Consider the following 44,553-nt stretch of genomic DNA (forward strand, 5'->3'; position numbering starts at 1 on the left):
GGGTGGGCTGGTGATCGAGGGTTCTGAGGTAGACACGCAGGTAGCGGACGAGCCTGGTTCGCGGTAGGGGAGCGGTGCTCAGTCAGCGAGCCGTGGCAAGCTCGGGCGCGGTAGCGACGTTGGTCGCCACGAGCGACCGCGCGGTCGGGCTGTCGACGGGATGGCTCTCACGTCGCGCGGTGGGATCGAGGGGCCCTACAGAACCCCCACAGACCAACGGCAGAGGTCGGCATCCGACGTCGGGCGACGCAATTAGGTCCGCGGCTGTTCGCCCAGCGTACGGCGCACAACGGCAGACGAGGTCGACCCACAAGAGAAGTCGATCTTGTTTCGCAGGGTTCCTGGTCGCGGAGACCAGGGAGCGGCGTCTGCGGCCGACCGGGGGATCGTTGGGGCCGCGAAGCCCGGCAGGGTGTGAGCATCAGGTAGTACTTGCGCATGGAGCATCTCTATTGGGATCTCGGGTCCTGCGCTGGCGGAGCGCAGTTCGAGGTGGCGCTCAGGGGCTCGACCGCCCGGGTCTGCCTCATGTCTATAGATGAGTACAACGCGTACGTTGACGGGGATGAATACGAGTACCACGGCGACTTCCATGACATGAGCCCAGTCATCGTGGAGGTGCCTCACGACGATCATTGGTACCTCGTGGTGGACAGCTACCCCCGGCGCATCCGCGTCGTGGTTGAGCAGGTCTTCGACTGACGTACGCAGCTTGTGAGCGACTAACTGAGCGAAAACCACACCGGGGGAGTGGGGACGAACGTGGGCGGCTGCGGACGTTTGGCACGTGGCCGGGGCGTCGCTCCGTGGTCGAGTTGTCGGATGGAGTTCCTGGGGGTTAAGGGGTCGCAGGTTCAAATCCTGTAGTCCCGACAGTGTGATGTGGGGGTGGGCGTCCATCGGCCAACGGAGGTCGTCTCGCACACGTCCCGCAACGGGGCTCAGCGTGGCTCCACCGGCGGACGCGGATGCCAGACTGAGCATCATGGCCGATCAAGATGCCCACTTCCGCATCATGGATGAGGCACTGAAGCATCCCGACGGTCGTGCTAAAGGCGGCGAGCCGTGCGTCATATGTGGCAAGCCAGTACCGGCCAGCGTTCACTGGGTGCAGCGTGATCGGCATGTGTGCTCCGGGCGATGCAACAGCCTGCTGCGTCGTCGCTACGGCCGTGGCAGCGCGAGCATCAACGCCGAGAGAGTATCGGTGGCCGTTGAAGCCGTCGGACCCCGCCCAAGCCCGCGCACCAGCGACTCTCGCGTGTTCCGAACTCGCCCGGACGCCCACTTGCCACAGCTGCCCATCGAGTGGGAAGGCTACGGCCCGCATCCCGGCGATGTGGTCGAGCGGTACGGCATCCTGACCCAATACGTCGTGCAAGACATGCCGGAGGGCTACTTCACGTCGCGAGTCGTGATTGCCGTTGCCGAGAGCGGCGACATGTTCGTGGCCGGCGCCAACGCCGATGGCTACTACTCGTCCCTGGTCATCGGGCCGCATGCACCAGGAAGCCAACGGCTCGAAGAGCAACTGTTCAGCTACACCTTCCAGGTCAACGGCGTGCTGTGCGAGTGGCGCCGTGAGCGCACCACAGACCTTCAGCCCGACGGCGTGGACTACTTCTTCTGGGAGTGCTACGCCGCTGTGCCCGTCGACGCTCCGAAGTACCCCGATCCGATGCACTCCGCACGCTACCGAGCGGAGATGGATCGCCGCCGCCGCGTGAGCAGCAACGCGGCGAAGCACGAGCAGCGGGCGCGGGAGGAAGCCAAGATCGAGCGATTCGATCCGCTGGAGGTCTACGAACGTGACGGGTGGCTCTGCGGCATCTGTGGAGCGGAGGTCGACCCGGCAGTGCTCCATCCCGATCCCATGAGCGCGAGCCTGGATCACGTCGTGCCCTTGTCGAAAGGCGGCGACCACACCCGAGAGAACTCGGTCCTCGCGCACCTCATCTGCAACATCCGCAAGTCGGCCAGTTGAGGGCGCGCGTCTCAGAGCCCCGTTGATCGGGGAGATGGACAAACCTAGTGACCGACGGCCTGTAAGGACGCAAAATGTGAGAACCGAGCGTAGGAACGAAAAGCAAGATTTCTGGTCAGGGGCGGCAAAGGGGGTCACAGGGGTCAAGGGGCGCAGGTTCAAATTCTGTTGTCCCGACAGTGAAAAGGGCCGGTATCCGTGATCCTGGAGGATGCCGGCCTCTGCGGCGCCAATTGCACCCAGCCCTCTACCCGAGAAGTGCATCGCGCAACGAGTCGGACAAGTTCCGCGAGCAGCTCTGGTAGCTGCTCTGCCGTCAGTGATGTCCATTCCACCGGCCGATCACGCTCCTGCCGCTTACGCGGTGGTACATGGCGCCAGCCGCGAACCTGCTCCGCCTTGCTGAACGGCCATAGGCTGTGGACGATCTCGTGGCGACCCTGCAAGGCGGACGCGGAGTCGTTCAAGAACACTTCGGCCTCGTCGCGGTAGTCCGGCCAGAAGCGGTGCAGGAGCTTGCGGCACTCGCCGACGAGTTGCGTTCCAGGCGCGCCCGCGAGCCTGTCCAGGGTCGTCGCGCTCCCATGTGCGGTCGCCAGCTCATCCTGCGGCTTGAGAGCCAGCTGGCCATAGAGCACGTATAGCCGGTCTTCCAGCAGTGCAGCGACCAGAGCGATGCGCCCTACGAGACCGTAGAAGTCATCATCGACGGCCCCGAACATGCGCGACGGAACACCCCATTTGTCAGTAGGGAACGTCATGGGTACAAGTAGACCTCGCTGTGCCGCTACGTTGAAGCGGGGTTCGTGGCTGGCGCTGCAGCGGCGGGAGACTGATGAGAGCGGGCGGCGTCCGCCGGAGCAGACTCGGAGCGAACGGCACATGAGCGCCCGGCACGGCCCGAGACGCGCCAGCATGAACGTCCAGCTCAGCAGGCACGCGACGACACCGGACGTCACCGGTTGGCCAGCTGTAGTCGATCAACGTCAGCCGCACAACACCGAAGCGCTCAGACTGCCGAATCTGGCAGTTGTTTTGTCGAGGCGGCGCCTGACGGGCCGGGCGTGGCCGGCCCTCCTGCGTGCTTCGGCCTTGCCGCTCCGCTCCCGGCCGGCGCGCCCGGCCGCGCAGTACCCACAGGCCAGCGAGAGACGGCAGTAGATCACCCCGACCCCGGGGGCATGCGCAAACTGGCTACGCGGGTTCAATTCCCGACGCCCGCTCCGACAAGTTCTTGCGTGGGGCGTGCAACGAGTCCGCACCCGCCTTGATCGACGGCCACCCTCGTCCCCACCGTGAAGCGACCGCTCCGGTCCCTTGGCCCGATCGAGCACGGGGGCGCGGCTCACGCGGCTCGGCCGGGGTGCGCCCGCGCCGCCTGCCGGACCGTGGCGCCTGAGCACGAGAGAGGAAAAAGGGAAGGAGACCTGCTCATTCCCACTTCAACATATAGCGCACCCCTGGCCTTGCGGCAAGATCCTATTCGCCCCGCACAATGCGCGCCTGACGTGCTGGATTTAGGAAAACGGGGGAGTGCTGTAGTGCGAGTTCTGTTGTCGACATGGGGGTCTCGGGGGGACGTCGAGCCGCTGCTGGGGCTGGCGCTCGAGCTGCGCGCACAGGGCGTCGACGTGCGGATGTGCGCACCGCCGGACTTCGCGGAGCGGGCAGGCGAGGTCGGTGTCCCGTTCGTGACGATGGGCTTCGCGGTGCGGGTGCTGGTGGCCTCGAGGCCGGCACCCGCGGAGGTGGCTGCCGCGTTGGTCGCCCAGCACTTCGACGTGATCGGGAAGGCGGCGGAGGACTGCGACGTGGTGGTGGCGACCGGCCTGATGCCGGCGGGCGTGCGCTCGGTGGCCGAGCACCTCGGGATCCATTACGTGCTCGCCGGCTTCCACCGGGTCGGGATACCGTCGCTGCACCACCCGCCAGGGCCACGGCCGGGGAAGCCGTTCCCGCCGGGCGAGACCGACCTCCGGGTGCTGTGGAAGATCGATGCCGAGCGGGTCGACGCGCTGTACCGCGAGCCGCTCAACACGCACCGGGCCGCGCTCGGTCTGCCGCCGGTGGACAACGTCCGAGACCACGTCTTCACCTCGAAGCCATGGCTCGCGGTGGACCCGGTGCTCTGGCCGTTCGAGGGCGCGCTGGGCTTCGACGTCGTGCAGACCGGGGCGTGGATCATGCCGGACGATCGGCCGCTGCCCGCGGACCTCGTGGAGTTCCTCGAGGCGGGCGAACCCCCGGTGTACGTGGGTTTCGGCAGCATGCAGATGGCCAGTGCACCCGACGCGGCCGCGGTGGCTGTCGAGGCGATCCGCGCGCAAGGTCGCCGCGCGCTGGTCTCCCGGGGCTGGGCGGGCCTGGCGTTGATCGACGAGAAGGACGATTGTTTCGCCGTCGGCGAGGTGAATCACCGCGCGCTGTTCCGGCGCGTGGCAGCGGTCGTGCACCACGGCGGCTCCGGTACGACGACGGCGGCCGCGCTGGCGGGCGCACCGCAGGTGATCGTGCCGCAGATCGTGGATCAGCCGTACTGGGCGCAGCGCGTGGCCGAGCTGGGCATTGGCGCGGGTCACGACGGTCCGACGCCGACCGTCGAATCTCTGTCCGCCGCGCTCGAGCCCGCTCTCCGCGATGAGACCAATGCGCGGGCCAAAGCAGTGAGCACCACCATCCGCACCGACGGTGCGTCGGTGGCGGCGAGGAAGCTCATCAACCTGATCGACCAGGGGCCGGAATGATCAGACTACAACCGCGACATCAACCCGAGTGTGAACGGATGTACGCGCCCGAACGCAAATTGACTCCTGACCTGCACGCGATGCCCCACTAGCCGGACCTCTGGGGGCCTCGAATCAAGAGCGCCACTCTCGCCGTCATCGTCGACGACCTCCTCTAACGGGGCCAGCGCTGGTGCGCGGTGCGGAGACGGGAAAATCTCGCCCTGACCGGGCGCCCAGGACGTGCCCCCTGAGCTTGCGCGACCACTGCGGTACGGCGGGGCCGTCTGTGGGCCGCCTGGGCCGTCTCTGGACCACGAAGAGCGACGCTGACGGGCAGAGACTATCCCCGCTGGTCAGCGCCGCTTTCGACGCGTGGGTCAGGCACCCTGCTTGGTCTCCCGGAAGATCTTGTCGCGCTGTGTGCAAACGGGGAGGCCGCGGGCTGGCTGGAGAGCCGGCCTCGTGTGGTCACTGGCGAGGCCGGGCTCCCCAACGGTCAGGACGCGACGTCCTCGATCTTGGCTCCGTCCGCTGCCCTCTGAACCGACTCGCACCCCTTGTGCGCAGCCGCCTTCGACTCGTAGGCCTCGCCGGAGGCGACAATCTGGCCGTTGCTTGCCTTCAGCCGAAAGCGGAACTTGCCCGCTCGGTCCTCGTAGACCTCGAACTTGCCTGCCATCCAGACCCTCCACAGTGGTCGCTGAACCTCGGTCGGCGGCGGACGTTATCGCGATCATCAAGCGGCGCGCAGGAGGTGAACACCTCAGGGCACGGCGCGTCACCCCATGGGGCGAACGCGGGGCGGACGGCCTACGAGCCCCCGTCACCGTCCCTGACCTGCCGTCATAGATCGCCAGGTCAGGGGATCCGAGCTGATCCTCCCTCGCCCTGGCGGTGAAAACCGGGTGGTTCGCCAAGAACGCCGACGCGCTGGATGGCATCAGCGGCGCCGGCTTGTGACGGGAGCGGGCAGCGGGGAGGCATCACCACGTCCGCCACGCCGTCATACGGGAGGACACAGGGCAGCACGGCGACCAGGGCAAACAATCCTCGGCGGGACTGCGTCGAACGGGGGATCCGGGTTCACACAGAAGAGGTCGTCGGGCGCAGGGTGGTGTATCGGGTAAGCCCTAGCGCCCGATCTATGACGGGTACGTCGGGGACCCGCTTTGCCGCGCCGTGCGAGTCCTCGGCCGCGGCTGAGCAGTTCCGGTGGGTGGTCGGGGTGGTCCTGCGCTCGTAGGCTCAAGGTCATGACTCAGGTGTTCGAGGTGTCGACCGCTACTCCGACTCGTGAGTCAGCGTTACGGCTTGCCGAGTCTGCAATCGGGGCGGGTCTGGCGGCCGGTGGGCAGGTCTCCGGGCCGGTGGCCTCGTTCTTCTGGCACAACGGCGAGTTCGGGCAGGGCGAGGAGTGGAAGGTGTCGTTCAAGACGACCGAGGCTCGCTACCCCGATCTGGAGTCGCACCTGATCGCCAACCATGAGTGGAACAACCCCGAGGTGACGGCGGTCCCGTTGGCGCGGGCGTCAGCGTCGTATGTCGAGTGGGTTGAGCGCGTGACTGCTCAGCAGGTCCCGCACGGCGCTTAGGTCGCGATGCTCGGATAGGCGGCTCGCCACGGCAGCGAGGCGCTGCCGTGGCCGCACGGACGCGACGTCGCCCATGATCTCCAGACTGGAAACGACGACCGCGGCGGCCTGTTCAACCTCACCGGCGTCGATGTAGGAGTCGGCGAGCCAGGAGGAGTACAGCGCCTTGTCCCGGGCGTGGGCGTCGCTGTAGCGGCTGAGTGCCGATTCGAGGACCGGCACGGCCCGCAGCGGCCGGCGGAGTTCGCTCCAGCACCGCCCGGTCATGATCGCGAGTTCGGTCTCGTCGACCCAAGCGGCGTAGTCCGGCGTCTGGCCATTCTTCTGAGTCAGGGCTTCCTCGGCGAGGCCGAGGTTGCGGGCGGTGGCCTCCGCGTCGCCTTCCAGGGCGAACGTCCATGCGGCTCGTGAGTGGAGGAGGGCCCGCACACCGGGGTCGACGCCGTCCTGCCGTGCTGCGTGGATTGACTTCTCCGAGATCACCCGTGCTGGTCGGTCGAGGGCGATGAGCTGGTAGGCGTGGAAGGCGAGAGAGTTGCCGGCCAAGCCCGCCTCTCCGGCCTCCGTCGCGGCGGTGTGGCCCTGGCGGTAATGCTGCTCGGCCAGGTCGTGCCAACCGGCGTCGAACGCGGCCCAGCCGGCCTGTTGGGACTGTTCGGCGTGGAGTGACAAGAGTTCGCGGCGCACGGACTCCGAGTTGACTCCGGCTCGCAGGAGGCGGTCCGAGACCTGGGCTTCCGCCGCGAAGAGGCCGTAGGTGTCGGCGCCCCCGAGGTGGTTGTCGAGCTTGCGCAGTCGGACGAGGCGGCGCTGTAGTTCCTCGACAACGTCGACGGAGATGCGCCCGCCCGCGTCAGCGCCGAGGGCCGACGCCAGCAAGCCGCCGACGGCGACCGCGGAGGTCGCTCGCAGGAAATCGCGACGCTGCACCGAGGACTCACCCTCTCCCGTTGCCGTTCCAGTGTCGTCGAACGTCGGCGACGCTACGGAGCCCATAGGAAGCTCGGCAGGGCAATCAGAGGGCAGACGGGGTTCGGTATGCGTGGCGGGCCTCACAGCTGCGCTGGGGAGCGGGGCGCCGAGCTGGCCCAGCAGGCGGCGATAGACGGCCTGGGGTCGGCTGACGGTGCCGCTCTCCCATCGGCCGACGAGGCGGGTGTCGAGCCGGGTCCCGCGGTCTTCCTTCGTCTCGAACGCCAGCCTGACGATGTTGTCCACCAGCTCTTGCTGGGACCACCGCATCGTCTCGTCGCGCCATCGTCGGAGCTGAACGCCCCACGGCTCGCCGGGGATGGCGCGTGGCGCGGTCACAGCGCCTCCCCTCCTGCGGCGCTGTCCTGCGGCAGGGTTGCCGGGTAGATGCCCTGCGTTGCCGTCCCTCTGACCTGCGATATCCGGCCTGACGCCGGGATCGTCAACGCCATGAGCAACAGTGCACCACAGTCGACTGACATTCAGGCCGAATTAGGCGAAATCCGGACCGAGGTCCTGGCGGTGCTCGAGTGGGTCAGTCGCCTCAGGACGGCTCGTCTGCGATGCCTAGCCGACGCTCGATGGCGTCGAGTCGCCGGACGACCGAGACCAAGTCCGCCTTGATGGCGTCGAGTTCGGCGATCACTGGATCCTCGGCGTCCACGTCAGGCGGGCGCTCACCGTCCAGGACGCGCGCGAGCTGATCGCTAGGCCAGCCCAGGGCCTCCGATATTGCAGTGAGTGTTCGGGGGCTACGGCGGCGCGGCTTGAGGTTGTGTTGCAGCTCGCGGACGGTCATGAGTGCGACGCCGGCCCGCGCCGCGAGTTCCGCCTGCGTCATGTCGAGCTCGGTGAGCCGGTCCTTGATCGCGGCCGCAACGGCGTCCCAGTCCTTCGCCACGTGCACCTCTCCGGCGGCTGATGTTGGGCCTGAGGTTAGCGCTCGCCGGCGGGCCGAAATGGGCGAGTCAGGAGTGCCGTGAGGTGACACAGCTAGTCTAAGAGCTAATATTAGTGTTAATGTTAGTCATGCGAGTCGATGATCGGGAGGAAGTCGATGAGGCAGTCCGATGGCGCTGAGGTCAGGGCGATGCCGCGCTTCTACAGCGTCGCGCAGGTGGCACGGATGTTCGGGATGTCGCCGATGACGGTCTACCGGGCGATCGCGGCGGGGGAGTTCCCCGCGGTGCGGATCCGGGGCCGGTTGATCGTCCCGGCTAAGGCGGTCGAGGCGATGGTTGACGCCGCGGTTGCCGACGGGTCGGTCGTCGACGCGGCGGCGTGGACGACTGAGGGGGCGTGAGCGGTGGACAACGTCGGAGTACTGATCGTGTTCGCGATCCTCGGGGCGGTGATCTGTGCGAAGGCGCGGGTCCCGGCCGGGGCGGTGGTGTTCTCCCTGGTCGGGATCGTGCTGTTCATCAGCACGCCGATGGGCCAGGGAGTGCCGGAGGCAGTCGCGTCGTTCGTGTCGAGGCTGAACGACACCACGACCCCCGTGCTCACCGAGACGGCCCCGGAGGCCGGTTCGGGGGCCGTGGGATGACCGGGCGGGAGTGGCGGTCGCGGGCCGCGTGCCGGTCGGTGGACCCGGAGTTGTTCTTCCCGGTCGTCGAGGTGGGGCCGATGTGCGCGGCGCAGATCGAGGCGGCAAAGGCGGTGTGCGGCCGGTGCCCGGTGTTGGGCGAGTGCTTGTCGTTCGCGCTCGCGTACTTGGCCTACGGGGTCGCGGGTGGGCTGACGGCGGAGGAGCGCCGCGGCGTGGCGGCCGGGCGTGGTCGGACCGCAGCCCGCCCGGCGGGGCGGCTGGCCGATGCCACGCGCGGGGAGCGGGCCGCGGCTGGCCGGGCGGCGATCCGGGCCGGTCGCGGGGTGCGGGAGACGGCGCGGGAGTTCGGGGTGATGGAGCGGACCGCGACTCGCTGGGCCGCCCAGGTCCGCGCGCAGCGACAGGCCGGCCGGGGGAGGGGTGTGGCATGACCGAGCAGGAGGACTACTCGCTGGCGGTGGCCCGGGCGCGCGACGGCGCGGAGGCATGGACGGACGTGGTCCGATACCAACGGGGTGCGGTGCCGGATCACACCGATCTCTACGCCCTGGCGGGCGAGCTGGTGCAGACCCTGTACGCGCTGCAGGACCTGGCGGTCGTGCTGCGCGGCCAGGTCGCCGGTTACGCCGCCGGCCGGGCGGTCTACGACGACTGCCACCAGGTCGACCCGGCCCGGCGGCTGGCGGAGGCCGCGGGCCTGTTGGCGTTGACCCGGGATGCGCTCGGGGTGGCCGGGCAGCGGGCGAGCGGGTTCTGGTCGGCGATCGGACACATCGGGGTGGAGGTGCCGTCGTGACCTCCACCGTTGTGGTCCTGGGCGTGCTGGTCGGTGCGGCGCTGGTGCTGTGGCGTCGCGGCGCCCGCGCCCTGGCCGTGGTGTTCGCCTTGCTGGCGGTGCTGCCCGCGGTGACTTTGCTGCGCCAGCTTCCGTGGCCGGCTTACGCCGTCGCCGGTGTTCTGCTCGCCGGAGTGATGTGGCATCGGTGGTCGCGGTCGGCCGCGACGGTGACCCGGTGGAGCATTCGGTCTCGCCGCAAGGTCGGCGTCGCATCCACCTTGGACGTCGCCCGGCACGCGTCGGGGGCGGCGATGCGGCACCGCGCCGGCACGGTGCGTCCGTCGCTGGCCGGGCTGTCGCGCTGGCGGCGGTGGCGGCTGCCGACCGCGGAGGTGGCGGTCGAGCTGTGCCGGACCGGCGCGCAGAAGGTGTGGGCGTCGGTCGAGGACGTCGTGGTGGTGTTCGGTGGCCCGCGGGTGGGCAAGACCGGGTGGCTGGCCGGGCGGGTGCTCGACGCCCCGGGCGCGCTGCTGGTCACCTCCACCCGCACAGACCTGCACGACCTGTGCGCCGGCTTCCGCGCCCAGCGGGGTCCGGTGTTCGTGTTCAACGCCGTCGGCCTCGGCGGGCTGGCGAGCACGATCACCTTCGACCCGCTGACCGGCTGCACCAACCCCGTCACGGCCACCGAGCGGGCCACCGACATGCTGGCTGCGGTCTCCCGGGCCGGTGGGGGTGACCGGGAGTTCTGGGACGCCCAGGCCCGCCGGGTCCTCGCCGCCCTGCTGCACGCCGCCGCCCTCGGCGACAAGCACATGCGCGACGTGCTCGCCTGGGTCGCCGACCCCGACCGTGCGGCCCGCGAGGTGCCGGCATTGCTGCGCAGGTCGGGGGTGGCGGCGTTCGAGCAGGACGCCACCCAGTTCGTCACCACCAACGAACGCACGAGGACGTCGATCACCTCCACGGTGATGCCCGCCCTGGGGTGGCTGACCCATCCCGCCGCGGCCGCCGCGGCGCAGCCGGGGCGCGGGTTCGACGTCGCCGAGCTGCTGGCGTCCCGGGCGACGGTGTTCCTGCTCGGCGCCGAGGAGACCCAGGCCGCCCCACTAGTGTGCGCGCTGACCGGGCACATCGCCCGGGAGGCCCGCCGGCTGGCCGCGACCGCCCCCGGCGGGCGGCTGGACCCGCCGCTCACGTTGGCCCTGGACGAGGCCGCGCTGATCTCCCCGGTGCCCCTCGAAAGCTGGACCGCGGACATGGGTGGGCGCGGGGTGACTATCCTGGCCGCGTTCCAGTCCCGCGCGCAGTTGCTGGCCCGGTGGGGCGAGCACAACACCGCGACGATTCTGAACAACACCGGCGCGGTGATGGTGTTCGGCGGCACCCGCGATCGCGACGACCTGCAGTTCTGGTCCACCCTGGCCGGGGAGCGGGACGAGCCGATCACCACCACCGACCTGCACGGCCGGGTCGCCTCCCGCACCGTGCGCAAGGTGCCGGTGCTCCCCGCCGCGCAGATCGCCAACCTGCCCGCCGGCCGGGTCGTGGTGATCCGCCGCGGGATCGGGCCGGTGATCGGCCGGGCGCAGATGGTGTGGCGCCGCCGGGACGTCCGCGCCCACCACCGCGCCGCCGCCCGCATCGACGCCCACGCCCGGTGGCAGCGCCGGCTCGAGGCGGCCCGCGCCCGGCGGGAACAGGTCTTCGAGCGGGTGCTCGCTCGGCTGGCGCGGCGCTGGCCGGACCGGTTCGGCGAGGCCGCCGCGCGGGTGCGCGACGCCAACGCGATGTTCGCCGAGCTGCGCCGCATCCAGACCCAGCCCGATCTCGTCCCCGCCGACCCCGGCGAAGGATCGGCGCCAGCAGCCGGGCGGGACGAGCAGGACGGGCGGTGGTCCCCGTGACCCACCCCGGCATGCCCCGTCCGGCCAAGGACGGCGAGTTCGCCCGCGCCGACGCGCTGGCCGGACTGGCCCGCGAGGTCGAGGGCCTGCGCCGCGCCGTGGACCCGCTGCGCGAGGTCGGCGGCCGGGTCGAGGACCTGGCCCGGCTGGTCGGGCAGCTCGCCGACGCCCTGGCCGCGGTCACCGCCCGCCCGGGGCCGACCCCGGCACCGTCCTGGCTGATGGCGCCCACTGACCCCGCGGCCGTGGAGCGGGTGCTCGGGGAGCTGTGTGCGTGGCTGCACGCGGTGTATCTGCGCTACCCCGACGCCGCCGCGTCCCTGCCGGAGTGCTGGCTGTGGCACCCCGACGTGGTCGAGGAACTGGTGTGGCTGATGCACGCCTGGTGCGCCGCCTATCAGGGCAAGCAGGCCAGCGTGGCGTTGGCGGGGGACTGGCACGACCGGCAGCGCCCCGGCGTGGTGCGCCGCATCCGCGCTACGGCGGGGTCGTGCTCGTGGGAACGGCACCAGACCCGCCCGGAGTGGGACCAGCGCCTGCGCGGCGCGGTCGCCGTGCCGGGCGTGGACGCGGTCGCGTCGATCGCCGGCTGGTGGGCCGCCCGCCGCGACGACCCCGCCCCCGAACCGACACCCGCCCCGGTCGGCGGGAACGGAGCCCATCCCCGATGAGCCGCACCCCCAAGCAGCACGCCGCCGAGCGGCGCAGCGCCGATGCCGTCGAGCTGGTCGAGGGCGTGGAGCCGGCCGGCCGGGTGGTGCGAGCTGCGATCTGGCTTCCGGGCCTGGCTGTCGCGCTGGGGGCCGCGGTGGCCACCGCGCACGGCCTCTACGAGGTCGCCGTCGCCGCCCGCGTCCCGGCCGGGATCGCCAGGCTCTACCCGCTGATCACCGACGGGCTGGCCCTGGTCGCCTACGCCGCCACCGCCCGGCTGCACGGCTCGGCGGCCCGCTACGCCTGGTCGGTGGTCGTCCTGGCCGCCGGCTTGTCCGGGCTGGCGCAGGCCGCCTACCTCGCGGGCGGCTCCACTGTCGACGCCTCGCCGGTGCTGCGGTTCGGCGTGGGCGCGTGGCCCGCGATTGCTGCGGCGATCGTGGCGCACCTGCTCTACCTCCTAGCCACCGACGACATCCAGCCCCGGCTCGCCGAACCTCCGGCCGACCGTTCAGCGAACGCGGTTCAGTCCGAGCCGTTCAACCGCCCCGATGTTCAACCCGAGCCGCGCCCGACCGGACCGGCAGTCAACGCCGTCAGCGTTCAGCGTCCGGCCGAGGTCAGCGCGGCCGCGGCGCGGCCAGCGCTCGGGGCGGCCTCGGCTGAACAGCCAGGCGCTCGGTCGGTAGGAGCCCCGGTCCGGGACCGGGCGCGGGCGGCCGCTGCGCGCCACGCCCACCGCCACGGCGCGCTCCCCACCGTCACCGAACTCGAAGGTCTGGCCGGGGTCTCCCGCGGCACCGCCGCGACCGTCCTCAAACACCTCCGCGCGCAGCCCGCTGCCCTGCGCCTGGTCGCCGGAACCGACGACGACAGCACCGAGACGAGGACCCAGCCATGACCCAGACGCTCCGATCCACCGGCACCAGCAGGCCCAGCCAGACCACGGAGACGCCAACCCGAGCAACGACCAAGCACTACTCCATTCGAGCGGGCGAGAACCGAGAACGAGCCCCAAGAGCTACAAGATCAAGGGACTCACACCTAGGCATCGTGATCAACAGGGCCGGGTGGTCTCGGTGCTGAGCATCGCCGTCGGCTACAGCCCCGAGTACCTCCTGCGGGAGGTCGCGACGGGACGCGAGAACTACTACACGGGCGCGGTCGCCGAGGGAGAGCCGCCGGGGCGCTGGTGGGGACGTGGCGCCGAGCAGCTCGGGCTGCGCGGGCTCGTCGACGCTCAGGACATGACCGGGCTCTACGAGCGATTCCTCGATCCGCGTGAGGAGGGCTTCCGTGACAAGTCGCGCTGGGACGAGGTGTTCACCCTCGGCCACACTGGGCGGAAGTACCGGTCTGAGGACGAGTTGTACGCCGCGGCGCTGGCACGGGAGCCGAAGGCGAGCCCTGAACGGCGCGCTGAACTCCGGGTCGAGGCGGGCAAGGCGGCGCGGCGGAACGTGGCCTTCCTGGACGTCACGTTCAGCGTTCAGAAGTCGGTGACACTGCTGCACACGGCGTTCGAGGCTGAACAGGTCAAGGCCGCAGCGGCCGGTGACACGGAGTCGGCCACGGCGTGGAGCAGCTACCGGCAGGCGGTGGAGGACGCAATCTGGGCCGGCAACAACGCCGGCCTCGCCTACCTCTCGAACAAGTCCGGCTACTCGCGCATCGGGCACCACGGCGGCGCCGCCGGCCGCTACGTCGACGCGCACGACTGGGTCGTCGCCTCGTTCTTCCAGCACGACTCCCGCGACCACGACCCCCAGCTGCACATCCACAACGCCGTGCTCAACCGCGTCGAATCGCCCGACGGCGCGTGGCGAACCCTCGACTCGCGGGGGATGCACCGGTGGCGGGCGGCCGCCGCGGCGGTCGCCGAGCGGACGACCGAGGAGCGGCTGAGTCACGCCCTCGGCGTCACGATCGCAACGCGGCCCGACGGCAAGGCCCGCGAGATCAAAGGTGTCGCGCCCGAGGCGATGGCGCTGATCTCCTCGCGACGACGGGCCGTCACGACAAAGGCCGCCGAGCTGATCACCAAGTTCGAGGAGCGCTTCGGCCGCACCCCGAACAGCCTCGAGCGCGACCGCCTCTCCCGGCAGGCCACGCTCGCGACCCGCCGGCTCAAGACCCACGACGGGCAGACCCGCGCCCAGGTCCTCGACCGCGTCGACACCCAGCTGCGCGCCGAGGTCGCCGACGGGCTCGCCGGCGTCGCCCGCTCCGCGCTGGACGCTCGCGAGTCCGTGACCCCACAGAGCTGGTCACCCCGGGCGGTGATCGAGACCGCGCTCGCGGACGTCCAGTCGCGCCGGGCGGGCTGGATGCGCTCGGACCTCACCCGCGCGATCAACGCCGCCCTGCCGGACTACCTCGGCACCCCGGCCGGCACCGACATCGCCACGCTGCTCGACGACCTCGCGAGCGAGGCCCTGCGCTACGCCGTCCCGCTCGACACCGACCGCCCGGGGGCCGAGGCGCTGCCCGACGAGCTGCGGCTGGCGAATGGCGATTCGGTCTACCAAGCACCCGGCGGTCGGCTCTACGCGACGCCGGAGCAGCTGCGGACCGAGCGGATTCTCGTCGCGTCGACCTCCGACCGCGACGGCGCGGCGCTGGCTCCAGCTACGGCGCAGCGGTTCCTCGACGACCTGCGGGCCACGGGCATCGAACTCGGCGTCGACCAGGCCGCCGCCGTGCGCGGGGTGCTGACGTCCGGTGCGCGTGTCGAGTCGCTGGTCGGCCCGGCCGGGACGGGCAAGTCGTTCGTGGTCGGCGCCCTTGCCCGGGCGTGGTCGGATCCGGAGCTGCACGGGGATCCGGGAGAGCGGCGCGTGTTCGGGCTGGCCACCTCGCAGGTCGCCACCGACGTCCTCGCCGGCGAGGAGCTGACCACGCGCAACGTCGCCCGCTGGCTGGCCACCCAGGAGCGGCTCACCCAGACCGAGGTCCGGGACGACGACCGGGGCTGGCGGCTGCGGGCCGGTGACCTGGTCGTCGTCGACGAGTCCGCCATGACCGACACCCCCGCGCTCGCCGCGATCCACCGCTATGTCGACGCGGCCGGGGCGAAGCTGCTGCTGGTCGGTGACCACAAGCAGCTCGCCGGCGTCGGCGCGGGCGGAGGGATGGACCTGATCGCCGCGACCGGGGCCCGCTACGAGCTGGCCGACGCCCGCCGCTTCACCCACGACTGGGAACGCGCTGCCTCGCTACGGCTGCGGGCCGGGGACGAGGCGGTCCTGCGCGAGTACCACCGCCACGGCCGGCTCCTCGACGCCGGAACGATCGAGCAGGCCGAGGCTGCGGCGGCGCAGGCGTGGCTGGCCGACACCCTCGCCGGGAGACGGTCGCTGCTCGTCGTCGACACCAACGAGCAGGCCGCCGCCCTGTCGGCAGCGCTGCGCGCCGAGCTGGTCCGGCTCGGCCGGGTCGCCGAGGACGGCGTGCCGCTCGGGTTGCAGGGCACTTTCGCCGGGGTCGGGGATCTGGTCGAGGCGCGGGCGAACGGCTGGCACCTGGCCGGCGTTGAGGGCAACCGCCGTGGGCCGATCAACAGGGAGACCTACCGGGTCACCGCCGTGCGCGCGGACGGTGGGCTCGAGGTCGCGGCCGGTGATGACCGGATGGTGCTGCCCCCGAAATACGTCGCGCAGAACCTGGCGCTGGCCTACGCCTCGACCGTCCACTCCGCCCAGGGCAGCACGGTCGACACCAGCCACGTCGTTGTCAGCCCGCGGACTAGCCCGAGCGCGCTCTACGTCGGCATGTCCCGCGGCCGCGACAGCAACCTCGCGCACGTCGCCACCGAGACCACCGTCGCCGACCGGGCGGATGGGCGAGACGACCAGACCGTCCGGCGGGACCCGGTCGCCGCGGTCGCACTTGTCCTCGATCCTGACGACCGCACCGGCGCCCACTCGGCACTGGCCACGGCCACGCGCTCCGCCGAGGAGGCCGGGAACGTCCGGACCCCGGCCGAGCTGCTCGCCGACGCCGCCCACCTCGCCGCCACCCAGCGCACCGTGGCTTGGCTCGACGAGCTCACCCTCGACGGCACCCTCAGCCTGCACGACCGCACGCGGATCGCCGCCGAGGACGGCGCCGCCTCGCTGACCCGGGTGCTGCGCAGCGCTGAGCTCGCCGGGCTCGACGCCCGCCAGGTCCTGCACGCGGCCGTCGCCGACCGCTCGCTTGACGGTGCCCGCAACACCACCAACGTCATCTACAGCCGCATCGCCGACCGGCACCGCTTCGACCCGGTCGGCCAGACCTGGGCCGAGTGGACACCCCGCGTCGACGACCCCCAGTGGCAGGCCTACCTCGATCACCTCGCACAGGCCGCCGACGACCGAGCCGCCGAGCTCGGCGAGGCCGCGGCCGTCGAGCCCCCGCCTTGGGCGCTCGACGCCTTCGGCCCGCCACCCGCGGAGATGACCGAGCGGGAAACCTGGGTCGCCGAGGTGGGATCGGTCGCCGCGTACCGGGAACTCCGCGGCCACACCGACGACGCCGACGCCCTCGGCCCCGCACCGACCCCCGGCCACGTCGAGGCCTTCGCCGCCTACCGCGCCGCCTGGCGGGCGCTCGGCCGGCCCGAGATCGACCGCGAAGAGATCGAGATGTCCGACGGCCAGCTGCGCTTGCGCGTCCGGGCCGCCGAGCGGGAGGAGAACTGGGCCCCGCGCCACGTCGCCAACGAGCTCGCCGGCACCCACCAGGCCGCCGACCAGCAGCGGCGCGTTGCGGCGCTGCGTGCTGCCGAGGCCCAGACTTCCGACGACCGGGACCGCCTCCTGCAGGAGGCCCACGACGCCGGGGCTCTCGCCGAGGTGCTGGACCAGCGGGCCGTCGAGCTACAGTCCGTCGACGACGCCCGGGCGCGCTGGCTCGCCCACACCGCCGGGACCCGCGCCGCGGGCGAACGGGCGCAGGCCGAGCTGGCGCTCCGGCACGCCGGCGAGGAGCCCGAGCCCGCAGTGACCGCCGAGGAGTGGCTCGCGGCGCACCGCGCCGACCAGGCGGAGGAGGACCGGCACCGGGAGATCACCGAGGAGTACGAGCTCGACGCGGTGTCGCCAGAGCACAACCGATCGCACGAGCTCGTCGCGCCGCGCGATCACGCGCCGTCCCGCGACGACGACGCCGCACCCCGCGAGGACCTCAGGCCCGAGCCGGACATCCGAGAGCAGGACCGGTCAGACGACCGCGCCGGCGACGCCGTCCGCGTCCCCAGCGCCGACGAGACCGCCGCAGCGATCGAACGGGCGCACCGCGCCCTCGCCGAGATCGAGGCCCGCGACGCCTACGACGCCCAGCAGGAAGAGGCGGCCCGGTACGAGCCCGCCGCCGAGCACGACCTCACCGACGACGACGCCCTGGAGCGAGCATGAGCAGGTCAGGACGGTCCCCACGTCGGCGCGGCGCCACTGCCTCGCCACGCCCACCGAAGCGTCGTGCACACCGCCGCCAGGTAGCCCGGTCGCGACGCCAGCCACTGCGGGGGCGCGGACCGCGCGGCCAGGGTCTCCGCCGCGAGGTACTCGGCCTCGATCAGCTCCTCCTGCGCCAGCCGCGCCGACCTCGTGATCGGCGTATGAGCGAGCCGACGCCGGCCGCCCGGCCCGTCGACGGTCGCGCGGGCCAGCCACCGGCACGTGATCGCGACGCCGCCCGCTGCGTAGTCGGTGACGCCCTCGGCGCCCTGCAGCTCCGAGCGCTGCTCCGCGGCGGCCCAGAGCACGCCGAAGTCGCGCCGCGGCACCCGCAGGTTGCCGGGTGGGACGCGCTCGACATCGCGCTCGGTGACACGCATGCCAGCAGAATCCCACGGCGCCCCGACCGCACGGATCGGCCGATGCGGGGGAGCGGGCATGGCCACCCCTGAGCTGATGCGCGTCGCGCTGGCCCACGCCGCCCGCGGCTGGCGCGTCTTCCCGTTGCGCCCCAACGACAAGCGCCCCGCGATCCGGGACTGGGAGACCCGAGCAACTACCGATCCCTTCCGCATCCGGCGAGCGTGGGAGCGCGGCCCGTTCGGGATCGGCATCGCCTGCGGCCCGTCCCGCCTGGTCGTCCTCGACCTAGACCGCCCCAAGCCGGACACTGTCCGCCCGCAGGAATGGGACCGGCCCGGCATCAACGACGGCGCCGACGTCCTCGCCGCTCTGGCCAAGCGACATGGCGCCGACGTCCCGCTCGACACCTACGCGGTCCAGACGGGCAGCGGGGGAGAGCACCTCTACTTCACCGCACCCGCCGGCGCGCGGATCCGGAACTCCGCGGGCCGGCTCGGCTGGCTCCTCGACGTTCGCGGCGAAGGCGGGTACGTCGTGGCCGCCGGCTCTGTGGTCCGGCGCCGCCGCTATCGCGCCTCGGACGCGCCGGTGGCGGTCCTCCCCGCGTGGCTCACCACGCTCCTCGCCGAGCCGCAGAGCGACGGGAACGCACCGCCAGGGGCGGACTTCGGCCCGCTGCTCGACATCGTCGGTCGCCGCTCCGCCTACGTCGCGGCGGCGCTGCGTGGTGAGCTGAACAAGGTCCTCGCAGCCCGCCCCGGGCACCGCAACCACACCCTCAACGCCGCCGCCTTCGCTCTCGGCCAGCTCGTAGGTACCGGACTGCTTCCCAGGGGCTTGGCCGCGGCGGCACTCGCCGAGGCGTCGACCGCCATCGGTCTCCCGCTCTTCGAGGCCGATCGCACGATCCGCTCCGGCCTCAACGCCGGGGCTAGGACCCCGCGCCGCACCATTCTGGAAGGACGGACGTGACCAGGCGCCGCACCGCCAACGAGATCCTCACCGGCCTCGACGCCGACCGGTACCTGCGCGCGCTGCACGGCGAGGACCGGCCCCCGGCGCAGGGCTGGGACGCCGACCCGACCCCGCTGACCCCGCGCCGGCTCGTTCCTCCGTTCCCGGTCGACGCCCTGCCGCCGTGGGTGGCGGACATGGTCATGGCGGTTGCCGAGTTCACCCAGACCCCGCTCGACCTGCCCGGCTGCCTCGCCCTCGCCGCCCTCTCCACCGCCGCCGGCGGACGCGCCGAAGTCGAAATCCGCCCGGGCTGGCGCGAACCGCTGAACCTCTACACCGTGGTCGCGATGCCACCCGGCTCCCGCAAGAGCGCCGTCTTCGCCGCCATGACCGCCCCGCTGGTCGAGGCCGAACGACAGCTCATCGACGCCGCCCGCCCGCGGATCGTCGAGGCCGACCTGGCCCGCAAGATGGCGGTCAAGGAGGCCGAGCGTCGCGCGATCGACGCCGCGAACCTGCGCGACCCCGCCGGCCGCGCCGAAGCCCTCGCCGCGGCCGCCGAAGCCACTCTCGAGGCCGAGAAACCCGTCCCCGCTCTGCCACGCCTGATCGCCGACGACGTCACCACCGAAGCCGCCGCGTCCCTGCTCGCGGAGCAAGGCGGACGGCTCGCCGTGCTGTCGGCGGAGGGCGGGATCTTCACGACGCTGGCAGGCCGCTACTCCAGCGGCGTCCCCAACCTCGAGGTCTTCCTCAAGGGCCATGCCGGTGACCTGCTGCGGGTGGATCGCAAGGGCCGCGCCGCCGAACACGTCGCCGCCCCCGCCCTGACCCTGGGCCTGGCGCTGCAGCCCGCGGTCCTGACCGACATCGCGAAGATGCCCGGCTTCCGCGGCCGCGGCCTACTCGCCCGGATCCTGTACTCGTTGCCGGAGAACACCGTCGGTCGCCGCCAGGTCGGCGCGCCGGCCGTCCCCGGCCCGATCGACAAGACCTACACCAGCCGCCTGACCAGGCTGGTCCTGCTCCTGGCCGACGACAACGAGCCCCACCGGCTGCGCCTGAGCCGCGACGCCGACCGCCAGATCCTCGAACTCGAACGCCGCCTCGAGCCCCGCCTGGCCCCGCACGCCGACCTCGCCCACATCACCGACTGGGCCTCGAAGCTCAATGGCGCGGTCGCTCGCCTCGCTGGCCTGCTCTTCCTCGCCGAGGTCCTGCCCACTGGATGGGGCGAACCCGTCCCCGCCCGCCACGTCGACGCAGCCGCGCGGCTCGGCCACTACTTCCTCGGCAACGCCCTCGCCGTCTTCGACCAGATGGGCGCCGACCCCACCGTTGGCGATGCCCTCGCGGTGCTGGAGTGGATCAGCCGCGTCCGCCCGCAGAGCTTCAGCCGCCGAGACGCCTTTACTGCCCTTTCCCGTTCTCGCTTCCGCAAGATCGCGGACCTCGACCCGGTCCTGCAGCTCCTCGACGACCACGGCTTCATCCGCCCCGAGGAGCAGCCTCAGCGTGCTGGCCCGGGCCGACGGGCCTCGCCCCGATGGTCGGTCCATCCTGCCGCCGCAGAAACCGCAGAAACCGCACAATGCTGACGGAGCCGAGTTCTGCGGTTTCCGCGGCTTCCGCGGCGCGGAGTCAGACCCAAGTGGCGACCAAATCGGCTGGCCCAGTCCCGCCGCTGGACCTCTTCGGTATGGGTGCCAAACGCCCGCGGAGGGGCGACCGCGCGTGCCGGAGGTGTCCTTCGATGGTGCGTGATCCTGCCGAGGACGAAATCCTCAGTTCTGACGAGCGGCCGGCGCCTCGAACCCACCCCTCCGGAGTTCGAGGCGCCGACCCGGCAGTCGAGCGGACTCAGCCGCACCGACGGGCGCGGGGGTGCGGTATCGCCTGCGCGAGGAACCGCCGCGAGAGCACGGTCACGAGCGCCGTGCCCCGCACGAGCAGACAGACATCGGACCGGTCGGGGCTGTACCCGTAGACCACCTCGGGATGCAGCATGACCTCGGTCCAGGCGCGAGGTCTGTGTTCCCAGTCCGCGGTGCTCAGCAGATGGCCGAGGCGCCGCACTGCGATCCTGCGCTGCACGCCCTCGACGCGCTGCCGGTACCGCTGCACGGCGTGGGCGGTGAGCACCACCGATCCGGGATCGATGTCGATGTCCGGGATCGGCATCGCGAGCGCGAGGATCGCCTCACGCCGATCAAGCGGCAGCATCGGTGACGCCCTCGTCGGTGCTGGAGTCGAGCCCAGTGCCGAGGGCGATCCGCGCCTGGGTGAGCAGGCGCGTCAGCTCGCCACGCAGCTTGTCGGACTCGGTCTCGATCGCGTTCGCGTGCTGGCGGACCGACCCTGCGGCCTTCGTGATCTTCTCGATCCGACCGAGCGTGGTGAGGGCCTCGGAGAGCTTCTCCTCAGCGACGCGAACCTCGCCGCTCGCGGTGTCACGTGCGGCCGCCTGGGCGGTGAGCCGCAGCAGCTGGACCGCGACGCGAAGCCGGTCCACCTCGTCGGTCTCCGGGTCGAAGGCCATTACCAGGCGGCGCGGACCCAGGCAGAGCAGGCTGTGCCCGCCGTTCTGGTCGGCGCTGCGGACGATCCCGAGCGACGCGACCGCGGCCCGGTTGCGCTCGGCCTCGTCCAGGTACTCAGCCCACCGGGGGCGGTCGGAGTCCGTCATCTCCAGGGCGACGCGGACCTCGCCGCCCTGCACGGTGAGCACCCCATCGCCCTTCTTGCTGCGGGGGACGCGGCCGGTGATGGCCGACGTGTCCTCGTACTCGTCGCCCAGCCCGGCGGCGACGTCGGCCATCACCCGGTGCACCGACTGCGCGAACGGCTCACCCTTGAGTGGGCTCACCTTCACCGCCGCCGCGCGGGCCTGCGCCACCGCGTGGGTGGTCCGCACGGCCTCGGCCAAGTCGGTGATCATGGACCGGACCTTCTCGCCGTCGCGGGTGATCTCCTCCTTGAGCTGCCGGTGCTGCTCGGCGAGGAGCTGGTGCTGACGGCCCATCGGGGTCGCCGGATCGCTCGGGTCGAACTGCCGCTCCGCCTTCGCGATCAGCTCGGAGGCCTGCCGGACGGCCCGCTCCTCCAGGTCGCGGGAGACCTTGTCGAGAACCGGCTGCACCCTGGCCAGCAGCTCCGGGCTGTCGCCCCCGAAGATCCGGGTGAGCTCCGCGAGCATGGTCTTCTGCAGGGTCTCGAGGTCTCCGGCGCTGCGCCGCTGCGCCTGCTCGACGATCTCGCCGAGGGTCTTGCGCGCGGCCTCGGTCGACTCGGCGATGCCGACCGTCGCCTTCGTGATCGCCTCGGCGGTCCGGGTCGCGGCCTGGGTGGAGGCCTCACTCGTCCGCTCCCCGACCTCGGTGATCAGGGACTCGAGCGCGACGGCCTCCTGCGTCCCACCCGCGGTCGCGATCGCCTGGGCGCCGACCAGGAGAGCCTGGTGAACGAAGGCCGTCAGGTCGTGACCCGCGAGCTCCTCGGCGTCCACCGCGGGGCCGCGGCGGCCCGTGGACCACCGCCGCGCCTCGGAGACAACGGCGGGGTCGGTCACCTCGACGTCGGCGACGACGACGGCGGGAACAGACGGGTCGTAGTGCACAGCCATGGGGGTCTTGCCTCTCGTGTCGGTGTCGGCGAGGGCCGCCGGCGGAGAGCAAAGATCCACGACCGAGCAGCGCGGGTCTAGCGAACGTCTTGATAACGGGGGTTATCGGAGAGGCGATCTAGCGCTGAGCGGGGAGGCGCTACGGTGATCCAGTCCGCCGGGCGATCTACGAGGGGAGGAACAGTGGCCGACACCCTGTACCTCGGGCTTGCGGACGTCGCGCTCCTTGCTCGCGTCCGGCGGGCGCCCGTGACGATGTGGAGGCGACGGTACGCGTCCACGGCCACGCCCTTCCCGCAGCCCGTCGCGACCCGAGGCGCCCAGCAACTGTTCGACGGCGACGAGGTCGTGACCTGGCTGGAGACCACCGGGCGTGGCAACAACCCCGCCGCTCGGGAGGATCTGGCGGGCTTCGCGGTGCTGGCGGACACCGATCTCGACGATCCCGTCATCTTCGCGGGCTTGACCGCCCTGCTGTGCCTCAGCAGGTACACCGACGGTCTCTCGACGGTCCACGACGACCTGCTCGACGAGGCGGACGAGGCCGATCCGGACGACGAGTTCCTCACGGCAGAGCTCGAGGCGCTGGGTGAGCGCCTGGTCCCGCTCGCCCGCTACTGCTCGCTGCGCATCGACGCCGCCTATCACGCCGGAGCGGCGTTCGAGGGCCTCATGGCCCGCCGTCGACGCCGCGCCCGGGACGGCTACACCCGTACCGCTCTGTCCGCTCCCGCCGTGCGCCTGGTGGCAGCCCTTGTGAACGCTATCGGGACGGACGCGGGCATCAACGCCCCGCTGATCGTCGACCCGACCGGTGGTGGCGGCGATCTCCTCGTTGAGCTGGCGCGGGACGAGGGGCGCACCGTGAGCGTCGCGCTGCCGCCGGGTGACGCGCCCGAGCGGCGACTGACCAGGCGCCGCCTGCGGGTTCGCGGCATCGACTATCGGACACTTGAGATCGACGGAGACGGCGGAGTGGTCGTCCCCGAGGATGGTGTCGTGGTGCTGCAGCTGCCCGGAGCCGATGACCCGGACGCTGAAGCCGCCGAGCTGCTGCAGACGGCCGAGGAGGTCCTACTGGGCAACCCAGCGGACCGCCGAATGGTGATCGTGGGCCGTGCGTCCACCCTGACCGAGGGACTGCCACGGTCAGCGCGGAGGGTCCGGGACGACATCGTGCGGACCCACCGGCTGCGGGGGATCGCCCGCCTGCCAGCCGGCCTCGCGCCGTTCGAGCCGCGGGCCCGCGTCGCGCTGTGGTGCGTCGGGCCTGCCCCGACCATGGCTCCGGGAGGCGTGCCGCCCCGCACGATGGTCGTCAACCTATCCGACACCGAACTCGACGATATCGTGACTGCCGACCTCGTGACGGACCTAGTGGCGGGCATGCAGGACGTGCGTGGCCAACGTGCGCATCTGCCCCGATTTGGACGACTGGTGGGCAGCGTCGAGCTGATCACCCGGCTCGGCGGCCTCGTCGATGCCGTACCGACGCCGCAGCGGACCGAGCCCGCGGTTGAGGTCCTTGCGCGGATTTCGGAGCTGCGGGCGGAGTTGGCGGAGCGGCTGGCGCCTGCTGCGATGCCCGGGGTGGTGGCCCGGTCCGCCCCGCCGGGAACGCGCCACACGCTGGACGACGCGCTCCGGTCGGGCATGCTTCGACTGCTTCCCGGACACCGGCTCGATCGAGACCTGTTTGATGCCGAGGCGTCGGTCCGGGTGCTCGGTCCACCGGAGCTGCTGGGTACCTCGCCTCCGCGCAGTGTCGACCGGCTGCTCCTCGCCGCACGTCACGAGGTGGCTCGCTTCACCGAACCCGGCGACGTCGTCTTCTGTACTGCGCCTCGGCCCGCCGCCGTCGTGGACGTCGAGGGCGGAGCCGTGGTCGTCCATCCCGCGCGCGTCTTGCGGTCGAAGTCATCGGAGTTGCCGCCACGCGTCGTGGCCGCGGCGATCTCGGCGCAGCCGGCGGACGCGCGGGCGTGGGGGAGCTGGACGGTCGGGTCCATCCCTGCGGACCAGGCTGACTCGCTCCGCGTCGTTCTCGACGAGCTCGACTCGCATCGCGCTGCGCTGAAACGTCGACTCGATGCGGTCGACACGCTTGCCTCCACGCTGACAGACGGAACGGCGTCGGGAATTCTCGACCTGTCCCAGCACGACTGAAAGGAAGCCCGTGCCACCTCGCGCGAAGAAGTCCGCGGTGCCGGCAGCACCGTCGACGATGAAAGAGCTGAAGGACACGCTCTGGAAGGCGGCGGACAAGCTGCGTGGCTCGATGGACGCCTCGCAGTACAAGAACGTCGTGCTGGGGCTCGTCTTCCTCAAGTACGTGTCCGACGCGTTCACCGAGCGCCGCGAGCAGATCCAGGCGGAACTCGAGCGGGAAGGCCTCGACGAGGAGCAGGTCGCTCAGCTCATCGACGATGTCGACGAGTACACGGGCAGTGGGGTCTTCTGGATCCCCGCCGAGGCGCGCTGGACGTTCTTGGCCGAGAACGCCAAGGGCCGCGGTGACAAGTCAATCGGCCAACTGATCGACCATGCCATGCAGGCGATCATGGACGAGAACCCGTCGCTCAAGGCCACGCTCCCCAAGATTTTCAACCAGGAGAGCGTCGACCAGCGGCGGCTCGGTGAGCTATTAGATCTGCTAAACACTGCGCGGTTCAGTGGTCAGGGAGCCTCAAAAGCACGCGACCTGCTGGGGGAGGTGTACGAATACTTCTTGGAGAAGTTCGCCAAGGCTGAGGGTAAACGGGGCGGGGAGTTCTACACGCCCGCCAGCGTGGTGCGGGTGCTCGTGGAGGTACTGGAGCCGACCTCCGGACGGGTGTACGACCCATGCTGCGGTTCTGGCGGCATGTTCGTGCAGACCGAGAAGTTCCTCGAGGCGCACGACAGGGACCGTACCGCGATCGCGGTCTACGGCCAGGAACTGAACGAGCGCACCTGGCGCATGGCGAAGATGAACCTCGCCATCCACGGCCTCAACGCGAACCTAGGGTCCGTATGGGGCGACACCTTCGCCCGAGATCTCCACCCGCAGCTCACCGGCCACGATGGCGCAGACTACATTCTGGCCAATCCGCCCTTCAACATCAAAGACTGGGCGCGCAGCGAGAAGGACGCCCGTTGGCGTTTTGGAGTCCCGCCCGCAGGCAACGCGAACTACGCCTGGATCCAGCACGTTCTGTCGAAGCTGAAGCCCGGTGGGAGCGCGGGCGTGGTGATGGCCAACGGCTCCATGACAACGAACTCCGGCGGTGAGGGCGCGATTCGCGCGCAGATCGTCGAAGCGGACCTGGTGTCTTGCATGGTCGCCCTGCCCACGCAGTTGTTCCGCTCCACTGGAATTCCCGTATGTCTCTGGTTCTTCGCCAAGGGCAAGACGGCAGGTAAACGCGGCTCCATCGACCGCAGTGGGCAAGTGTTGTTCATCGACGCCCGCAGCCTAGGCTACATGGTCGACCGCGCTGAGCGCGCCTTTACTGACGAAGACATCGCGAAGATTGCGAACGCGTACCACGCTTGGCGTGGCACAGAGTCGGCTCACGAGGCAGGGCTAGAGTACGCCGACGAACCCGGCTTCTGCTACTCCGCGACCATCGCAGAAATCAAGTCGGCAGACTATGTGCTTACATCGGGTAGATATGTTGGTTCGGCAGAATCTGAGGACGAAGGTGGGCCGATCGAGGAAAGATTGGAGCTTCTAACGAAGGAGCTCTTTGTTCAGCTCGACGAATCCGAGAGGCTTGCGGCCACGGTGCGCGTGGAGATGGGTCGAATCCATGCCTAGGCGAGAAACTCGGACAGGCGGACGAGGCGCCACGGACGCCATTATCCCCGGTCGCTTCGCGCTCAGCATTGGATTCCCTTCTCGTTTGCCGCAACAGGGATATGAGTGGCGAAAGCTCGCCGATTTGGCGCGTATGGAGAGTGGGCACACCCCCAGTCGATCCCGGCCGGAGTACTGGAACGGCGGTATTCCATGGGTTGGCATCAAGGACGCCACAGGAAATCATGGATCTGTAATCTATGAGACTCTCCAGGAGGTGTCTCAGGACGGGATCGATAATTCTTCGGCTCGCGTCTTGCCGACCAATACGGTGTGTCTTTCTAGAACGGCGTCTGTAGGTTATGTCGTCGTCATGGGTCGCCCCATGGCAACTAGTCAAGATTTCGTTAACTGGGTATGTGGACCGGAGATTGCGCCGGAATATCTCAAATACATACTCATGGTCGAGCAAGAGAGCATCCGCAAATTCTCGTACGGAACTACTCATCAGACGCTATATTATCCGGATGCTAAGGCCCTGCACGTATGCATTCCGTCTCGCCGCGACCAAGACGCGGTCGCTCAGGTACTAGGTTCGCTGGAAGACAAGATGTCTCACAATGGTGGCTTGCTTCGTAAGCTCGACGCCTTGGAGCGTGCTTGTTTTACAGGCCTGATGGCAGAGTCGGGAGGTGTGGTGCCATTGGCGGATTTGTTGATGCTGACTAAGGGTGTTTCGTACAGAAGTGCAGATCTTGTTGACTCAGATACTGGAATGGTTACACTCAAATCCATCACTCGGGATGGCTACTACTCTGAGCGCGGACTGAAGCCATTCGCTGGTGACTATCGCAGTGATCAATCTCTAGTGAATGGTGATGTCGTGATAGCCCAGACTGATCTCACACAGAATGCAGACGTCGTTGGTCGAGCGGTCCGTGTGCGGTCGTCGGCAGAGTACTCAAAGCTAGTGGCTAGTCTGGACCTGGTTGTCGCGCGCCCCATCCAGGGAGTCCCTGTTGAATACATCCTTGGCGTACTTCGACAGGAGAGATTCCGTCGCTACTGCCAGGATCACTCATCGGGAACCACCGTCTTGCACCTGCGAGTTGGTGCGTTGGGCCGTTACGAAGCGCCAACGATAGATCCGATTAAGCAAAGGGAGTACGCAGCGAAAGTTCGATCGCTCCACGCTCTCGGTGACGCCATACAGCGCGAGAGCCAGCGCCTGCGGGACCTGCGCGACCTGCTTCTGGTCAATCTGATCTCCGGCCGCATGCGAGTACGTCAGGCTGAGCAGCAGGTCGAGGCGGTCTTACAGTGAGCTGTCGTCTCGGTCCCACGAAGGCGGTCGAATCAATCCCGTCGAAACCGGCGCTGCTTGGGGCGCCCCGGGCTCCCAAGACGGACCTCGACGGCGCGGCAGGCCTCCGCGAATCCTCCGATGCACGACGTGCTGCGGAGTCTGCACTGCACCCCTCGCGTCGAAGCTGCCGAGCATTAGCGAGCTGAAGGATGAGTTGTCCCCCGACCCGATCGAGGAGGAGCACGCGCGATGAGCGGGATGTCGGAGGAGGAGTGGGAGAGGCTCGCAAAGGACACACTGGGCGAGCTGTCCTGGAACCCGGTGGAGGGGAAGGACATCGCTCCAGGCTCCGACGAGCGGCAGAGCTGGGATGATCTCGTTCTGCGCCGGCAGCTGCTCGACGCGCTACGCAGGCTGAACCCGGACGTCCCTGGCGACCAGCTCCAGCAGGCCTACGCCGAGATCACCTCGCCTCGCTCCAACGACGCGATCTCCGAGAACCATCGCGTCCACGACTGGCTCGTCGGCGGCTACCGCGGGATCACCTACCTCCGCGAGGACGGCCAGGAGACCACGCCGACCATCAGGCTGATCTCACAGAACGTTGACGAGAACACCTGGATTGTGGCGAACCAGGTCACTGTGCGGCATAAGGACTTCCACCGCCGCTTCGACCTCGTGCTGTTCTGCAACGGCATGCCGGTCAGCATCCTCGAGCTGAAGAAGGCGGGCAGCGCGACAGCGGACCCTTCTGCAGCGCATGCTCAGCTGCAGACCTACATCACCGAGTTCCCCATCGCGTTCCGCTTCGCCCTGCTCACGGTGATCAGTGACGGCGTCCGCGCGGAGTACGGCACACCGTTCACAGAGCTCCACCACTTCGCGCCGTGGAACGTCGACGAGGAGGGGGCCGTGGTCGAACCCGGGAGCCGGGGGCGCGACGGCGAGCCGGTGACCGCGCTGGAGCTGCTGCTGCACGGCGTCTTCGAGCAAGAGCGCTTTCTCCAGCTCCTCCGCTGGTATACGGCGTTCGACCAGGGGGCCGTCGGCCTCGCCAAGCGCATCGCTAAGCCGCACCAGTACTTTGCGGTCGCGAAGGCTGTGGGCAGCACGGTCGAGGCATTCCGCAGTGATGGCAAGGCTGGCGTCGTCTGGCACACCCAGGGGTCCGGCAAGTCCATGGAGATGGAGCTTTACGCAAACCGCATCATGCGGCAGCCGGAGCTGGCCAACCCGACCATCGTCGTGATCACAGACCGGAACGAGCTCGACGGGCAGCTCTACCAAAGCTTCCAGATCAGCCAGCTGCTCCCCGAACAGCCCGTGCAGATCAAGCGTCGCTCCGAGCTGCGCGAACGGCTCACGAACCAGGTCACGGGCGGCATCTACTTCACCACGCTGCAGAAGTTCGGCCGGACGAAGGAAGAGCGGGATGCCGGAGCCGACCACCCCGAGCTGTCCGCCCGCAAGAACATCATCGTGATCGTGGACGAGGCCCACCGCAGCCACTACGACGACCTCGATGGCTACGCCCGTCACCTGAAGAAGGCGCTTCCGCACGCGTCGCTCATCGCCTTCACCGGCACGCCGATCTCCTTCGCCGACCGGAACACCCGGGCGGTGTTCGGCGACTACGTCGACGTCTATGACCTCTCGCGCGCGGTGGAGGACGGCGCCACCGTGCCCGTCTACTTCGAGCCGCGGCTGATCAAGCTCGCACGGCGCGAAGACATGTCGGACGAGGACCTCGACCGCAGCGCGGACGAAGCCACCAAGGGCCTGGACGACACGGAGCGGGCGCAGATCGAGAAGAGCGTCGCCGTGATCAACGCCGTGTACGGCGACCCCAAGCGTCTCGACGAGCTGGTCAAGGACCTCTTGGCGCACTGGGATCGTCGCCGAGAGGCGATGCGGCCCACGATCGCCGGGCCGGGCAAGGCGATGATCGTTGGCGGCACGCGGCTGATCTGCGCCGAGATCTACCGGCGCATCGCGGAGCGCCGCCCGGAGTGGGACAGCAAGGACATCCACAGCGGCAAGGTCAAGGTCGTCTACTCGAGCGACGCCACGGACACGGGGCTGATCGCCGACCACCGACGCCGGCCGTCGGAGAACGCGACGATCAAGGAGCGGTTCCGGGACCCCGATGACGAGCTGGAGATCGTCATCGTCAAGGACATGATGCTGACCGGATACGACTCCCCGCCGCTGCACACGCTCTACCTCGACCGGCCCCTCAAGGGGGCGCTGCTCATGCAGACCCTCGCCCGCGTCAACCGGACCTTCCGCGGGAAGGAGGCCGGACTGCTCGTCGGATATGCGCCGGTGGCCGACAACCTGCAGAAGGCCCTCGCCGAGTACAGCCCGCGGGACCAGCAGACCAAGCCGATGGGGCGGGAGGTCGACGACGCGGCAGAGGTCGGCGCGTTCCTCGTCGGCCAGATAAGGGAGGCGCTGGCGGACTACGACTGGCGCGCGAAGCTCCGCAGCGGACAGCCGAGGGCCTTCTTGCGGGCGGCGCTGGCCACGACCGACTACCTACGTTCGCCGACGACACCAGGCAACAAGGTTCCCGAGGGAGAGGAGACCCTCGCCGACCGGTACCGACGACTGAGCGGGCAGCTGGCTCGGGCGTGGGCGCTGTGCGGTGCTTCCGGGAAGCTCGAGGAGCTCCGGCCGGACATCCTCTTCTTCGAGGAGGTCCGCGTCTACATGGCGAAGTACGACGCCGACGCGCGTCGGGCCGAGGGCAAGCCCGTGCCCGAGGAGATCAGCCGCCTGCTCGCCGCGTTGCTCACAGCCAGCACCGAGACCGGCGAGGTCATCGACATCTACGAGGCCGCCGGGATGCCCAAGCCCGAGCTGAGCGACCTCAACCCGGCCTACGTCACCAAGGCCCAGCAGGCAACGAACCCGCAGCTGGCGATCGAGGCGCTCCGCAAGCTCGTGCTGACCGAGTCGACCCGGGTGACCCGCAGCAACGTCGTCCGGGAGCGGGTGTTCTCGGAGCGGGTCAAGGAGCTGATGATCCGGTATACGAACCAGCAGCTCACCTCGGCGCAGGTCATCGCCGAGCTCGTGGAGCTCGCGAAGGAGATCCGCAAGGAGGCGGAGCGCGGCGCGACCTTCACCCCGCCGCTAGACGACGACCAGCTTGCCTTCTACGACGCCGTCGCCCAGAACGAGTCCGCGGTGCTGGAGCAGGGCGACGACGTCCTCGCCCAGATCGCCCGCGATCTCGTCGGGATCATGCGGCGGGACGTCCGGACTGACTGGACCGTGCGGGACGACGTCCGGGCGAAGCTGCGCTCGTCGATCAAGCGGTTGCTGGTGAAGCACAAGTACCCGCCGGACAAGCAGCCCGGCGCGATCGCGCTGGTTCTGGAGCAGATGGAGCGGCTCGCTCCGCGCTTCGTGGACGCGGCGTAGGTGATTGGTATGGGGAGTGGGGGGACATGGACGACGCCGAGGAGCAACTGCCGCCGTTGGAGGAGCTGGCGAGGTGCCGCGATGATCTCGCGGACGGCTTGGCCGAGCACCTTGCCGTCGGCCCGGTGATTCGGGAGACGGGCGGCGAAATCGACGTCGAGTTGGCGGACGAGAATCACGCGGCGGTCAGCGAGGCTGTCGACCATGTCGTCGGTTACCTCCGCTCGCTCACCAACGAGGCCGTGCGTGAGCTGGCGCAGCTCGCTGCCGTTGACATTCCGGGGCAGCCGCCCGCCCATCGCGGTGGTGGCTACAGCGCGAGCCCCATACCGCCGTACCCCGATGTAGTGGACCCGGCGTCTGTGAAGAGGCGTGAACCCGTCGACGAGGACGACGAGTACGACGCCGAGACCGAGTACCAGGACGCACTGGCCGACGCGCATCAGTCGCTCGTCTTCGACCGCGCGTGGCACGTCCGCCATCTCGTCGACCATGCAGCCGACCTGGCTTACGCGATCGTCGACAGCGCCCATGCCGGCGACGAGGAGGGCGCGATCGAGTACCTCGGCCAGCGTGACGAGGTGGCCGACAGGCTGGAGAAGGCGTTCAAGCTCTGGGAGTACGCCCTCGCCGGGCAGATGAATGGCTCAGCCGGGCCCAACGACCACATCGCCACCGTCACTCAGTGGCTCGACGACGCGACGCGGCCATAGTGACCGCCGTCCTCGAAGGGCCCGCGTGGGCGCAGCAGGGGCTGGACCAGCGCGAGGGCCGCTATCCGCTCGCCGTCGAGGCACCTGTCCTCGGGATGGTGGCCATGCTCATGCCCGGGTTGTCGACCCTGACCGAGTTCGCTCGCTACTACACGCTCTACTGGGCGCTTGCCGATCACGCCGAGCAGCACGACCTCGACGGTGCCGCCTGCCAGCAGCTCCTCCGTAGGGCGGAGGTTCTGCTTGCGCTCGCCACGAGGCTGACCCACGGCGATGAGGCCAGCGCACATGGGGCGGATGCGCTCCAGCGGGGGCTGGGGAAAGGTAGAACGGCCTGGGAGCTGGCGGACACCGGCAAGAGCTCGTACTCACCGCGCGCTTGGGGATTCTGGTCTCAGTACGGCGGCCCTTCGGATGTGCTCGGGACCGCGACGACGAAGGAAGGAGCAATCCGCCCCTCACGTCACGCCTGCCCGGCCGAGGTCAGGAAGATGTTCGCGCCGCTGTTCGCCGCGGCTGCTCGTGATGCCTCCCCGTCGCTCGATGCCCTCCCACAGCTCGAGCCCGTCTCCTTGGGAACCCTCGACGGCCCTGACCTGGACGCCCTCCGTGATCTGTTCACAGCGACACGAGCATGCCGCCACGTCGAAAGCGACTGGGAAGGGCCCGATCTCACGCGGCGCGCCACGCTGCGGATCCTGCTGCGGACTGGACAGCTGGCGCCGGAGAAGTCCTGGTCGGAGGCGCTTCGCCACGGGGTCGCTTTCGGGTCGGCGGCAGTCGAGGACTCCGTGTTGAGCCAGGAGAGCAGGACCCAGGCGTGGCGTGGCGTGCTGCTCCGGCACTACTCGGTCGGTGCGTGGAGACGACTGTGGGCCGGGCTCGTCGACTTCGTCGGCAACAACGGGGTCACGACTCGCGCCGATCTCCATTCCTGGATCTCTGACCAGCTCCCCGACCTGCGTGTCCAGGAGTGGCAGGCTCAGCTGCCCACCTTGATCGGCCGCGGTGGCCATCCGGAGCCGGCAGAGGAGCAGGTGACGGCGCAGGGCGAGGGTGTCCATCGCGACATTGCCTTGCTGGCGGTCGGGGCGCAGCGCCGGGAGACGCTCGACGGGATCGCCTTGGAGGCGTTCCGCGGGGGGAAGACGGTTCGCAACAACTTCCTCGGCCCGGAGTGGGTCAGCCTTCGGATCGGGGACAACGCGGCCCGGTCGGTGCGCGACCTCGGGCGGGATCTCGTCGACGACATGCTCGCTCAGTCCCGGCGCGTCGCCTTACGCAAGGTGGTCGTGTCGAGCGAAGGCAGGATGCAGGTGTTCTCCCGGCTGCACGAGCGGAACGACACCTTCACTGCGCGGAGCAGGGAAGGGTCGGGGAACGTCGGCCTTCGAGTGGAGCAGCTGGCCGGGCTCGCGACACAGCTCGGCCTCGCGGACGAGTCCGCGACATCGGCAGGCCGTGAACTCCTAAAGCTGCCCGCATGACGACGATCGAACACTCCGACTTCGCGTCGCCTCTGACGTTGCTCCGCCAGTGGCGAGACCGGCCCGACGGCGTCCCGCTACGTGAGTTCCTCGTGCTCGGATTCACCGCCGACCTGGTCTTCCTCGAGCGCTTCGCGATTTCCCTCGCACGGCAGATGGGCGCCCGCGTCACCGTGTTGTCCGACGCCGACCAGCAGATTCATGACCCCATCGACGTCCGCTTCGCCGGCCACATCTACCAACACGGTGCCGTCACGATCCGGGGCGCGTTCCACCCCAAGCTCGCCGTCCTGGTGGGCGACAAGGACGTCTGGACCGCGATCGGGTCGGGAAACCCCACGATGTCCGGGTGGGGACACAACCACGAGCTCTGGTGCGTGCTGCGAGGCGGCAAGGACTCAGGACTACGTGCTCAGGCCGAGCTCGGTGAATGGTTGCAGCGGCTGCCCCGGCACGTCGCGATGCCCAGCTGGATCGCCGAGACAGTCACCAATATCGGTCTGGGGATCTTGCCCGCGCAGGTCGACGACAGCCGCCCGGATGTCCGGCTGCTCCACAATCTGGACGCGCCGCTCCTCGACCGACTGCCGACGGAGGCTGCCGAGGTGAACCTGGCCGCTCCCTTCGTCGACCCGTCAGGGGCGGCTGTCCGCGCGATCCTGGAACGGGCTCGGCCGTCCCGTGTTCGCGTCGCGTTGCAGAGCCAGCTGTCCAGCTTCGACGGGCGAACATTGACAGCAGCGACGAGCCGGACCAAAGCGGAGTTCCGGGAGGTCGACGACGAGCGGACGATGCACGGCAAGCTCATCGAGCTCGTCGGACGGGATGGCCGGCACCGAGCTGTGGTCGGAAGCGCCAATGTGACGTCCGCAGCGCTGCTCCGAACCGTCCGTGACGGCGGAAACTGCGAGCTCGCCATCGCGGCGGACGTCGGGCGCAGCCTGCTGCCGGACGCGCGCCGAGTATCGCCGACCGAGGTCGCACAGTGGCGTCCGTCTGAGGACCACGACAGGGAGGTGGCACATCCTCCACTCCGCCTTCTCGGCGCGCGACGGCTCGAACGGGCGGTAGAACTCCTCGTCGTGTGCGGCGTGGCGGGCCAGGTCACGGTCGAGTTCTCACCGGACGGTGCACCCGGCTCCTGGCAGCCGCGTGGAGTCTTCGACGTATCCGCAGTTGGCGCGCCGCTAATGTGGACGGTCGACTCACCCGAGCCGGCCGGCGCCGCGGTCCGACTGGTGGCGATGGTCGACGGAGCCGCCGTGGAGTCAGTACCGGCGTTCGTGACAGATCCTCATCGCTGCCGACCGCGCACAGACGTCGGTGCAGCGCCTCAGCTGCGAAACCCACCTGAGCTCGACTCGGTCATCAAAGACCCCGGGTTGCTGGAGCGTTTCGGGCGGGACCTGCTCAACCTCCTCCAGCTGTCGGCAGAACAGCGCGCGACGACGGCGGCTCTGCGGAAACCGTCGAGCGCGTCGGGCGGCGTCGACGCGCAGTCAAGGAAGGACGCGTGGACGGAGTTCCTCGACCTTGCTGCTCACTCCCTCGGGGCGTCGCTCACGGAGATGGTGTTCCCGGGAGCGCTGCCCACGCCGACGAACACGGTCGACTCGAGCACGTGGGCCGTCGGCATGATCGAGGACGAGACCGAACTCGCGGAGGACGAGACCGAGAGCGCCATCGAGCAACTCGATCCACTCGTCGGCCGCGAGGCTCGACGCGTCAAGCCCGAGGCAAGATCTCGCTACAGGTCGTGGATCCGGCGATGGGTCAAGGCGATCACGCCGGGGGCCGCGGCCCCCGTCCCACCCTTGCCCATGCGTATGACCGTCGCCGCCCTGTACCTGGAGCTACTTGCTGCTGGTGTCTGGGGATCTGATGACGGCTGGCGCGACGAGCTCGCGGATGTCGTGCTCGCGCTCGTCGCCGACCAGGCTGAGATCACCGACAGCCCAGAGGAGTCGCACGCCTACCTCGGGTCTCTCGTCGCGCTATGTCTCGCGGTGCTCGGCCACAATGCAGTGGTGCGAGGCGGACGCCCGGCGGACGTCGTCCTGACCAGGGCTTGGGAGCCGGCTCATCAGGTCGCGACACTTGCTGAGGACGTCGTCATCGACTCCCTTCTGCTTCGATCAGATGAGGCCGGTGCTCGGCTGGCTGGCCGCAGCGAGGTCGACGCCGTCGTGGAACTCGCCCACGACGCTGCAACTGATCCGCAGGCGGAGACTCTCGCAGGACTGGCCGCGGCGGGGCTCGAGGTGGAGAGGGAGCACGGGGCCTGGATCGTGCGGGGGACTTTCCGCAACCCCATGCGGCCTGCTGCACGGGCAGCGACCGAGCTGTTCGACGGCGACCCGCTGACGTGCGTCGCGACGACGGGAACTCGCTCGGTGATCATGACACGAGGCGAGGATGCGGTGGCGATGCTCGACTCAGCCGTCGGGCGATGGCGGGTCTATCCGCTGCGACGGCCGAGCACTCCGCTCACGCTCTTCGGGCAGGGCGAGGGAGTCCCAGCTACTCGCCAGATCCTGGCTGCGCGCCCCGTTCCGCCTGCCGTGGCGGCGATCGCGGGTGACGGGGACCTGGAGAACCTCCTCGCCAAGTTCGGGCCTGGCCGCAAGCCCCGGTCGAAGGACGGTGCCTGGACCGACCGGGATTGGTGAACCGTCCCTGCCGTACGGCTCAATCTCGTGGAGGACGCCCGAGTGCATCGCGGCGGGACGACCATGAGGAGATCAGCGACGCGCGTCGTCCAGGTATTGCAGTAGCTCGTGCGCGGCAAGCTCGATTTCCTTGTGGCCCCACTCGGCGGCGCGATAGTGGCAGCTGATGATGCCCATGCGGTGGATCCGCATGAAGTCGCCGAACACGAACGCGTAGCGGCGCTTGGTCTCCTCGCCGGCGCCGTCGGTGAGGCCGAGGTGCCAAACGCCGTACTCGGCCCAGGTGTGGGTCTTGAGGTAGCGGGTGCCGTCGGCGGCGGAGGGTTGGACGTCACCCCAGCGGCTGCGAAGGACGTAGCGGCGGGCGTCGATAAGTGCCTGGGCGTGCTCGACCGCGGCGTCGTTGACCCGGTACTTTGGCATGTGCCGATGGTCGCGTAGCCACCGGGTTCGTGCAGGGCCGCTGGCGCGGCGTCGCCCTTCGGACTGTGTCCCCGGGTGGGGCCCCTTAAGGACGAGCCCTCCAAGCCCTGACCCGTGACGGCGGTTCCTCGCCCCGGGTGGAGGGTTGTGGATGACCGGGACGCTAGCCAGATCAGGCCCTCTGGATCATCGCCACATCGGGGGGTCTCCGATCCGCCAGGGGGCGATGGCGCCGGGGTTGCGCTTGTCGGCGCCGTCAGCTGAGGCGTGACACGGGTTGTGACACGAGCCGGAGTCGTTCCGCGGCGTCTGGAGTGGCTGGAGAGGTCGGCCCCGTGGCGGTTGTTGCAGGTAGGGGCCGTGGTGTACGCGGATGGCCCGTCTTGTAAGTGGTAGGTCGTCAGTTCGATCCTGACCTCCGGCTCCAGGTCTGGGCATCGTCGAGCATCTGTCGGATCGTCCGCCCGGTCGTTGTTCGTCAGCGCGATCCCGCAGCGACCAGTGTCGCGGTGATGGGCTCGAGCTCGGCGATCAGCTCGGCGAGCTCGGCGGCGGAGAGTGCGTCGTACGGCGGGGCGGCGAGCTCGTCGGTGAGGGCTTCGATGCGTTGCTTGGTCTCGCGGCCGGCGTCGGTGAACCAGCCGTCGGTGTCGACGAGCCCGCGCTCGCACAGCCCGTCCATGACCTCGGCCAGCCGCTGCTTCGGCAGGTGGTGGAGGCGCCCAAAGGATTCCGGCGGGTGGATGCCCTGCTCCAGCGCGGACAGCACGTGGGCCTCCGCACCGCCGATGTGCCCTGCGAGGAGGGCGGCGACGTGCCCGTCACCGCGGTGCTCGCGCAGCATGGTCGCGGAGTGCCACAGCCGGGTGACCGGGTCGCTGGGCACCGGAAGGGCCCGCCATCCGGCGTACATCACCCGACCTTGCGTGGGCGCGCTCGTCGCGGCCTTGGTGGTCAGGTCGGCGGCGCGCGCCAGGCCGGGGGACTCGGCCAGCGCCGCGCCGAGGATCCGCCGTACGGAGGCCGCGCTGCCCCGTTGCCACGCGGCGAAGGAGGCCTCCGGCGGGATCGTCTCCCCGGCGCTCGGGATGTGCCGCGCAGCCTCCCCGTCGGCGAAGCTGTAGAAGGCCGCGTGCACGACCTGTGCCGGCACCCGTCCCAGTGGCGCGGCGCGGCTGGCGAAGTAGCCGTCCCAGTAGGTGCGGTGGCCGAGCGCGGCCAACTCCTCATTGGACTCGTCGGCGAGGTAGGTGACCAGGCAGATCGGCTCGAGGAGCCCGAACATGCGGCGGGCGGTTCTCGTGGTCGGCATGACTGATCCGACTCGGCGAGCGCCCCGGACTCATCGGTTCCGCCGGACAACCGACGCAACCCCTGGGCGAGGCGCGCCTGGCAGCGTCCGTCGTCCTGGCGTGGGGCCATCCGTGGGGCGAAATACCGTCGCGTGGTGCGGTTGAGGTGCGGCTTCAGTGACCCACGGCGGGGGCATCGTCGCTGGTAGAGGCCAGATGATATGTGATCCGGCCGCCTTTTAATCCGCGGGGTTCAGGGTTCGGTCTCCTGGGGGCCAGCAGGTACTACCTGCACGTTCGGTAAGGAGGTGCTACTCGACCACGTGCCGAGCCGGCGGCCAGACGTGGTCCATCACGCTGACGCGCGCGGACCCGGCCTCCTCGGCGGCGGTGACGCTGCGGGCCAGGTCGTCGGCCAGCCCCGCCGGGCCGGACGGGTAGGTGAAATCCGCGATGTGCAGACCGCTTTTCACGATGTCCTCGGTGCCTTGTCGTCGATCAGCGGTTTCGACGCTAGCCGCTGCGACCTGCCCGGATGTCACCTGAAGGTGGCCCTGCTGGTACCCGGTTCGGCTCAGGTGGGCACGGTGGCGGGGTGCCGGGCGGAGAGGGCGTGCGCGGTGGTCGCGGCGGCGGGCTGGAACTCGGCCAGCAGCGCGGCGACCTCGGTGGTCGCGGCGGCGACGTCGGCCTCGGCGCCGTCGTGCAGCCCCTCGACCACGATGAGTGCCCGCGTGGTGGTCGGCCGCGTCGCGCTCTGCGCGCTCTGCCGCCAGCACCAGCGCCGGGCGCAGGCGACGCCGGCGCGGTCGACGAACACCACCTCTCCGGGCTCCGGCGCGCCGGCCTCGGCCGCACCGAGGTCGGTGAACCGCTCGGTGCCGGTGGCGAACCGGACGGTGATGCCGCCGTCGATCCCGGCGAGGTCGACCACGGCGACCGGCAGCGCGTACCGGATCGACACCAGGTTGCCGAGGTCGACGAGGGTGTTGATGGATGGGATGTCGCCCTGCTTGGCCAGCCGCCGCAGCAGCGCCTCCGCGGCGCTGCGGTACTGGGTGGGCTTGGCCCCGAACGCCGCGAACGCGCGGCGCCAGGCCGCGATGGACGGCAGCTCGGCGACCGGCGTGGTCGCGAGCCGCTGCGCGACGTCCCGCTGGGCGGCGCGGTAGCGCTCCAGCAGCGCAGGCGGCGTCGATCCATTGGTCAGCCGGGACGCGGCGACGATCCCGGCGTGGATCGCCGGGTACCGCTCCAGGACGGCGGGGTCGTAGCGGAACACGCGCGGAAGACTAGGCCAGACCGGTCCGGTGACCGAGTCCAACGAGTCCGTGATCAACCGAGTCCGTGATCAACGAGACCGGTCCGGGCCTGCCGATCGGGCTCGGCGACGTGCGGGCACGCGGCTCCCGGGTGCTGGCCGGTGGGCTCGCCGACACGTTTCGCCACGCGGTCAGCGGCCGTCAGTCGGGCCGGCGCGGACCCGTCGGCGGCGGAGACCCGGGCGCAGGCCGCGAGGACCAGCCGCAGCGGCGGGGACGGCACGCCGGACGACGGGGCTCCCAGCGCTCATGATCGTCGGTGGCTCGCTACCGGCCCGGCGGGCCGGCCCGGCTGTCGGTGCACTACGTGCGGGGCTCCTATGACACCGTCAAGCTGACGATCGCGCTGCGCCGCCTGCGTGCCCTGCTGCGCGGCACACCGGTCATCCCTGCAGTGGGACAACCTCTCCGCACACCGCAGCGGGCCGATGCGCGCGTTCCTGCGCGTGCAGCGCGGCTGGTTGACCGTGCACTACCTGCCTGCGTACGCCTCGGAGCTGAACCCGACCGAGAACCGGTGGGCGTCGCTGAAGACCCGTGATCTGGCCATCCGGGCCGCCGCCACCGTGGAGGAGTTGCTGGTGCTGGCCCACGGGGGTGTCCACCGCCTCCGCCTCCAGCCGGCGACCGGACCTGCTGGGCAACTTCCTAGTTCGACTGACAAGACCATCGGGCTCCGCCCGAACCCGGCACCGCTTCGGAGATCAGCGGAAATGCGGACGGCGGCGACCTCTTCACGGCGCGCCCAAGGGCAGCCAGACCAACGCTCCGCCGACAAGCCGGGACTGAGTGGTTTGCCGGCGGGGCGCCGGCCCGGCAGGGATAAACCCGCGCCGCGAGGAGATCACCACCTCGGGGAAGGCGTGTCAGGGGCTATGGCGGCGACCTACTGGTCGCGCGCCTTCTGGAAGACGTCCGCCACGTCCTTCGTGAACCAGTAGACCGCGTTGCCGCCGTCTGGGTAGTCCCACGACCAGGGCCACGTGCGGCCAACCGCAAACGAGTGCCTTCCTGGCCACGCGAGGACACCAGCCACACCGTGCTTGCCGTTCGGGATCCCGACGCGCTCCGCCAACTCGTCGCCGCGGGCTCCCGGCAGCGCGGGTGAGGCCCAGATCAGCCGCCCGGCAGGGTCCGCGATGACCTGCACGTTCACGCCATGGCACTTGTGCTTCCCCGAACAGCGTCGGGGCCGTCCGTCGGGGATGGGCGGCGGACCGCGGAGGGGTCAACGGTAATCACGACCGTAGGCCCGTCCACCTGGGCCGCTGGTCCGACGCCACGTTCGGGGTTGTTCTTCGGTCGATCGGGTGAGCGCGTCAGCGGGTGTCGATGAGCACGAACACCTGGCTCACCGCTCGCCGCGTCACCTCTCAGGGTGCGTCGGGGCCGCCGACAGCGCGTCGGTCAGCAGCGCGACGAGCGCCTGGTGCTGCACGTCGGCCGACGATCCGACCTCCTCCTCGGAGCCGTCGAGCGCTTGGGCGGCGAGGCCGGCCTTGTTGTCGATCAGCTCGGCGATCCTGGCATCGATCGTCTGGGCGGCGATGATGCGCCACGCGGTGACGGGCTCCGTCTGGCCGATGCGGTGGCTGCGGTCGATGGCCTGGGTCTGTTCCGCGGCGGTCCAGGAGAGTTCCGCGAGCACGATGTTGGAGGCGACCTGGAGGTTGAGGCCCACACCGGCCGCGGTCAGTGAGCAGACCGCGACGGCGACGTCGGGGTCGTTGACGAAGGCGTCGATGTTGCGCTGCCGCACCGTGGGCGTCTGGTCGCCGCGGATCGAGGAGAACCGGACCCCCTGCTTGGTGAACGTTTCCTCGGCGGCGTCCATCACGTCGACGTGCTTGGCGAAGAAGACCACCTTGCCTGCGCTGCGCGCGAGCTGTGCGGCGTAGTCGGCGGCGAGGCCGGCCTTCGCCTGGCCGATGCGTCGCATCATGCTGAAGACGTTGTCGCCGGTCGTCGACGTGGTCGCATCCTTCTGCTCCCACCTGGCCACCCGGCGCACGAGGTCGTGGTCGATGCCGTCGTCGATGGGGCTCTCGACGACGGCACCGGACCGTCGGGTGGCGAGTGCGGCGGAGTACCGGGCCATCATCCGGCGGGCGAGGTCGCGCTCGGCGGCCCGGATCGACCGGCCGGCGGGCCCGTCCAGCTCGACGGGAAGGTCGGCGATGCGCCGCGCGGGGATGTCGGCGGCCACGTCGACCTTGCGGCGACGGACGATGCCGAGGTCCACGACGCAGCTGCGGGCGGCGGCGTAGAAGCCCGGATCGGCGGGTGTCAGGCCGGTCTCAGTGAGGGCGTCCATCAGGTCGGCGAGCGGTTTCGTCCCGTCGATCCAGCCGAGGAACTGCCAGATGGCGAGGAAGTCCTCGATGTCGTTGATCAGCGGGGTGCCGGTGAGGGCCATCAGCAGCGGACGCGCGGTGAAGGACCGGATGCGTTCGGAGAGCTCCAGGACGTGCTGCGAGCGCTGGGAGGCCTTGTTCTTGATGAAGTGCGCCTCGTCGACGACCATTCCGCGGAAGCCGAAGTCGCCGAGCCATCCCACATGCCGGTCGAGCACCTCGTAGTTGACGACGACGATGTCGGCGAAGCCGTCGATGGAGTCACCGTTGCCGTGGATCACCGTCGCCGAGCGGCGGGGTGTCCACAGACCGGCCTCGCGCACCCAGTTCGTCTTGACGACGTTGGGCACGACGACGAGCAGGGGGTAGGCGTTCGCCGCCTCCGCGGCGAGCAGCGCCTGGGCCGTCTTGCCCAGCCCGGGCTCGTCGGCGAGCAGGAAGGTCCGGTGGCCGGCCTGGGCCGCGGCGACCAGCCGGGCCTGGTGCGGCATGAGCTCCCGGCCGCCCGGCGCTCTCCGGAGGGACGGCGCGGGGAGGGGCATGCACGCCGGGGCTCCGCCACCGGCGCGCTCGAACGACCGCAGCAGCGGGCCGAGCAGCTCCCAGCCGGCCAGCGGCGTCGGACGCGGTGCGTTCGGCCGGGCGGCCGAGAAGTCGGGGGCGAGGAAGGGGTTGGCCATCTGCCGCGAGACGACCGACTGCGGCACCACCCGGGGCTTGGTGGGGGCGGCGGGGACCTCTACCGGCGGGGCTTCGTCGGTGCCCGTCTCGATGGCCGGCTCGATCCCCGCGGTCCGCAGCACGTCCCGGGCGAGCGACCTGGCCTCGTCGGAGACGACGGCGTCCTCGGCGAGGAGCGCCAGGAGCGCCGGATCACGGACGGCGGTCATCGCGAGGGTCTTCGCGGTGTGGTCGAGACGCTTGAGCCGCTCGGCCCGGCGCGCGTCGCTGCTGTTCTCCTCCGCCCGGAGCCGGGCGCGCTCCTCGCGCAACAGCAGTGCGACCGCCTGGAACTTCGTGCGCGTCGCGGGCGTCACTCGCCCGCTCCGCAGGGCGGTCTCGACCTCCCGGACGGAGTGCGCGAGCACCGACATGACGTCGCCGCGTTCGCGGCCGCGTCCTCGGTCCCGCGGGGCGCTACGGCGAGCCCTCGTCTGGGGCTGGCCTCGTCGAGCCACGAACTCCTCCTCCGGAATGCCCGGCAGGGCCGCCGTGGCGGCCTTACCGCGCACAGCGCTGCGGTCGGGTCAGGGGCGTCGCGGGGAGAGGCCGAGGTGTGGCTCCTCCGGGACGCGAGCTGACCCACAGATCTGGGGAAACGCCACCGCGGGGGCCGGACAGCCCACACAGGACGGCGTGGCCACCGGTCGGCGGTCCAGCACCTATCGCCCAGGTCGGCCATGGTCTGGACCAACAGCGTGCAGCGGTGGCCAGCTTTCTTCCCTCGATTGTACCGCCTGGCGACGCATGTGGTGACTGCTGCGCAACCTGATGGCGTACTGCGTGACGGCCGAATGACAGCAGCGCGCCGATCGAGGTCGACAGCGTTCGACCTCGACCTGCTCGCCGACACCGGCCTGCGTCACCGCCTCACCGTCACGGTTCGACGAGTTGGAGGCGGTCGAGCCCATCCTCGCCTCGCTGGCCGCCGAACCAGTCCCGGCGCCGGACCCGACCGGGACCCTGCTCCTCACGACCGCCGACGAACCCGACCTGATGGCGAGCCGCTTGCGCTCCATGGCCGCGGCCGAGCGCCAGCAGTCGTCCATGCTCCTCGGGCAGCCGAAGCACCTCGTCGGGGAGCACGGCCTCCCACAAGCTCAGCTCGACTGCCCGCGTCCGCAGCATCCCGCCCCCGTTTCCCCAGCTCACGGCGCTACCGGGGCATTCTCCCGCCCATCCGACCGCGAGCATGGGAGGCGCGCGGGACTATTCGTGCAGGTCAGGGCCTTGCGGCGCTGCTACTTCTTCAGGGCGAAGTAGCTAGCTGCTCTGGCCAGACCTTCCCAGCGGCGCAGGCTCATCCGTTGTTGCATCAGCGCCGCGGGCCCTCGAGGCCGCGCGGGACAGCACGCCGGCGCCGCTGGTGGTCATCGCGCGACGCCAGGGCGGCACGCCCTCAATCTCCGTCTCCAGCGAGAAGCTCAGGAACGTTCGGATGAGCACGATCAGTCCCAGGACGCCGACGCTCTCCAGCGTCGGGGTGACTGCGACGGTCCTGATGAGGTCGGCGGCCACGAGGATCTCGACCCCGAGCAGCAGCACACCGCCAAAGAACTCCCGCAGCAGCGCGTACCCGCGGCGCCCGTCGCCCGAGGTGCGCCATACCCGGGCGGAGTAGAGAAGCGACCAGACGAGCCCGATGATCAGCACCATGACTGCGATCACCTCGAACGCTTGGGCGGCGCGCTCCATCAACGCCGTAAATGTCATTTCAGCTCCCTCGGTGCCCGGTCCCGCAACTCGGTGGCGACGCCGCGCCAACGCTCCACCCCCAAGGCATCCCTCCATCACGGTATTCGGGCGTTCACAGTCCGGACGGCCAGCCGAGTGTTCCGCGGCAGCACGCTGTCCTTCCACGAGCAGCCCCGGGGGTGGTCTGGGCAACGGCCGCGGATGTTGAGGAAACCTTGGGTGCAGCCCTCCGAGGAGTGGGAGGATGACCGATCCTCGACGTCGCCCACCGCAGCGCTTCGCGCCGCCTTGTGAGGAGTAGATCAGCGGTTGGCCGCGCGTCTGCGGCTCCTGGCGTTTTCCGCTCGTGGGCCACGTGCTGGCGTGGGATTAGGTCTGCCAGCCCGCGGCCAGCGCTGCCTTGGCGTCCTCGCGGCCGAGGCCAACCTGTTGCTCGGCGTAAGTGCGGTTGAAGTAGATCAGGCTGAGCAGCTCGTCGCGGCCGATTCCGCTTCCGAGCGCGTCGAGCGTTCGCCCGATCGCCCAGTACGGGTCGGTCGGCCCGCACGGTCGGAACGTGCGAGCCGCCAGTTTGGCGAGCTGGCCGTCTTTCGGCGCGACCAGTAGGTAACGCACGAGCTTGTAGGGTGAGTGGCCCGCCCCGCCCTGTTGGACCCGCTGATTCTTCCGGCGCAGGGACTGCAGGTCGTCACTGAGGGCTGCGTCCCCGGAGGTGGTGTACGAGTCCCTCGCTGGTGAGCGGCGTGGCGTCGTGACGTGAGACGGCCACCGCGTGATCTTGATGAGTACCGACCAAGGAACTCACCGAGAGGATCACGACGAT

36 protein-coding genes and 1 pseudogene are annotated in these 44,553 nt (G+C 70.0%); 22 read left to right on the forward strand and 15 right to left on the reverse strand.

All coding sequences use genetic code 11. From position 1 onward, the window contains the following. The first annotated feature begins 438 nt into the window (after window positions 1-438). Window positions 439-702: a DUF1883 domain-containing protein gene (locus HF526_RS11685; RefSeq protein WP_169381411.1), complete on the forward strand. Its 264-nt coding sequence runs from the start codon at window positions 439-441 to the stop codon at window positions 700-702. 283 nt (window positions 703-985) lie between these two features. Next, complete coding sequence (locus HF526_RS11690; protein WP_169381412.1) at window positions 986-1,984, forward strand: HNH endonuclease; 999 nt, start codon at window positions 986-988, stop codon at window positions 1,982-1,984. A 158-nt stretch (window positions 1,985-2,142) separates the two neighbouring features. Here HF526_RS11690 and HF526_RS11695 read toward each other — a convergent pair whose 3' ends face one another. Beyond that, on the reverse strand, window positions 2,143-2,745 hold the full coding sequence (locus tag HF526_RS11695; RefSeq protein ID WP_169381413.1) for a hypothetical protein: 603 nt from the start codon (window positions 2,743-2,745) through the stop codon (window positions 2,143-2,145). A 780-nt stretch (window positions 2,746-3,525) separates the two neighbouring features. On the opposite strand from HF526_RS11695, the gene HF526_RS11700 reads away from it, so the two are divergent. Continuing rightward, the gene (locus tag HF526_RS11700; RefSeq protein ID WP_169381445.1) at window positions 3,526-4,728 is read left to right on the forward strand and encodes a nucleotide disphospho-sugar-binding domain-containing protein; all 1,203 of its coding nucleotides are present in this window, start codon (window positions 3,526-3,528) and stop codon (window positions 4,726-4,728) included. A gap of 478 nt (window positions 4,729-5,206) precedes the next feature. On the opposite strand, the gene HF526_RS11705 is transcribed toward HF526_RS11700, so the two are convergent. Beyond that, window positions 5,207-5,389, reverse strand: a complete 183-nt coding sequence (locus HF526_RS11705; RefSeq protein ID WP_169381414.1) for a YegP family protein — start codon at window positions 5,387-5,389, stop codon at window positions 5,207-5,209. A 574-nt stretch (window positions 5,390-5,963) separates the two neighbouring features. On the opposite strand from HF526_RS11705, the gene cutA reads away from it, so the two are divergent. Beyond that, complete coding sequence (gene cutA, locus HF526_RS11710; RefSeq protein ID WP_169381415.1) at window positions 5,964-6,302, forward strand: divalent-cation tolerance protein CutA; 339 nt, start codon at window positions 5,964-5,966, stop codon at window positions 6,300-6,302. Here cutA and HF526_RS11715 read toward each other — a convergent pair. Both HF526_RS11715 and HF526_RS11720 read right to left on the reverse strand, forming a co-directional pair. Beyond that, window positions 6,240-7,613 carry an NsdA family TPR-like regulatory protein gene (locus tag HF526_RS11715; protein ID WP_211177072.1) on the reverse strand — a complete coding sequence of 458 codons (1,374 nt, stop codon included), beginning with the start codon at window positions 7,611-7,613 and terminating at the stop codon, window positions 6,240-6,242. The two genes, cutA and HF526_RS11715, sit on opposite strands and share 63 nt — an antisense overlap. A gap of 205 nt (window positions 7,614-7,818) precedes the next feature. Further along, window positions 7,819-8,175, reverse strand: a complete 357-nt coding sequence (locus tag HF526_RS11720; RefSeq protein ID WP_169381416.1) for a helix-turn-helix transcriptional regulator — start codon at window positions 8,173-8,175, stop codon at window positions 7,819-7,821. 156 nt (window positions 8,176-8,331) lie between these two features. Here HF526_RS11720 and HF526_RS11725 point away from each other — a divergent pair, with 156 nt between their 5' ends. The 8 genes from HF526_RS11725 (at window position 8,332) to mobF (ending at window position 17,558) form a co-directional block, all read left to right on the forward strand. Further along, window positions 8,332-8,577, forward strand: coding sequence for a helix-turn-helix domain-containing protein (locus tag HF526_RS11725; protein WP_211177073.1), 246 nt, complete (start codon window positions 8,332-8,334; stop codon window positions 8,575-8,577). Between the two features lie 3 nt (window positions 8,578-8,580). Then, entirely contained in the window at window positions 8,581-8,820 is a 240-nt protein-coding gene (locus HF526_RS11730) for a hypothetical protein (protein WP_169381417.1), read from the forward strand. Further along, complete coding sequence (locus HF526_RS36895; RefSeq protein ID WP_169381418.1) at window positions 8,817-9,254, forward strand: WhiB family transcriptional regulator; 438 nt, start codon at window positions 8,817-8,819, stop codon at window positions 9,252-9,254. Before HF526_RS11730 ends, HF526_RS36895 begins: the two co-directional genes overlap by 4 nt. Then, a complete protein-coding gene (locus HF526_RS35290; RefSeq protein ID WP_239028567.1) occupies window positions 9,251-9,619 on the forward strand; it encodes a hypothetical protein in 369 nt (122 codons plus the stop codon). Before HF526_RS36895 ends, HF526_RS35290 begins: the two co-directional genes overlap by 4 nt. Further along, window positions 9,616-11,508: a type IV secretory system conjugative DNA transfer family protein gene (locus HF526_RS11740; protein WP_338051414.1), complete on the forward strand. Its 1,893-nt coding sequence runs from the start codon at window positions 9,616-9,618 to the stop codon at window positions 11,506-11,508. The genes HF526_RS35290 and HF526_RS11740 overlap by 4 nt, the downstream gene beginning before the upstream one ends. After that, complete coding sequence (locus HF526_RS11745) at window positions 11,496-12,179, forward strand: hypothetical protein (RefSeq protein WP_338051415.1); 684 nt, start codon at window positions 11,496-11,498, stop codon at window positions 12,177-12,179. Before HF526_RS11740 ends, HF526_RS11745 begins: the two co-directional genes overlap by 13 nt. Then, complete coding sequence (locus HF526_RS11750) at window positions 12,176-13,063, forward strand: hypothetical protein (RefSeq protein ID WP_169381420.1); 888 nt, start codon at window positions 12,176-12,178, stop codon at window positions 13,061-13,063. Before HF526_RS11745 ends, HF526_RS11750 begins: the two co-directional genes overlap by 4 nt. A 178-nt stretch (window positions 13,064-13,241) precedes the next feature. After that, on the forward strand, window positions 13,242-17,558 hold the full coding sequence (gene mobF / locus HF526_RS11755; RefSeq protein ID WP_338051416.1) for a MobF family relaxase: 4,317 nt from the start codon (window positions 13,242-13,244) through the stop codon (window positions 17,556-17,558). A 5-nt stretch (window positions 17,559-17,563) separates the two neighbouring features. Here the strand turns inward: mobF and HF526_RS11760 are convergent, their stop codons facing one another. Next, window positions 17,564-17,980, reverse strand: a complete 417-nt coding sequence (locus HF526_RS11760) for a hypothetical protein (protein ID WP_169381422.1) — start codon at window positions 17,978-17,980, stop codon at window positions 17,564-17,566. 58 nt (window positions 17,981-18,038) lie between these two features. Between HF526_RS11760 and HF526_RS11765 the strand changes: the two genes are divergently transcribed. Together HF526_RS11765 and HF526_RS11770 are read left to right on the forward strand one after the other, a co-directional pair. Next, entirely contained in the window at window positions 18,039-18,935 is an 897-nt protein-coding gene (locus HF526_RS11765) for a bifunctional DNA primase/polymerase (protein WP_169381423.1), read from the forward strand. Beyond that, the gene (locus tag HF526_RS11770; protein ID WP_211177074.1) at window positions 18,932-20,518 is read left to right on the forward strand and encodes a YfjI family protein; all 1,587 of its coding nucleotides are present in this window, start codon (window positions 18,932-18,934) and stop codon (window positions 20,516-20,518) included. Before HF526_RS11765 ends, HF526_RS11770 begins: the two co-directional genes overlap by 4 nt. Before the next feature lie 262 nt (window positions 20,519-20,780). Here HF526_RS11770 and HF526_RS11775 read toward each other — a convergent pair whose 3' ends face one another. Both HF526_RS11775 and HF526_RS11780 read right to left on the reverse strand, forming a co-directional pair. Continuing rightward, complete coding sequence (locus tag HF526_RS11775) at window positions 20,781-21,143, reverse strand: hypothetical protein (protein WP_169381424.1); 363 nt, start codon at window positions 21,141-21,143, stop codon at window positions 20,781-20,783. Beyond that, the gene (locus tag HF526_RS11780) at window positions 21,130-22,542 is read right to left on the reverse strand and encodes a Fis family transcriptional regulator (RefSeq protein ID WP_169381425.1); all 1,413 of its coding nucleotides are present in this window, start codon (window positions 22,540-22,542) and stop codon (window positions 21,130-21,132) included. The genes HF526_RS11775 and HF526_RS11780 overlap by 14 nt, the downstream gene beginning before the upstream one ends. Window positions 22,543-22,725: 183 nt before the next feature. On the opposite strand from HF526_RS11780, the gene HF526_RS11785 reads away from it, so the two are divergent. The 7 genes from HF526_RS11785 (at window position 22,726) to HF526_RS11815 (ending at window position 35,924) form a co-directional block, all read left to right on the forward strand. Then, on the forward strand, window positions 22,726-24,708 hold the full coding sequence (locus HF526_RS11785; RefSeq protein ID WP_169381426.1) for a hypothetical protein: 1,983 nt from the start codon (window positions 22,726-22,728) through the stop codon (window positions 24,706-24,708). Between the two features lie 58 nt (window positions 24,709-24,766). Continuing rightward, complete coding sequence (locus HF526_RS11790) at window positions 24,767-26,341, forward strand: type I restriction-modification system subunit M (RefSeq protein WP_211177075.1); 1,575 nt, start codon at window positions 24,767-24,769, stop codon at window positions 26,339-26,341. Then, window positions 26,334-27,644 carry a restriction endonuclease subunit S gene (locus tag HF526_RS11795; protein WP_275403967.1) on the forward strand — a complete coding sequence of 437 codons (1,311 nt, stop codon included), beginning with the start codon at window positions 26,334-26,336 and terminating at the stop codon, window positions 27,642-27,644. The genes HF526_RS11790 and HF526_RS11795 overlap by 8 nt, the downstream gene beginning before the upstream one ends. Before the next feature lie 231 nt (window positions 27,645-27,875). Continuing rightward, window positions 27,876-31,055, forward strand: a complete 3,180-nt coding sequence (locus tag HF526_RS11800) for a type I restriction endonuclease subunit R (protein ID WP_169381429.1) — start codon at window positions 27,876-27,878, stop codon at window positions 31,053-31,055. A 26-nt stretch (window positions 31,056-31,081) separates the two neighbouring features. Further along, window positions 31,082-31,768: a hypothetical protein gene (locus HF526_RS11805; protein ID WP_169381430.1), complete on the forward strand. Its 687-nt coding sequence runs from the start codon at window positions 31,082-31,084 to the stop codon at window positions 31,766-31,768. Then, window positions 31,768-33,255 carry a hypothetical protein gene (locus HF526_RS11810; protein WP_169381431.1) on the forward strand — a complete coding sequence of 496 codons (1,488 nt, stop codon included), beginning with the start codon at window positions 31,768-31,770 and terminating at the stop codon, window positions 33,253-33,255. The genes HF526_RS11805 and HF526_RS11810 overlap by 1 nt, the downstream gene beginning before the upstream one ends. After that, window positions 33,252-35,924, forward strand: coding sequence for a phospholipase D family protein (locus HF526_RS11815; RefSeq protein ID WP_169381432.1), 2,673 nt, complete (start codon window positions 33,252-33,254; stop codon window positions 35,922-35,924). Before HF526_RS11810 ends, HF526_RS11815 begins: the two co-directional genes overlap by 4 nt. Window positions 35,925-35,996: 72 nt before the next feature. Here HF526_RS11815 and HF526_RS11820 read toward each other — a convergent pair whose 3' ends face one another. The 4 genes from HF526_RS11820 to HF526_RS11835 all read right to left on the reverse strand — a co-directional run bounded on the left by HF526_RS11820 (window position 35,997) and on the right by HF526_RS11835 (window position 38,921). Next, on the reverse strand, window positions 35,997-36,347 hold the full coding sequence (locus tag HF526_RS11820) for a hypothetical protein (protein ID WP_169381433.1): 351 nt from the start codon (window positions 36,345-36,347) through the stop codon (window positions 35,997-35,999). Between the two features lie 478 nt (window positions 36,348-36,825). Further along, a complete protein-coding gene (locus tag HF526_RS11825) occupies window positions 36,826-37,659 on the reverse strand; it encodes an SCO6745 family protein (RefSeq protein ID WP_239028568.1) in 834 nt (277 codons plus the stop codon). A 291-nt stretch (window positions 37,660-37,950) separates the two neighbouring features. Then, window positions 37,951-38,112 carry a hypothetical protein gene (locus HF526_RS11830; RefSeq protein WP_211177076.1) on the reverse strand — a complete coding sequence of 54 codons (162 nt, stop codon included), beginning with the start codon at window positions 38,110-38,112 and terminating at the stop codon, window positions 37,951-37,953. A gap of 101 nt (window positions 38,113-38,213) precedes the next feature. Then, the gene (locus HF526_RS11835) at window positions 38,214-38,921 is read right to left on the reverse strand and encodes a phenylalanine--tRNA ligase beta subunit-related protein (protein ID WP_169381434.1); all 708 of its coding nucleotides are present in this window, start codon (window positions 38,919-38,921) and stop codon (window positions 38,214-38,216) included. Window positions 38,922-39,320: 399 nt separating this feature from the next. On the opposite strand from HF526_RS11835, the gene HF526_RS37375 reads away from it, so the two are divergent. Next, window positions 39,321-39,902 (forward strand): transposase, encoded by a 582-nt coding sequence (locus HF526_RS37375; protein WP_169381435.1) that lies wholly within the window; start codon window positions 39,321-39,323, stop codon window positions 39,900-39,902. Here the strand turns inward: HF526_RS37375 and HF526_RS36320 are convergent. From HF526_RS36320 to HF526_RS11860, 4 genes and pseudogenes are all read right to left on the reverse strand, one after another. After that, a pseudogene (locus HF526_RS36320) lies at window positions 39,848-40,141 on the reverse strand (DUF6416 domain-containing protein); the annotation flags it as partial. The gene HF526_RS37375 and the pseudogene HF526_RS36320 overlap by 55 nt on opposite strands. 186 nt (window positions 40,142-40,327) lie before the next feature. Continuing rightward, on the reverse strand, window positions 40,328-42,352 hold the full coding sequence (locus tag HF526_RS11850) for a DEAD/DEAH box helicase (protein ID WP_338051417.1): 2,025 nt from the start codon (window positions 42,350-42,352) through the stop codon (window positions 40,328-40,330). A 946-nt stretch (window positions 42,353-43,298) separates the two neighbouring features. Beyond that, on the reverse strand, window positions 43,299-43,748 hold the full coding sequence (locus tag HF526_RS11855) for a DUF1622 domain-containing protein (RefSeq protein ID WP_169381437.1): 450 nt from the start codon (window positions 43,746-43,748) through the stop codon (window positions 43,299-43,301). Window positions 43,749-44,099: 351 nt separating this feature from the next. Beyond that, window positions 44,100-44,345, reverse strand: a complete 246-nt coding sequence (locus tag HF526_RS11860; RefSeq protein ID WP_169381438.1) for a hypothetical protein — start codon at window positions 44,343-44,345, stop codon at window positions 44,100-44,102. Window positions 44,346-44,553: the final 208 nt, after the last annotated feature.

It is taken from the genome of Pseudonocardia acidicola (assembly GCF_012911935.1).
GTDB classification, from domain to species: domain Bacteria; phylum Actinomycetota; class Actinomycetes; order Mycobacteriales; family Pseudonocardiaceae; genus Pseudonocardia; species Pseudonocardia acidicola.

Excerpts from the sequence above, each read along its gene's own strand:
- HF526_RS11685 (WP_169381411.1), top strand. The coding sequence starts at position 439 with ATGGAGCATCTCTATTGGGATCTCGGGTCCTGCGCTGGCGGAGCGCAG.
- HF526_RS11690 (WP_169381412.1), top strand. The coding sequence starts at position 986 with ATGGCCGATCAAGATGCCCACTTCCGCATCATGGATGAGGCACTGAAG.
- HF526_RS11695 (WP_169381413.1), bottom strand. The coding sequence starts at position 2,745 with ATGACGTTCCCTACTGACAAATGGGGTGTTCCGTCGCGCATGTTCGGG.
- HF526_RS11705 (WP_169381414.1), bottom strand. The coding sequence starts at position 5,389 with ATGGCAGGCAAGTTCGAGGTCTACGAGGACCGAGCGGGCAAGTTCCGC.
- cutA (WP_169381415.1), top strand. The coding sequence starts at position 5,964 with ATGACTCAGGTGTTCGAGGTGTCGACCGCTACTCCGACTCGTGAGTCA.
- HF526_RS11725 (WP_211177073.1), top strand. The coding sequence starts at position 8,332 with ATGAGGCAGTCCGATGGCGCTGAGGTCAGGGCGATGCCGCGCTTCTAC.
- HF526_RS36895 (WP_169381418.1), top strand. The coding sequence starts at position 8,817 with ATGACCGGGCGGGAGTGGCGGTCGCGGGCCGCGTGCCGGTCGGTGGAC.
- HF526_RS35290 (WP_239028567.1), top strand. The coding sequence starts at position 9,251 with ATGACCGAGCAGGAGGACTACTCGCTGGCGGTGGCCCGGGCGCGCGAC.
- HF526_RS11750 (WP_169381420.1), top strand. The coding sequence starts at position 12,176 with ATGAGCCGCACCCCCAAGCAGCACGCCGCCGAGCGGCGCAGCGCCGAT.
- HF526_RS11760 (WP_169381422.1), bottom strand. The coding sequence starts at position 17,980 with ATGCGTGTCACCGAGCGCGATGTCGAGCGCGTCCCACCCGGCAACCTG.
- HF526_RS11765 (WP_169381423.1), top strand. The coding sequence starts at position 18,039 with ATGGCCACCCCTGAGCTGATGCGCGTCGCGCTGGCCCACGCCGCCCGC.
- HF526_RS11775 (WP_169381424.1), bottom strand. The coding sequence starts at position 21,143 with ATGCTGCCGCTTGATCGGCGTGAGGCGATCCTCGCGCTCGCGATGCCG.
- HF526_RS11780 (WP_169381425.1), bottom strand. The coding sequence starts at position 22,542 with ATGGCTGTGCACTACGACCCGTCTGTTCCCGCCGTCGTCGTCGCCGAC.
- HF526_RS11790 (WP_211177075.1), top strand. The coding sequence starts at position 24,767 with ATGAAAGAGCTGAAGGACACGCTCTGGAAGGCGGCGGACAAGCTGCGT.
- HF526_RS11795 (WP_275403967.1), top strand. The coding sequence starts at position 26,334 with ATGCCTAGGCGAGAAACTCGGACAGGCGGACGAGGCGCCACGGACGCC.
- HF526_RS11800 (WP_169381429.1), top strand. The coding sequence starts at position 27,876 with ATGAGCGGGATGTCGGAGGAGGAGTGGGAGAGGCTCGCAAAGGACACA.
- HF526_RS11805 (WP_169381430.1), top strand. The coding sequence starts at position 31,082 with ATGGACGACGCCGAGGAGCAACTGCCGCCGTTGGAGGAGCTGGCGAGG.
- HF526_RS11815 (WP_169381432.1), top strand. The coding sequence starts at position 33,252 with ATGACGACGATCGAACACTCCGACTTCGCGTCGCCTCTGACGTTGCTC.
- HF526_RS11820 (WP_169381433.1), bottom strand. The coding sequence starts at position 36,347 with ATGCCAAAGTACCGGGTCAACGACGCCGCGGTCGAGCACGCCCAGGCA.
- HF526_RS11825 (WP_239028568.1), bottom strand. The coding sequence starts at position 37,659 with ATGCCGACCACGAGAACCGCCCGCCGCATGTTCGGGCTCCTCGAGCCG.
- HF526_RS11855 (WP_169381437.1), bottom strand. The coding sequence starts at position 43,748 with ATGACATTTACGGCGTTGATGGAGCGCGCCGCCCAAGCGTTCGAGGTG.